The organism is Streptomyces sp. bgisy100, assembly GCF_057709105.1.
Genome location: NZ_JBYITE010000005.1, coordinates 172031 through 213805 on the forward strand (window position 1 = coordinate 172031; position 41775 = coordinate 213805).

Genomic DNA, 41775 nt, shown 5'->3' on the forward strand with positions numbered 1-41775 from the left:
CGGTGGTGGGTCAGGGGCGTGCGGGGTGGTTCCGCGCCCGGGCGCTGCCGCCGGGCCGCGGCGGCTGCGGGCAGGCGCTTCTGCCGGCGCCGGCCGTTGCGGGCACGCCGGTCCTCCCGGAGGGCGGCGCTCCACGGGGGCCCATGAGGGCACGGCCGGGAGCGCTGCCGTGACCGGGCGCGGGGGACGGACGGGCCGGTGGCCGGTGTCCCGGGCCCGGCGGGGTCGTTGCCGCCCCGTCCCACTCATCCGACCGGAGTGGCCTCGGAGCTGCTGTCGCCCGCGGCCGCCGGTTCCTCGCCGGGCACCGGCACCGGCAGGTCGCGCATCCGGCGCAGCGGGGAGAACAGCAGCGGCAGCGGCACCAGGAGGAAGCCGACCGCGCAGACCCACACGGCGGCGCGCGGCCCGGCGGCGTCCGCCACCGCACCGCCCACCAGGGCGCCGAGGGGCAGGGTGCCCCAGACCAGGAAGCGCATGGTGGCGTTCATCCGGCCCAGCAGCCGGGGCGGGCAGAGGGCCTGCCGGAAGCTCACCTGCGCGACGTTGTACACGACCGCGCCGAAGAAGACGACACCGGACCCGATGGCGAAGAGCGTGGCCGTGGCGCCGCTGCCGGCCAGCGGCCACAGCAGCGCGAACGGGCCCGTGACCAGCGAGGACAGCCAGATGATGCGGGCCTGTCCGAGGGCGCGGGCGAGCGGGCCCGCCGCGAGCGCGCCGGCCAGTCCGCCGACCGCCGCCGCCGACAGCATCAGCCCGACCGCGGCGGGGCTCAGACCGAGCACCCGCACCAGGAACACGGTCTGCACCGCCATCAGCAGCGCGGTGAAGAAGTTCCCGAGCCCGGTGGTCGCGGCGATGACCCGCAGCAGCGGACGCCCCAGCACGAACCGCAGGCCCTCGCCGATCTCCCGCCGCAGCGAGGCGTCGGGTGCGGGCTCCGGGGCGGGCTCGGGTCTGCGGATGCCCAGCAGGAACAGGGCCGAAAGCGCGTAGCCCACCGCGTCGGCGACGATCGCCAAGTGGGCGCCGACGAGCTGGACGAGCCCGCCGCCGAGTCCGGGACCGGCGATCTGCGCCGACGAACGGACCGTCTCCAGTGCCCCGTTCCCCGCCACCAGCTGCTCCTGGGGGAGCAGCCGGGGCAGGTAGCTCTGGTGGGCGACGTCGAAGAACACCGTGGCCACGCCGGTGATCAGCGCCACCACGTAGAGCTGCGCCATGGTCAGTACGTCCAGGGCCGCCGCGACCGGGATGCCGGCCATCGCCACGGCCCGCACCACATCGGCCCGGATGAGCAGCGGCAGCTTGCGCATCCGGTCGACCCAGGCTCCGGCGGGCAGCCCGACGAGCAGGAACGCGGCGGTCTCCGCGGCGGTGAGCAGTCCCACCTGGAAGGCGGAGGCGTGCAGTTCGAGCACCGCGACCAGGGGGAGGGCGACCAGGGTGACCTGAGCGCCGACCTGCCCGGCGGTGGCTCCTGCGAGCAGGAGCCGGAAGTCGCGCATGCGCAACGGGCCGCCGGGCGCGGCCTGTTGGGAGGAGTCCATGCGCATGACATTCGCCAACAGTTGGTCAAGAGTCAAAGTGGGAAGACCATTTTCGGTCACTACTTGCTGCTGAATCCTCATTCCGCAGCAAATTTTTGACGATCAGGGGTGGACAACCGCATGAATCACGGCGTGATCACAGCCTGTTCGCCTGTGTCGTCGCACGGTTGCGTGCGGCGGGAGGCCATAACGGACCCGGATTGTGTGCTCTCGGCGCACGCTTGTCCGAAAAATGCTGGTGTAGCGGCGTGAGAACGCCATTTCGGACGGATCCGAATCGCCGGATGCGCTGCCGGACACCGTCCGCCCGGTGGACCATGGATCCTGCGGCGAGCCGTGCTCTGTCGTCGTCCACCGTGCGTCGCGCCGCGGGGGAGTCCGGCCCGCCGTGCCGGGCCGAACGGTGGTGCACGGGGAGGGTTCCGGCGCTACCGTCGCGTGGGTCGGGAGCCGTGCGCCTCGGGGGCTGTCCGCTGCGGGGCTGTCCCGCTGCGGGGTTCGGGGTGCTTCGGAAGCGGCGCGGCGCGCGGCGCGGCGCGCGGCGTGCCGTGGGCGGCGTCGGCGTGCCGAATGCGTCGGGCGCGCCCGACGGCAGCTCCAGGAGGGCGCCGCCGCGAGAGCACCGGAGAGCACGAAGCGAGTACTGCGGGACCAGCGAGACTGCGGGACCAGCGAGACTGCGGGACCAACGAGAAATGCGGCACCAACGAGAGAGGGAGAGCCGGATGCCGGTCGGGAGCCGACGAACAGTCACCGCCGCCGCCGTGGCGGTCGGAGTGGCACTGCCCGCACTGTACGAGGCCGCGGTGGGCGCCCTGGTGCGCCACAACGCGCGGCGACTGGGCGAGGGAGACCTCGCGCCACAACTGCGCACGTACGCCGACGACGTCCGGTTCGTCTTCCCCGGAGGGAGCTCATGGGCCGGGGAGTTCCGCGGGAAGAAGGAGGTCGAGCGGTGGCTGCGGCGGTTCGTCGACGCCGGGCTGAAGATCGAGTTCGACGACGTCCTGGTGTCCGGACCGCCCTGGGCGACCCGGCTCTGCCTGCGCTTCCACGACTACTGCGAGGACGAGCACGGCGAGACCGTCTACGCCAACGAGGGCACGATCTACGGCCACGCCCGCTGGGGCAGGCTCACGCACTACGTGGTCTTCGAGGACACCCGCCGGGGCGAGGAGTTCGACACCTACCTGGCCACCGTGGGGAAGTGACTCCGGCGGGGACTCCGGCGGGGCCCGGCCTTCAGCGCGGACACCGCGGGCCGCCGGAAGCGGACTGCCGGGATCGGATTCTCGGAACCGGACTGCCGGAACCGGACTGCCGGAACCGGACTGCCGGAACCGGACTGCCGGAACCCGACTGCCGGAACCGCACCGCCGGAACCGGACTGCCAGGATCCGTCACCGCCGGGCCCCGGCGCCGGCCCCGGAGCCCTCCGGGCCCATGCCCTTCAGGACGGGCCCGGACCGTCCGGACCCGGCGCCGCCCCGCGGCTGACCGCAGGGCGGCCCCGGTGTCCGGTCACCGGAGGGCAAGGCCCCGGCCCGGCCGACGGGACCAGCGGGGAGGGGGCGGCGGGCCTGGCCGCCGCCGGTTCCCCTTAGCGGACCGATGCCAGGGGCGGGGCGAAGGGCTCAGCGCCCCCAGCGCAGCCCCGGCGTCGCCACCGGCGCGTCCCAGAGCCGCAGCAGCTCCTCGTCGACCTGGCACAGCGTCACCGAACAGCCGGCCATGTCGAGCGAGGTCACGTAGTTGCCGACGAGTGTCCGGGCGACGCTGACCTGACGCTCGGCCAGCACCCGGTGCACCTCCGCGTTGAAGCCGTACAGCTCCAGCAGCGGGGTCGCGCCCATGCCGTTGACCAGGAGCAGGACGGGCGCGTTCGGGCGCAGGTCCTCCAGGACGGCGTCGACGGCGAAGTCCGCGATCTCCCGGGACGTCATCATCGGGCGCCGCTCGCGGCCCGGCTCGCCGTGGATGCCGATGCCCAGCTCCAGCTCACCGGAGGGCAGGTCGAACGTGGGGCTGCCCTTGGCCGGGGTGGTGCAGGCGCTGAGCGCCACCCCGAAGCTCCGGGAGTTCTCGTTCACCTTCCGGGCGATGGCCTCCACCCGCTCCAGCGGAGCGCCCTCGTCCGCCGCGGCCCCGGCGATCTTCTCCACGAAGAGCGTCGCCCCGGTGCCGCGCCGGCCGGCCGTGAAGAGGCTGTCGGTGACGGCGACATCGTCGTTGACCAGCACGCTGGCGACCTGGATGCCCTCGTCCTCGGCCAGTTCGGCGGCCATGTTGAAGTTCATCACGTCGCCGGTGTAGTTCTTCACGATGAACAGCACGCCCTTGCCGCTGTCCACGGCGGCCGCGGCGCGGGCCATCTGATCAGGCACGGGGGAGGTGAAGACCTCCCCCGGGCAGGCGGCGTCGAGCATCCCCGGGCCCACGAATCCGCCGTGCAGCGGTTCATGGCCCGAGCCTCCGCCCGAGATCAGCCCCACCTTGTCGGCCACGGGTGCGTCCCGGCGTACGACCAGCCGCTTCTCCACATCGACCGTGAGCTCGGGGTGGGCGACGGCGATCCCGCGCAGCGCATCGGCGACCACGGTGTCCGGCACGTTGATCAGCATCTTCACGGGGTGCCTCCTGATAAGACTGATGGCAAGCTTCTGGGCTGTGTTTCCGCAGGTCACGGTGGCCATGCCCAGCTCTCGATCCTGGCGGTTCCTGACGGTCCGAAGCGGCCTCCGGCCGTCCGACACCGACTCGACGCCGACTTTCCTGACTGGATGTCAGGAGCGAACGGTACCCTGGGTGAGCTCCACCGGAACGTCCGACTCCAGTATCTACCGAGCGGCCGCCGAGGTCACGGATCACGCCGGAGGGTGTCCGCTGCGCGTGGGGCTGGTGGGCTGAGTGGGGGTGTGGTGGCAGATGAGGTGGAGGAGCCGCGCGGTCTCTCGGCGAGCAGTCCTGCGACGATCCAGTAGGCGATCTTCATGGTTCCCGTTCCGGGTCACCGGTTCACCGGGACCCGTCGACTGCTTCAGGCCGGGTCGGTGGCAGGCTCGGTCGCGTAGCGGCTCATCGCGTCGATATTGGCCTGTGGTGTCAACGGCCGGCCGTCGGCGAGCACCTCTTGGAGGTCTCGGAAGTACCGCACGTACAGGTCGGGGGTGAAGGTGCTGAGCATGACGGCGGGTTGGCCGGACGGGTTGGCGAAGGTGTGCGGGGTGCCGGGCGGAACCATCACGAGCGTGCCCGCGGTGGCGTCGTGGTCCTCGTCCCCGACGGTGAACCGCACGGTGCCGGAGAGGATGTAGAAGCCCTCGTCGTGTCGGGCGTGGCGGTGCTGCGGCGGCCCCTGGGTGTGCGGGGCGAGGACGGACTCGGCGATCGCGAGGCGGTGCCCGGTGTGGCTGCCGTCCTCCAGAACGCGCATACGCGTGGTGCCCAGAACGATCGTCTCGCCGTCGCCGGGACCCATCACCGATATGGCGGGAACGGCCTGAGACTCGCTGGTCTTCGCTTCTTCGGTCATGCCACAAGTGCACTGCCGGGGCCCCACAGCTGTCCAAGACCCATCCCGCAGCGCCGATACGCCGTAGGTATCGTTGCAGCGTGGAGCTACGGACCCTGCGCTACTTCGTGGCCGTCGCCGAGGAACTCCACTTCGGCCGGGCCGCCACCCGACTGCACATGAGTCAGCCGCCGCTGAGCCGGGCGGTCAAGCAGTTGGAGGCCGATGTCGGGGCCCTCCTGTTCGCCCGCTCGCCGGCCGGCGTCACGCTCACTCCCGTGGGCACGGTGCTGCTCGACGAGGCGCGGGCCCTGCTCGACCATGCCGACCGCGTCCGTGTACGCGTGAGCGCGGCGGCCGGCGCCGCGGCCATCACCGTCGGCATCCTGGGCGACGGCACCGACCCGGGGGTGTCCAGGCTGGCCGCCGCCTTCCGCCGAAACCACCCCGGCGTCGACATCCACATCCGTGACACCGATCTGACCGACCCGACGTGCGGGCTGCGCGCCGGACTGGTCGACGTCGCCCTGACCCGGGCGCCGTTCGACGAGACCGCCCTGACGGTGCGGGAGCTGCGGACCGATCCGGTCGGCGTGGTCCTGCGCGCCGACGATCCGCTGGCTCGCCGCGACCGGCTGCGGCTGGCCGAGCTGAGCGACCGCCGCTGGTTCCGGTTCCCGCCGGACACCGACCCGAGCTGGCAGTCGTACTGGAACGGCGGCACGCCGCGCGAGGGCCCAGTCGTGCGCGCCGTCCAGGAATGTCTGCAGGCCGTGCTGTGGAACGGCACGGTCGGTCTGGCCCCGCTCGGACACGACCTGCCCGCGGAGTTGGCCGTGGTACCGCTGACCGACATGGTGCCGAGCCGAGTGGTGGCGGTGTGGAACGAAGGTGACACCAACCCGTTGATCCGATCCTTCATCGAGATCGCGACGGCCGCGTACCGCCGCTGAGCACCGGCAATCGGTGCTGCCGCAGCGCGTGAACCAGGCCGACTCTGCCGGCACGCCTCCCAATCCGTCCGCCCGCCGCAGACCCCGGCGTACGCCGGCGCCACCGACGGCGAGGGCAGCCGCTCGCCGGCCGCCTGGGACAGGGGCGTGACCGAGTACCGCGCCCGCTGCACCATCGCCCGCCAGGTCGGCCCTCCGGCCTTCTGACGCAGCTTGCGCAGCTCGTGGGCGAAGCGCTGAACCGGACCAGCGCTCGGGTCCACCGACCCCTCACGACGGCTCGCCCGTTCTCCCTCCCCTGGTCCCCGTTCTGTCGCCCCGCTGCCTGTTGTGCCCCAACTACCTGCACTTTTGTGGTTGTTCGGTGCTTCGGAACGGGGCTGCTGAACAACCGCACAGCGGCTGGAATGGCGGAGCGGTCGCGCCGCGCCCCTGGTGCGAAGGGGGCACATGGGCCGTCCGCTGACGGAGGTGGTCCTCCGCACCCACACCGCCCTACAGGAGTTGACCGATGCACGACCGCACGCCCACTGCCCCGCCGCCCGACCGCTCGTCCCTCCGTGCCGATCGGCGGGTGCTCCGGTGACCCTCCTGCGCGGGCGACCGCACACAACACTGCCTGCCACGGCCGGTGGTGACCGGCTGCCGTCCCTGACGGGGATGCGGTGGGCCGCCGCCTTCCTCGTCTTCATCTTCCATGTGAAGGCCTTCGACTACTTCGGCGGCGGCTTCGGACTCGTACTCAGCGGGATACTCGGCGGCGGTGGCGTCGGAGTCTCGTTCTTCTTCATCCTCTCCGGCTTCGTACTGGCCTGGTCGTTCCGCGAGAACGAACGCGCGCTGACGTTCTGGCGCAGAAGGATCGCCCGCGTCTACCCCGTCCACCTGGCGACCGCGGCGACGGCCCTGGCGCTGGCCTTCACCCTGGTGCCCGGACTGCGGCCCAGTGGCACACCGGAGGCGCTGGCGAATCTGCTGCTGGTCAGCTCCTGGAAGGAGCAGTGGTGGCAGGCACTCAACCCGGTCAGCTGGTCGCTGACCTGCGAGGCGTTCTTCTACGCGGCCTTCCCCGCCATCTTCGCCGTCCTGCGGCGCCTCGGCCCCCGCTCCCTCGCCGCCCTCACGATGGCCGGCACGGCGGCGGTGATCCTCGTCCCCTGCGTCAACCTGGCCTTCGCCCTGGGCTGGAGCCCACACTTTCCCCTCGTACGCCTCCCCGAATTCGTCGTGGGAGCCGCCGCCTGCCGCCTGGTCCGACTCGGCGCCTGGCGCGGGCCCGGCCTGGGCACCTCCGCGGCCTTGAGCCTTATCGGCTACATCCTGATCTGGCCCCTCCCCAGCGCCTTCGGCTACGCCGCCTGCACGGTCATCGGCCTGGTCTGCCTCATCTCGGCCGCCGCCGTCGCCGACCTCGACGGCACGCCGACCGGATGGCGCGACCCCCGTCTGGTGCGCCTGGGAGAGTGGTCCTTCGCCTTCTACATGATCCACATTCTGGTCATGCGCACCGGCGAACAGCTCTTCAGCGTCAGCCCCCGCCTCGACATCGCCCCTGCCCTCGCAGCGACGACCGCCGCCTTCCTCGTCTCCCTCGGCCTGGCATGGGCGCTCTACGCGGTCGTGGAACAGCGGTGCAGGCACTGGATCCTCCGGGGCATCCCAACGCCCGAGGCGACTGCGGTTCCCCCGCCGGTCCGCCCCCGTACGACCGCCTGACCGCGGTGCCGGGCCGGGCTGGGGGAGCGATGCCGAGTGATGTGGCGGATGCCCTGAACGGCGGGCAGGCTCGTCGGCACCCCGCGACCACACGGCTCCCGCGGCCGGCCCTCTCACGGCTCCCGGGGCGCCGTCCCGGGCGGCGCGGCGACGTACTCGGCGGCGTCCGACCGGAACGCGGACCTCCCCCGCGCGGTCTGCCGGTCCCGGGCCGGCCCCGGGACGACGAGCGCGTCCACCGCCGACAGCAGATCCCGCGGCCCGGAGGCCGGGACCGACAGGCCGGCCGCGGCCATCTCCCGCACGCCGTGGGCGCCGTGGCCGGCGAGCGGGCGGTACCCGATCACCGGGAGCCCCGCCGCCAGGGCCTGGACGGCCGTCTGGCCCGCCGCGTTGTCCACCAGCAGCCGGGCCGCCGCCATCAGCCCCGGGAGATCCGCCACCCAGCCCAGCGCCAGCACCCCCGGCAGCCGGGCCGCCCGGCGTCGCAGCCGCTGGTCGTGGCCGCAGAGCAGCACCGGGAGACACCCGTGGCCGGCCAGTGCTCCCGCCGTCTCCAGCAGCCCCGGGCCCACCCCCCAGGCGCCCGCCGAGAGCAGCACCGCCGGCCGGCCGGCGGTGCCCACCGGCGAGTCCCGCCACAACGGGGAGGGCACGGGAGCGTGGAAGCCCGGCGGCACCACCGGTCCGCACGCGACCGCGGGCCTGCCGGTCCCGGACCGGGCGGCCCCGGCGGCGGCCTCGGTGAGGCAGAGGTGGAGGTCGTTCCCCGCGTGCAGCCAGCCGCGGTGCAGGGCGAAGTCGGTCACCACGACCGTGCTGCGCACCCCGAGCACGCCGTGCGCCCGCAGCCGTCCGGTGACCTGGGCCGCCAGATGGAAGGTGGACACCACCCCGTCCGGCCGCCACCGGTCCACCACCTCCCGCACCGGGCGCTCGGCGACGGCGGCCAGCGGGGAGACGTCCGGCCGCGGCCCCGGCCCGCCCGCGAGGAACGTCCGGTAGATCCCCGCGTAGAGCCCGGGGAGCCGGCGGACGGCCGTGCGGTAGAAGGTCCGCAGGGCCGGCCCGGTCCCGGCGGGCAGCAGCGCGAGGAGGTCCTGCCGCAGCACCGTGTGCCCCCGGTCGCGGAGCCGCCGCGCCAGTTCGTCCGCCACCGCGTCGTGGCCCGCGCCCATGCTCGCGCTGATGAGCAGGTATCGCCGCTCCATGGGACCACCATGCCCAAGGGACCGCGCCGGAGGGCCGAATGCCGCACCCGGACGGTGCGCGGTCGACCTGTTCGGGTGGATGAACCCGGCGACCGTGAACAGGCGGGCCGGACGGGTAGCCAGGATTCTGGAGGAGCCACTGCCCGGCCCTTCCGAGCACCCGGAGGATCGACGATGCCCTACAGGTCCCGGCGCCCGTCCGCGGGCGGTGCGGTACGGCCGGTGGCGCTCATCACCGGGGCGTCCTCGGGCATCGGGGCCGCCGTGGCCGCGCGGATCGCCGCCGAGGGCGGCTGGCATCTGCTGCTCAACGGCCGGGACGAGGAGCGGCTGACGGCCGTCGCGAAGGAGACCTCCGGCACCCCGCTGCCGACCGACCTCACCGACCCCCGGGGCCGGGAATGGCTCGTGGCGCGGGCGCTGCACCGGGAGGGCAGGGTGGACGCGCTGATCGCCGGGGCGGGGATCGGCTGGGCGGGCCCCTTCACCCGGATGCCCGCCGGTGCCCTCGACGCCGTCCTGTCGGTCAACCTGTCGGCCGCCCTCCACCTGGTACGGCTCGTACTGCCCGGGATGGTCGCCCGGGGGACCGGCCACATCGTCCTCATCGGCTCCATGGCGGGGTGCGTGGGCGTCCGGGACGAGGCCGTGTACGCGGCGGCCAAGGGCGGTCTGATGTCCTTCGCGGAGAGCCTCCGCTACGAGCTCGCGCGCACCGGGGTCCGGGTGTCGATGATCCTGCCCGGCGCCGTCGACACCCCGTTCTTCACCCGCAGAGGGGTGCCCTATCACCGCAACAGACCCCGGCCGGTCCCCGCTTCCCGGGTCGCCGACGCCGTGTGGTCGGCCCTGGCCGCCGGACGCGACGACGCGTTCGTCCCGCCGTGGCTGGCCCTGCCCGCCCGGGTCCACGGACTGGCCCCCGGGGTCTTCCGCGCGCTGGCCCGACGCTTCGGCTGAGGAACGGGGCCACGGCGTGCTGACGGTGCTCTCGACCTGCCTGGCGCTGCTCGCCGCCCTGGGCAACGCCGTGGCGTCGGTCCTCCAGCGCCGCGCCGCCGCCGACGAGAAGGCGGGCCGGCCCACCCCGAAGGTCTCCTGGCTGTTCCATCTGCTGCGCCGGCCCGTCTGGCTGTGGGGGGCCTGCGCGCTCGCGCTGTCCGGCGCGTGCCAGGCCGCCGCGCTCGCCACCGGGCCGCTGGCGGTGGTGCAGCCGGTGATGACCACGGAGCTGCTGTTCACGCTGGTGGTGGGCAGTGTGGTGTTCCGCAGCCGGCCGGACCGGCGCACCCGGTGGGCGTTCGTGGCCATGGCTGCCGGGCTGGCGGCCTTCCTCGCGCTGGCCTCGCCCACGGGCGGCCGGTCGACGGTGCCCGGGAACCGCTGGCTGGTGGTGGCGGTGTCGGTCACCGCCTTGGTGCTCGTCCTCGTGGTGACGTCACTGCGGCTGCCGTCCTCCCCGCGGGCCGCGGTGCTCGGCACGGCCACCGCCATCGGCTTCTCCTGCACCGCGGCCCTGATGAAGGACGCGATCGGCCGGCTCACCGACGGCGTCGGGGCGCTGCTGACGGCCTGGCAGACGTACACCGCCCTGGGGGTCGGGCTGTTCAGCTTCCTGCTGCTCCAGGCCACCCTGCGGGCCGGCACCCTGGTCGCCTCCCAGCCCGCCCTGACCCTGGGCGACGCCCTCCTCAGCGTCGTCCTCGGCGCGGTGCTCTTCGACGAGGAACTCTCCCTCGGCCTGCGGATCGTCCCCGAGGCCGCGGCACTGGCCGTACTCGCCCTGGGCAGCGTGCAGCTGGCCCGGTCGCCCGTCGTGGCGGGTCAGGGAAAGGAAGACATGTGGTGAACGCGCCCCTGCTCCGACGGACGGCCGCCGGTACCGTCCTCGCCGCCGCGGCCTGGCACATCGGCCCCGCGGCCACCTGGCTGCCCGCCGTCCGCAGGACCCTGGGTCCGGCGCTGGACGGACAGGGTGACCACGGCCATGTGGCCCTCACCTTCGACGACGGCCCGGACCCCCGGAGCACCCCGCTCTTCCTGCGGGAACTGGACCGGCTGTCGGTGCGGGCGACGTTCTTCGTCCTCGGCAGCGCCCTGGAGAGGCACCGCGCCCTCGGCCGGGAGATCGTCACCGAGGGCCACGAACTCGCCGTCCACGGCTGGCACCACGAGCGCCCCTGGGCCCCCCGCCCCCGGCGGGACGCCCAGGAACTGCGGCGCACCGTGGAGGCGGTCCGCCGGCTGGCGGGCCGACGGCCCCTCTGGTACCGCCCCCCGTACGGCATCCTCACCGCCGGGCGCTGGGCCGCAGCGCGGCGGGCCGGGCTGCAGCCGGTGCTGTGGTCGGCCTGGGGCCGCGACTGGACCGCGCGGGCCAGCCCGGACACCGTGCTGGCCGAACTGAACCGGACCCTGCGCGGCGGCGCGACGGTGCTCCTGCACGACTCGGACAGCACCGGCGCCCGCGGGGCCTGGCGCGCCCCCCTGGGCGCCCTGCCCGATCTGATCGCGGCCTGCCGCGAACACGGCCTCGCCGTCGGGCCGCTGGCCGAACACGGGGTGCGGGGACACCGCGGCCCGGTACGCCCGCCCGTGGCCCGCGCGGCTGGAATGCCGTTGCTGTGGCGATGACGAGGTGCGGCCCACCGGAGGGAGGCGTTCCGTGCGGCTGACGGCGAACGGCCGGGGCGCCGTGCGCTCCCGTCACAGCAGCCCGTTGCGGCACCCGCGCCGCGGCCTGCGCCGGGGCGGGTCCCAGCTGATCTGCGCGGTGGCCGGCTTCTTCGGCGGCCTGTTCGCCCACCGGATCCCGGTGTCGCCCGAGGTGGACGGCGAGCGGGTGGCCGGCCTGCTGTTCACCGTGGGCTTCGGGGTCGTCAGCCTGGTGAGCCTCCTGTTCTCGGTGCTCTACCTCGTCGTGCAGTGGGCGTACAGCAATCTCACCCCGCGCCTCGGGCTGTTCCGGAACGCCCCCATCGTCTGGCGCACCTTCGCCTTCGCCATCGGGGTGTTCGTCTTCTCCGTCACGGCCGGGCTGACCATCGGCCCCCGGGACCGGGTCACGGTCGCCGTACCGGCGATCGACATGCTCCTCGCCCTCGCCGCCCTGGCCCTGATGCGCACCCTCCAGGTGCGGGCGTTCGACTCCATCCAGCTGGCCCCGACCCTCGACGCGATCACCCGGCGGGCGTACACCGTTCTGGAGGCCCGCCACCCGCACCCGTTCACCGGCGAGGCACCGCCGCCCGGCCCGCCTCCGGACCGTGAGCGGGCGGGGAGCGACGGAACGGGGAGCGACGGAACGGGGGGTGAGCGGGACGGTGGTGAAGGAAGGGGTGGGGAACGAGGGGGTCGGGAACGAAGGGGTGGTGGACGAAGGGGTGGTGAGCGTGACGGCGGAGAGTGGACGCAGGGTGAGGGAACGGGCGACGACTGGCCGGCCGGTGAACGGACGGACATCTACTGGAACCGGCCGAGCGCCGTCCTCCAGCAGGTGGACGCGGAGCGGCTGCTGACGGCCGCCACCACGTACGGCAGTGTGGTCGTCCTCCGGCCCCGGACCGGCGCAACGGTCGGCCGCGGCACGGTGCTCGCCTCCGTCCACGGCGGCCCGCTGCCCGCCCATGAGGTGCTGCGGTCGGTCATCACCGGCCCGGAGCGGACGTTCGACCAGGACCCCGGTCTGGCCTTGCGGCTCCTGGCCGACATCGCGCTGCGATCGCTCTCCCCGGCGGTCAACGACCCGGCCACCGCCGTCCAGGCGCTGGACCACACCGAGGAACTGCTGGCCCTCGCCGCCGTCCGGGACCTGGGAACCGGGCGGCTGACGGACGCCCGCGGCCGGACCCGACTCGTCATGGACGTGCCGGACTGGCCGGACTGGCTCGGCACGGCCGTGGACGACGTCATGGTGGCGGCCGAGGGCTCGCCCATGGTGCTCCTGCGGCTGCGCGCCCTGTTCCACCGGCTCGCCCGGGAGTGCCCGGAGCCGCGCCGGGAACCCGTGGCGGTGCGGCTGCGGCAGGTGGAGGCGGAGTGCTCCCGCCGCTACCCGCTGATCTGGAACTCCGCCACTGCTCGCTGAGCCGGAACGTCCGGGCCCGTTCCGATGTGTGAGGACGTCCGCGCCCGTTCCGATGTGTGAGGACGTCCGCGCCCGTTCCGATGTGTGAGGACGCCCGCAGCCGTTCCCGCCGTGCGGGGGGCCGCAGGGCGGAGTGCCGGAGTCGGCCAACACCCGGGCCCGCACCGTGTCTTCCAGATTTATGGAACGCGTTCTACTCTGTGCGCCGCCGCAGGGACAGGACTCCACGACAGCGACAGGACTCCACGACAGCGACAGGGCTCCACGGAAGCGACAGGACCCAGGACAGGACTCCAGGACAACAGGTACAGGACTCCAGGAGGGGCCGTGCATCTCGAATACACCCCCGAGCAACAGCAGCTCCGCACCGAGCTGCGCGGCTACTTCGCCGAGCTGGTGCCCGACAACGCGTACGCCCGGTACGGCGATCCGGCCGACCAGAAGCGCTTCTACCGCCGGACGGTGCGCCGCCTCGGATCCGACGGCTGGCTCGGCGTCGGCTGGCCCACCGAGTACGGCGGCCGCGGCATGAGCCCCATGGAGCAGTTCATCTTCTTCGACGAGGCCGCACAGGCCGGGGTCCCGCTGCCGCTCATGGCCCTCAACACCGTCGGGCCGACGATCATGCAGTTCGGCACCGAGGAGCAGAAGCGGTACTTCCTGCCGAAGATCCTCGCCGGGGAGATCGACTTCGCCATCGGCTACAGCGAACCCGACGCCGGCACCGACCTCGCGTCGCTGAAGACCCGTGCCGTACGGGACGGGGACGACTACGTCGTCAACGGCCAGAAGATCTGGACCACCAACGGCGACACGGCGGACTGGGTGTGGCTCGCGGTCCGCACCACCCCCATCGAGGATGGAGTGCCGCCGCACAAGGGCATCAGCATCCTCCTCGTGCCGACCACCGACCCTGGCTACTCCTGCACCCTCATCCGGACCCTCGCCTCCCACGACACCACCGCCAGCCACTACGAGAACATCCGCGTGCCCGTCAGCCGCCGGGTCGGGGAGGAGAACCAGGGCTGGCGGCTCATCACCACCCAGCTCAACCACGAGCGCGTCACCCTCGCCGCCCACGGCACCATGGCGATCCGCGCCCTGCACAACGTCCAGCGCTGGGCCGCCGACACCAAGCTCACCGACGGCCGCCGGGTCATCGACCTGGGCTGGGTCCGCGGCCGGCTGGCCCGCACCCACACCCGCCTCGACGCCCTGAAACTCCTCAACTGGCAGATGGTGGACGCCCTCCAGCGCGGCGCGCTCACCCCGCAGGACGCCTCCGCCGTCAAGGTCTACGGCAGCGAGGCGCGCCGGGACGCCTACGCCTGGCTGATGGAGGTGGTGGCCGCCGCCGGCCCGCTCAAGGAGGGCTCCGCGGGCGCCGTACTCCACGGCGAACTGGAACGCGGCTATCGCAGCGCAGTGATCTTCACCTTCGGCGGCGGCAACAACGAGATCCAGCGGGAGATCATCTCCTGGATCGGCTTGGGGATGCCGCGGGTGCGGCGGTAGGCCCTGTGACTCTGCATTCCAAGTCTCCTGAGTCAGGAGACCAGCCGCCCGCTGCGTTCGGAGTTCAGGGCCAGCGCGATCGGACCTGGGCGCCGTAGTCCAGGAGTCTCGGGCGGGCTGTCCCTGTGCGTTGGACGACCACAGGGACGACCCGTCTGTCTTTCAGCGCAGAGCTGTGGCGATGCGCCGTCGCAGACTTCCGTCGCTCAGGCTGTCGGCATCCCGCCAGGCGGCGTCGGTGACCTCTTCGGTCTGCAATTGACCGACGTCGGTGGCAGTTCGGAAGAGGAACCGGAAGTCGATGTGTTGGTGGTCCGGCTCCCCCTTGGCATCGTGGGCGGGAATGGGATGGACGTCGACGTGGACGGGGTGGTGGTCCACGGCCTCGACGTCGGCGGAGGGGATCCCGGTCTCCTCAGTGAGCTCCCGCAGGGCCGCGCCGAGCAGCGTGTCGTCCGTGGGCTCCAGATGCCCGCCGGGCAGCAGCCACTTGTCCAAGGCCAGGTGGTGGATGTGCAGGATGCGTCCGTCCTGATCGGCAAGGATCGCACCGGCGGTCACGTGACCGCGGAACTCCTTGCGGCAGGTGAGGTCGGCTCCTGAGTCGAGGAGGCCGACGACCGGGGCCAGCTCGGGCTTCTCGTCGGGGTGTGTATCCAGATAGGCGGTCAAGGTGGTGCGGATGTGGGCTTCTGTGATGGACAAGTCGATCACCTGTTGAAGTAGGAGAGCCAGGTGGCCGCGATAGCGGCTCGGTCGTCCGCGTCGGCCTCGTACATGCCGGGGGCGAGGTCGGCGCGGGTCAGCATCCTGATCCCGGCGAGGATCTCGGCCTGGACCAGGAAGATGAACGGTCCAACGCTGGCACCGTGGATGAAGTTGACGGCGTTGCCGCCGTTCGCCAGATAGAAGTAATGCCCGGTCGTCTCGTAGCGGGTGACGTGGTCGCCGGCCTGGGTGCGGGTGTACACGTCTGGCAGTGTGCTGAGGTCCAGTTCGTCCTCGCTGGAGGTGACGGTGGCGACATAGGTGCCATTGCGCAGATGCCCGAAGTCCTCGCCGTGTAGGGACATCGCGCCGGTCGCGCAGAGCACAAGGCCGGCTCCTCTCAGCGAGTCCTCCCTGTCGCGGGCGACGGTGAAGCCCTGGGAAAGGGCCTGGGCGCGGCGGACGGGGTCGATGTCGTGGACGGTGACCTGGACTCCCTTGGCGTGCAGGAGGCGGGCGATGGAGCTGCCGAGTTTCCCGAAACCGATCACCAGTGCGGGGCGGCCGTGAAGGATGTCGCCGCGGCCGCGCATGACTGCCTCGGTGGAGAAGACCACGGACTGGCCGACCAGAAAGTCCTCGGGGTCTTTGAGCGGTGAGCGGGCAACCGAGATGATCGGGCAGGGCAGCTTGTCGAGATCCGCGTAGCGGCGGTGACCGTTCTCGGTGTCCTCGATCACCCCGAGGATCTGGCCTGAGAAGCGGCTGTGCAGGTCGGCGAGTGTGGGTGCGAAATAGCCGCCGACGTCCAGCAGCACGATGCGTTCACCCGCGGCGCGGGATTCAAAGTAGTCGAGCGTCGCGTCACGGTCGGCGAACAGCTCACGGGAGAGCGTGTCGACTGGGATGGTCTGTTCGACCTCGCGCTGGACGGCAGGGTTGATGGACTTCGGCTTGGGCAGCACTGCTCGTAGTCGGCTCATCACGGCGATCGCGCGGACGAAGCCGGGCCGCTCGGGAAGTAAGTGGGTTACCAGGAACGAGGTGACCTGGTCGGTGGGGGCGAAGCGGGCAGCGATTTTGGCGAAGTATGCGTCCAGCCGGGCGCGTTCGGTGGTTTCCATTGCCGTTCCCTCTCGGTCGGAGTCAGTGCAGTGCATTGGGGAGCGGGGGACCCGGTGGGTCTGGGCAAGGCAGAACAGGAGGCTTCCGAGGGGAGGCCGGCGTTGAAGCGGGTGAGGTCGGCGCTTCGCGGCAGCTCGGACAGCCAGCAAGCCAGGTCCAGGCGGTCAGCAGGATGCCCCTGGAGTGGGCGGGGCAGTCTTGAAGCGTGACCAAACGGCTTTGCCCGTCACCCCGCGATCTTCGATGCCCCAGTCATCGGAGAGCATGTCGACGATGTGCAGGCCGCGTCCGGAGGTGTCGTCGTGGGTGGGGCGTCGGCGCTTGGGCCGGTGGGGGCTGGAGTCCTGGACCTCGACGCGGACGATGTCGTCCTCAACGCTCATCGTGACGTGGAAGCCATGACCGCAGCATGTGCCGTGCGTGAGGGCGTTGGTAGCCAGCTCGGAGACGCAGATGCGGACGTCATCGGCCCGCCCCTCCAAGCCCCAGGCAGCGAGGGTGCAGAGGGCGAAGTCACGGACCTGACCCACGGAGTCGGGGACGGGCGCAAAGAATCTCTTGATGGCATCGGGCATGGCAGCCTCATGTCTCGGTGTCCACGGTAGGGGCAGAGCTGGGAGTGCTGCGGCGACAGCGATCCGATGTCCGGCGGATCGTCCTGCTGCCGCGGGCGAGTATCAGCCGCACTCCTGAGCCGGTGATCTGCAGTCGCCGCTCGACGGCTATCGGCTTGGGCCCCAGATGGGAGGGGGCAGGCAGAACCACGCCATAGACATCCGGCAGGTCGAGCACATCCAGCAGGCCGGTGAACGCCGTGCTGGAGGCCGTCGCGGTGCTGTCGCGTTCGATGAAGATGGCACCCAGCACCAGCTCGTGGCTGTGGCAGTACTCCACCAGGGCCCCGGTCAGGGCCGTCTGCCGGGCAGCAGCCCTCTGGGGGAGCCGGAGGAAGCCGTAGACGATCGGGCCGTTCACCGTGCGATGCTCCGTGAGGGGATCCATTTGCGTGTCCTTTCAAAGGATGAATAGGGGCGGGAGGCGTGGTCGGACCGATCGGACCGGGCCAGCACTCCGAGCATGGCCCTCTGCCAACCCCAGGAAAATGACCCGTTGTTGTACTTCCGTTGCACTTGCGTGCCCCATCTGCCTGCATCGTGCTTCGATGCTGTGCGGAAGGGAGTGACGTGTGGCGACCGTGCACCACTGGAGTGGCCTGGAGGCCCATGCCCTGCAGCTCGCGCTACGGATGAGCGTCAGGGTCTTTGCCCAGCACCTCGGGGTTGCTCAGCGCACTGTTGCCAAGTGGAACAAGCTCCTTGAGTCCACCGAGCCGAGGCCTGACACGCAGGCGATCCTGGACACCGCGCTGGCCCGTGCAGATGCCACGGTGCATCTGCGGTTTGAGACACTGCTGTCCGAAGCAGGTCGCTCCGCGGCCGGGCCGGGACGCCGGGTGACTGTGTCCGGCCCACGAGCCTGGGAATACGAGTCTTGGGCCGATGACCTGGACCGCGTTGTCGTCGCGCTGTCCCGCCAGAGTTTCGCGTTCGCCGACAACCTGCTGAGCCGCTGGCTGGGCCCCTTCAAACCGGTCGAGCTGGACGACAGAGGCCTGTATCTGTTCGCCCGCTCAACGGCCCTGCTCGGTGATCTGCATCGTGATCAGGGCGCCGTGCTGGGGCCGCTGTCAGCCCAGCACTCGTATGTGGGCGCCCGCTCGGCGTTCACCCAGCTCGACATCCCCCGCCGCATCGCACAGCTCGACCTGTCGCTCGCCGTGGTAGCCGAGATGTCCGGCAAACTGGAGACCGCTGCCCGTCACTACGAAACTCTGGCGGTGGATGACCGGCTCTCCCGCCGCGACCGGGCCAGGGCCCGGCTGTGGGTGGGGACCGCGCTGAGCAAGGATGGTAACCACGACTATGCCGCCCGCGTCATGCTCGCCGCGACCCGTGACTTCGAGGACCTGGCCGAGCCCGACGACTGGTCCGTCGCCCACCAGAAACTCGCCCTCGCCCATCGCGGCGCCGGCGACCTCACCAAGGCCCTGCAGTTCATCGACATCGCACGCAGCACCGCCACGACCGACTCACCGATGCAACGCGTGCGTCTGGACACCGCCCACGCTCACATCCTGCTCTCCGACCCAGCCACCCGGGATGATGGACTGCAGGTTCTCGACGGGGCCGCGAAGATGGCCGCGCAATACGGCATGAGCCACCAACTTCGCAGCATCGAGGGCATCCGGACCACGATCCAGGGGACACGACGTCCCAGGCAACGGTGAGCAGGGAGAAGCAGTGACGGAACAGCAGCGGGCGATCTCCGAGGACCAGTGGCGCAACGCGAAGCTGATCTGGGACTACCACCAGATGCATCACCAGCTGAAGCCCTGCGACGTGGCGATCGGGCTGGGCAGCCACGACCTGCGGGTCGCGGCCTTCACCGCCGACCTCTATCACCGGGGGCTCGTACCGACTCTCGTGTTCACCGGCGGCAACAGCCCCAACACCGCTGCCCGCTTCCCACGCGGTGAGGCTGTTCACTTCCGCGACCACGCCATCGGCATCGGCGTCCCCGCCGACGCTGTCCTCATCGAGCCGAACGCCGCCAACACCGGGCAGAACATCTCCTTCACCCGTGAGGTGCTGGCTGCGGCCGGCATCATGCCGACGTCGGTGCTGTTGACGGCGATGCCCTATATGGAACGACGCGCCTATGCCACGTGTCGCAAGGTCTGGCCCGAGGTGGAGGTGATCTGCGCGTCCGAACCTCTGGAGTTCGACGACTACCTCAAGGCGATCGGCGACGAAGCCTTTGTCACCCACATGCTCGTCGGCGACATGCAGCGGGTCATCGAGTATCCCCGGCTCGGCTTCGCCATCGAGCAGGACGTCCCGGAGGGCGTGCATGCCGCTTACGAATCCCTCATCCACGATGGCTTCACCCGTCGCCTCCTCACCTGACCTGCCATTACCCGGTGGGCTGTGCGCGATCCACCAGCCCAATCTCTTCCCGCGGCTGACCACCCTGGCCAAGCTGTTCGCGGCGGACTGCTGGATCGTTCTGGACGACGTCCAGTTCACCCGCCGCGACTACCAGCATCGAACCCGCCTCGCCTCCCTGCCCGACGCGCAGGACCGCCGGTGGCTCACCATCCCCACCCACCTGCCCCACGGCCGTCGGACAGCCATCCGGGAGGCACTCATCGTCGAACCTCTCCGGTCCCAGCGCAGAACCGCGCAGATACTGCGGCAGTACTACGGGGCCAGCCCCCACTGGCCCGCTTTCCAGCAGCCCCTGACCTCGCTTCTCGACCTGTTCGACACCACCGACAGGACCGCTGATCTAGCCGAGGCGTCCACACGGATTCTTCTGAACCTGTTGGGCTGGACTGGCTGCGTCCTCCACAGCAGCAGACTTCACGCCAGGACGGGCCGCTCAGAACGTCTCGCCGACCTTGCAGCCCTCACTGGTGCCAGGTCGTATCTGTGCGGAACCGGCGGCATGAGTTATCTGAACACTGCCCCCTTCCGCGCCCACGGCCTCACCGTCACCCCCTTCACCACCCCCGAGGCCGCCCTGTGGCAGACCGGTCGCGAGGCCAGTGCGGTCCAGGCGCTGATGCAGCTCGGGTGCAAGCCTCTCGCAGCCACTCTGCGAGCCGTCACCGCCGGTCAGTCAGGGCCCCAGCACGCACCATGAGCCCCCTGACCCCGATCCGTACGCCGACAGACCTCACGAGCGGGCCTGCGTGCGCAGGGACGACACGTACTCGGCCTGGTCACACCCTGCTCAGCTCTGCGTGACATTCCGAGCGCGACCCGCCGGGCGCCCCCGGCGGACGTTCAGCCCGGCCCACGGGCGTTGAGCCGGGCGGCCTGGCGGGTCAGGTGGTCGCGCTCGGCGAGGTTGGGCGCCTGGTGGGCCGCCTCGGCGTACAGCCGTGCCGCCGTCTCCAGGTCGCCGTCGCGCTCGTGGAGATAGGCCGCCACAGCGGTGTAGCGGGGCACGGGATGTCCCCTGCTCGAAGAACTCGGTCCGGGGCCCCGCCTGCTCGGAGAGCTGGGGGAAGAGGCGTCCAGCTCCGCGAGTACCGCCAGGCCGGCGCGTGGGCCGTCGGCCTCGCCGACGGCCACCGCGCGGTTGAGCCGGACGACGGGGCTGTCGGTCAGGCGCAGGAGTTCGTCGTACCACTCGACGATCTGCACCCAGTCGGTCTCCTCGGCGGTGGGCGCGTCGGCGTGGAGCGCCGCGATGGCAGCCTGGGCCTGGAACTCGCCCAGCCGGTCGCGGGCGAGGGCCGCCTGCAGAATCCCGACGCCCTCGGCGATCGCCTCGGTGTCCCACCTGCCGCGGTCCTGTTCGGCAAGCGGCACCAGGCTGCCGTCGGGCGCGGTCCGGGCGGCGCGCCGGGCGTGGTGGAGCAGCATGAGGGCGAGCAGCCCCGCCACTTCGGGGTGGTCGTACACGGCGGCGAGCTGCCGGGTGAGCCGGATGGCCTCGGCCGCCAGGTCGACATCGCCGGAGTAGCCCTCGTTGAAGACCAGGTAGAGGACGCGCAGCACGGTGGCGACGTCGCCGGGCCGGTCGAACCGCGCCCCAGTGCCCGGCTTGTCCCCCGGCCTTCGGTCGGGAGGTGCCCCCGGAGCAGGGGACACCCCGGTGCTGGAGACGGTGCGCTTGGCCCGGCTGATGCGCTGCGCCATGGTCGCCTCGGGCACCAGGTAGGCCTGGGCGATCTGGCGGGTGGTCAGACCGCCGACGGCGCGCAGCGTGAGGGCGACCGCGGACGCCGGCGTCAGCGACGGGTGGGCGCACAGGAAGTAGAGCTGAAGCGTGTCGTCCACCGCGGGCGCGGGCCCGGGCAGCGGTTCCTGGTCGACGAGGTCCTCACGCCGGCGGCGGGCGGCGTCCGCCCGGGTCGCGTCGAGGAACTTGCGCCAGGCCACCGTGACCAGCCAGCCCTTCGGATCCCGTACAGAGGCTCCCACGGAGGCCCCGACGCTCGACGTACCCGGGACAGGGGCCCCCTTGCTCGACGTGCTCGGGACGGGCTGCCCGCTGCTCGTAGAGCTCAGGTCGGGGGAGCCCCCACTCGAAGGGCCCAGGCTCGGGTGTCCCCCGCTCGCAGAGCTCGGGCTGGGGTGTCCCCTGCTCGTAGAGCTCGGGCTGGGGTGTCCCCTGCTCGTAGAGCTCGGGGAAGGGCCCGCCGGCCAGACCCGCAGCGCCTCGACCAGCGCGTCCTGCACGGCGTCCTCGGCCGCCGCGAAGTCGGCTCCGCGGCGGACGAGGATCGCGATCACGCTGGGTGTGAGGCTCCGGAGCCGGGCCTCGTCCATCGGTGACGTCACTCCGTGATGGTGGGCGGCGCGGTCAGGAACGGGCGCACCTCCAGCCACTCGTGGATCGGCTTCCCGCCCGCCCCGGGGGCGGCCGACAGTTCGCCGGCCAGCTCGACGGCCCGGTCGTAGCTGTCGACGTCGATCACCATCCAGCCGGCGATGAGGTCCTTGGTCTCGGCGAACGGGCCGTCGGTGACCGGGGGGCGTCCCTCCCCGTCGTACCGGACCCACGCCCCCTCGGGGGCGAGCGCCTGGCCGTCGACGAACTCGCCGGTCCCCTCCAGCCGGGTCGCGAAGTCCTGCATGTACTGCACGTGGGCCGTGATCTCCTCCGGCGCCCACTGGGCCATCGGCACGTCGTTGACCGCGGCCGGGGCGCCCCGGTAGTGCTTGAGCAGCAAGTACTTGGCCATGATGCTTCTCCTCGGTGCTGGTGCGACCCATTGTGGTCGCGTTCACCTCGGGGACGGAGCCGGCCACGGGTTCTCGACATCACCGACCGAAGTTTTTTTCGGCGCCCTCGTGGATGTCCCCGGGAGAGCCGTCTTCGCAGGTCCGTCTCGCAGGTCCGGGTCCGTCCGGGGCCGGGGCCGGGCCGGGGCTGCGGCGGCCGGCATGAGGGACGAGGGCGCAGAAGGGCACCGCCGAACCGGATCGCCTCACCGGCCGGACGACTACCGGAGACATGGCCGAAACATGACCACGGCCTCCGCGACGGGGGTTGTCGGTCCCGGAGGCCGTGGCGTCATGCGGGGCGCGTGCCGGATGCCGTGCCCCCGTTGTGTGCCGGTTTCCCGGACCCCTGAAGCATCGTGGACGCCGGTCCCGGCCGTCATGAGCACACAGTCGACAACTCTCTTGCCGCACAGCGCACGTCAGCCCATCGGACACTTCCGGTACTCGCCGGGTGGCATCCCGTAGACCGTCCGGAACGAACGGTTGAAGTCCGACGCCCGGGAGAACCCCCACCGCGCCGCCACCACATGCACCGGAACCTCCGTCAGTGCCGGATCCGCCAGATCGCGCCGTGCGGCTTCCAGCCTGCACCGCCTGATCCACGCGGCCACGGTCGTCTCCTCACCCTTGAACAGACGGTGCAGATAGGACACCGAGATGTGATGCGCGGCCGCGACGTCCCCCGGAGACAACTCCGGATCATGGAGATGCGCCCGGATGAACCGCTTCACCTGTAACAGCAGCGCCCGCTGCCGCGTCCCCTCCGGCAGGCACCGCTCCGCCTCCGCCGTGTGCGCGAAGAGCGCGGCCACCAGGTCCACCAGCACCGCCCCCAGCCGGGGCCCGTCCTCGGGCCGGTAGCGCGGCGCATCCGTGACGACCTGGGTCAGGAACTGCGTGGTCAGGGCCACCATCCCCGTGTCGGCCGCCACCCGCCGCGGTACCCCGCGCCGGAGCAGCTTCGTCGGCAGTGGCAGCAGAGCCTTCGGGATCTCCACCCCCACCACCGACACCGGCGCGCGCCCCGTACGGATCTCCCACGGCACCGACGAGTCGTTGATGTGCAGGTCGGACGGCCGGTAGACCGCCTCCTGGTCGTCCCAGCTCCCCACCCCGGTACCGCCGACGAGCACCGACAGGTGGAACAGCCCGGGATCCGACTTCCGCACCAGCTGCGGCGTGCGCCGGATCACCAACTGCTGGAACGTCGCCGGCCACACGGTCACCGCGCCCAGATCCAGCACCCGCTGCACGGCCCGGAAGTCCTCCGCGTGCTCGCTCTCCATGCGCACCGGCGCGTGCGTCCGCCCGACCAGATCAGCCCAGTACGCCAACCGGTCCGAAGCCGCCACATCCTCGCTCCGCAGCAGTGTCTCGCTCAACATTCGTACCGACCCCCGTCTCCTTCACGAATGAACAGCACGAAGGTAGCCCCGCCGACGGGGGTGGAGCGGATGTTTACGGTCACGCCGGCGTCTCGTCGAGTGCTGCCGCGACGACGGTCACGGGGCGGCAGGCCCCGGCAGCCGCGCCGCGCGTCCCGTCCAACCGGCCTCCGGCGGGTGAGCCGTTCCGGCGGCGCACGGGAGCACGCGCGCACCGCGCCCTGCCGACGTGCGCCCGTCGGCGCCCCGTCCCTCCGGCCCCCGGTCGCGGCACCGGGACCCGTCAACCGCGGGCCCGGAAGCGGATCACGGCCGCCGGGAACCGGGTGTGCCGGCAAGCCGCCGTCGGCGCTGTCGCCGGCGCCGTCGCGCGGCCGGGGCCCGGCCACCGGCACGTCGCCCTACAAGCACCGCGAACCGGCCGCCATACTGGACGGACCGGGGAGAGTGCAGCGAACTGACGGGGGCGGCGGCAGGCAATGGGGGACAGCAGGCTGATCCACGGCCGGTACCGGCTGCTCGACCGGATCGGGCGCGGCGGTATGGGCGAGGTCTGGGCCGCCCGTGACGAGTCGCTGGGGCGCCGGGTCGCCGTCAAGTGTCTGAAACCGCTGGGTTCGCCCCAGGACCAGTCCTTCACCCGGGTGCTGCGCGAGCGTTTCCGCCGCGAGGCGCGCGTCGCGGCCGCGCTCCAGCACCGCGGGGTGACCGTCGTCCACGACTTCGGGGACGACGACGGCGTTCTCTATCTCGTCATGGAGCTCCTCGACGGGCGCAATCTCAGCCAGCTGCTCCAGGACAACGGGCAGCGGCCGCTCGCCGTTCCCGAGGTCGTGGAGATCGCCGGCCAGGTGGCGGCCGCGCTCGCCTACACCCACCGGCAGGGCATCGTGCACCGGGACCTCAAGCCCGCGAACATCATGCGGCTGGCCGACGGAACCGTGAAGATATGCGACTTCGGCATCGCCCGCCTCGGCGACGACATCGGCTTCAGCGGGCGGCTCACCGGTATCGGCATCGCCATGGGCACGCCGCACTACATGTCGCCCGAGCAGATCACCGGTGGTGGCGGTGTGGACCACCGCAGCGACCTCTACTCGCTGGGCTGCGTGCTGTACGAGATCGCCACCGGGGCACCGCCGTTCGACCTCGAGGACGCCTGGTCGGTGCTGGTGGGGCACCGCGACACCGTGCCCGAACCACTCCGGGCCCACCGCCCGGAGATCCCCGAGTTCCTCGACCGCGTCGTGCTGGACCTGCTCGCCAAGGACCCCGGGCACCGGCCCCGGGACGCCGCCGTGCTGGAGGAGCGGATCCTGTCCGCCGTCCACCCCCGGCCCGGTCCGGGGACGACCGCGCTGCTGGGCGCTCCCGGTCTCCTCCGGACCGGGGTGCTGCCCCCGGAGGTGCGCCCCGCCCCCGCCGTCCGGGCCCCCGCCCCCGACTACGCCGGCGTGGGCGCCGTGGCGACGGGAGCGCCGGGCGGGTGGGCCGCCGCCCCGGGCCTCCCCGGCTGGGCGCACGGCATGACCCTCGGCTCCCGGGCCCACGGCGGCCGCGGCACCGTCCTGCCCGCGGCGTGGACCGCGCTGACCGGCGAGTGGACCGCGTCCACCGACGCCCGCACCACGTCCCCGCCGCTGCCGGACCGGTCGGCGCCGTCGCCGCAACTGCTGGCGGGGCTCCACGGCCGGCACAACGCGGGCCTCAGCCTGAGCCGGCTGGGCCGCTGGGAGGAGGCCGGGGAGGTGCACCGGGCGGTCGCCGCCGAGCGCGAGCACGTCCTCGGCCCGGAGCATCCCGACACCCTGGCCAGCCGCTACGAGGTCGGCTACACCCTCAGCAGACTCGGCCGCCCCGGTGACGCGCTGCGCGAGTTCGGCCGGGTCGCCACCGGCCGGGAGCGGACCCTCGGCGCCGAACACCCGGACACACTCGCCGCGCGGCAGGAGAGCGCGTACGCCCTCAGCCGGCTCGGCCGGCACTTCGAGGCCCACCAGCTGTACGGCGACGTGCTCGCCGCCCGGAAGCGCATCATGGGGGCCGACCACCCCGACACCCTGCGCTGCCGCCACAACCTCGCCTACAACCTGAGCCGGCTGGGCCGGCTGGAGGACTCGTACACCATGGCCCGTGAGGTGGCCGCCGCACGGGAGCGTGTGCTGGGGCCGCAGCACCCGGACACCCTGGTCACCCGGTACGAGGTGGCCTACGTCCTGGGCCGACTCGGCCGCTGGGACGAGGCGCTGCTCACCTACCGCGAGGTGGCCGGGGCCCGCCTCGAGGCGCTCGGCCCGGAGCACCCCGACACGCTCGCCGCCCGGTACGAGGTCGGCATCAGCCTGGGGCGGCTCGGCCGCAGCTCCGAGGCGCTGAAGCTCTATGACGCCCTGGTGGACGACCGCACCCGGGCGCACGGCCCCGAGGATCCCGAGACGCTGCGGGCCCGGCACGGCCGCGGCGTCAACCTCGGCCGCCTGGGCCGCTGGGAGGACGCGCTCGCCGAGGCCCGGGAGGTGTGCGCGGTGCGCGAGCGGGTGCTGGGCCCGGACCACCCGGACACGCTGGTCAGCCGTCGCGAAGTCGCCGTTGGCCTGGGCTGGCTGGGCCGCTGGGACGACGCCCTGACGGTCTACCGCGAGGTGGCCGCCGCTCGGGAGCGCGTGCTGGGCCCCGACCACCACGACGCCCTGACCAGCAGGAACGACGAGGCCCACTGCCTGGAGCAACTCGGCCGTTCCGAGGAGGCGGTCGCCCTCTACCGCCGGGTCGCGGTGCTGCGGCAGCAGCGGGGCACCCCGGGGCTCTGAGCCGCCCCGGCCCGGCCTCGTCCCGGAACACCCGGTCCCGACCCGGCCCCCGGCACCCCGCCCCGTCCCGGAACGCCCTGGCCCGGCCCGGCCCCCAGCACCTCGCCCCGTCCCCGCCCGGAGCCCCGCCGGGCAGCCCGGCGCGCACCGCCGTCCCCGCCCGGAGTGCCCCGGCCGGCCCGCCTGCCCCGCCCCCGCGTGCTCTGGCCGGGTGCGGCGACGGCGTGGTACGCAGAGGCATGGCCGCCAAGGACACGTACGACGCAGTGATCATCGGCGGAGGCCACAACGGTCTCGTCGCCGCCGCCTATCTGGCCCGGGCCGGCCGCAGCGTGCTCGTGCTGGAGCGCCTGGACCGCACCGGCGGCGCCGCCGTCTCCACCCGCCCCTTCCCGGGGGTCGACGCCCGGCTCTCCCGATACTCGTACCTGGTCAGCCTGTTGCCGCAGAAGATCGTCCGGGACCTGGGGCTGCGCTTCCGGGTCCGCAGGCGCAGCGTCTCCTCCTACACCCCGGCCGAGCGGGGCGGGCGCGCCACCGGGCTGCTGGTGCACAGCGGCGACCGGGAGCGCACCCGTGCCGCCTTCGCCCGGCTCACCGGCTCCGACCGGGAGTTCGCGGCCTGGGAGGACTTCTACGGCCGGACGGCCCGGCTGGCCGAGCGGGTCTTCCCCACGCTGACGGAGCCGCTGCCGACCCGTGAGGCGCTGCGGGAGCGGATCGCGGACGAGCAGGCCTGGCAGGCCCTGTTCGAGCAGCCGCTCGGCCGGGTGGTGGAGGAGACGTTCCGGGACGACCTGGTGCGCGGGGTCGTCCTCACCGACGCGCTGATCGGCACCTTCGCCGACGCGCACGACGCGTCCCTGCGGCAGAACCGCTGCTTCCTCTACCACGTCATCGGCGGCGGCACCGGCGACTGGGACGTCCCGGTCGGCGGCATGGGAGCCCTCACCGACGCACTGGCCGACGCCGCCCGCGCCGCCGGAGCCGAGATCGTCACCGGACACGAGGCGACCGGCATCGCCACCGACGGCACCCGCGCGGAGGTGACGTACCGCGGACCCGACCGGGAGGGCACCGTGGCCGCGGCGCAGGTCCTCGTCAACGCGTCCCCCCGCACCCTGGCCGAACTCCTCGGCGACGAACCCCCGGCCCCCCGCGCCGAGGGCGCGCAGCTGAAGGTGAACATGCTGCTGCGCCGGCTGCCCCGGCTGCGCGACCGGGACGTCGACCCCCGTGAGGCGTTCGCCGGGACCTTCCACATCGCCGAGGGATACGAGCAGTTGGCGACGGCCTACCGGCAGGCCGCGGCCGGGGAAGCGCCGGCCGCCCCGCCGTCGGAGATCTACTGCCATTCCCTGACCGACCCCTCGATCCTGGGGCCGGAGCTGGTCGAGCAGGGGTACCAGACGCTGACCCTGTTCGGACTGCACACCCCGGCGGGGCTGTTCGAGCGGGACCACGACGCGGTGCGCGAGGACCTCCTGAAGTCCACCCTCGCCCAGCTCGACGCCTGCCTCGACGAGCCGGTCGCCGACTGCCTGGCCACCGACGCCGACGGCCGGCCCTGCATCGAGGCGAAGACCCCGCTGGACCTGGAACGGGACCTGGGCCTGCCCCGCGGGAACATCTTCCACCGGGACCTCGCCTTCCCGTACGCCACCGGGGAGACCGGCCGGTGGGGCGTGGAGACCGGGCACGCCAATGTGCTGCTCTGCGGCGCGGGAGCGGTGCGCGGCGGCGGGGTCAGCGGGATCCCGGGGCACAACGCGGCCATGGCGGCGCTGGGGGAGTGACCCCGCCGGGGCGCCGCCGGAGGGGCGCCCTCCGGCGGATCCGCCGCACCCGCCAAGAAAACTGACACTGCATCAGAAAATCTCTTCCCTCGGCCGTCGCCCTGCGGCATCCTGCGCCCCATGGAGACGGAGCTGAGCAAGAGACTGGGCGTGGAGCACGCCATCTTCGGCTTCACGCCGTTCCCCGCGGTGGCCGCCGCGATCACCCGCGCGGGAGGCCTCGGGGTGCTCGGCGTGGTCCGGTACGGCGCCCCGGACGAGCTCGCCCGCGACCTGGACTGGATGCAGAAGCACACCGACGGCAAGCCCTACGGCATCGACGTGGTCATGCCCGCCCGCGCGGTGGACGGCGTCACCGAGGCCGACATCGAGGACATGATCCCGGACGCCCACCGCCGGTTCGTCCGGGACACCCTCGCCCAGCACGGCGTCCCCGAGCTCCCCGAGGGCGAGGCGTCCGGCTGGCGGATCACCGGCTGGATGGAACACGTGGCCCGCTCCCAGCTGGACGTCGCCCTGGACTACCCGGTACGGCTCCTCGCCAACGCCCTCGGCTCCCCGCCGCCCGACGTCGTCCGCCGCGCGCACAACCACGGAATCCTCGTCGCGGCGCTGGCGGGCAGCGCCCGGCACGCCGAACGCCACGCGGAGGCCGGCATCGACGTCGTCGTCGCCCAGGGGTACGAAGCGGGCGGCCACACCGGGGAGATCGCCTCGATGGTGCTCACCCCCGAGGTCGTCAAGGCGGTCGACCCGCTGCCCGTGCTCGCCGCCGGGGGCATCGGCACCGGCGAACAGATCGCCGCCGGACTGGCCCTCGGCGCCCAGGGGGTGTGGCTGGGCTCGATCTGGCTGACCACCCGGGAGGCCCGGCTCCGCTCCCGCGCCCTGACGCGCAAGCTGCTGGCCGCCGGATCCGGCGACACCGTCCGCTCCCGGGCCCTCACCGGGAAACCGGCCCGCCAGCTGCGCACCGAGTGGACCGACGCCTGGGACGACCCCGCCGGCCCCGGTGCGCTCCCGATGCCGCTCCAGGGGCTGCTGGTCGCCGAGGCGGTCTCCCGCATCCAGCGCTACGAGGTCGAGTCGCTGCTCGGCACGCCCGTCGGCCAGATCGTCGGTCAGATGACCTCCGAGCGCCGCGTCCAGGCCGTCTTCGACGACCTCACCCGTGGATTCGAGCGCGCCGTCGACCGCGTCCAGCGCATCGCCGGACGCGTCTGACGCGCCGTCCGGCCCTGATCCCGGCAGGCATCCGTCCCCGCCCTTCCCGGTGCGCCGCTCCGCCCGACGCGCACCCTTCCCACCGGCACGAGGCACTCGGCACGAGACCTCGCCCCGACGCAAGGCCCCGACGCAAGGCCCCGACGCAAAGCCCCGACGCAAGGCCCCGACCTGACGCAAGGCCCCGACCCGACGCGAGGAGGAGCACCATGACCCCGGCACCCCAGGGCTTCTGGGCCCAGGCCACCGCGGACCCGGACCGCACGGTCCTGGTCGCCCCGGACGGCGCGGAATGGACTGCGGCGGAGCTGCATGCGGCGGCGAACCGGCTGGTGCACGGGCTCCGCGCGGCGGGGCTGCGCCGGGGCGACGCCTTCGCCGCCGTACTCCCCAACGGACCCGAGCTCCTCACGGCGTTCCTCGCCGCCAGCCAGGCCGGGCTGTACCTCGTTCCGGTCAACCACCACCTGGTCGGCCCGGAGATCGCCTGGATCGTCGCCGATTCCGGGGCCCGGGTCCTGATCGCCCACGAGCGGTTCGGGGAGCAGGCCTCGCGCGCCGCCGACGAGGCGGGACTGCCGGCCGGGGAGCGTTACGCGGTCGGCACCGTCGACGGCTTCCGGCCGTACCGGGATCTCCTCGACGGCCAGTCGCCCGAGCCGCCCGCGGACCGCACCCTCGGCTGGGTCATGAACTACACCTCCGGCACCACCGGCCGCCCCCGCGGCATCCGCCGGCCCCTCCCGGGCCGGCCGCCCGAGGAGGCGTACCTCGGCGGCTTCCTCGGCATCTTCGGCATCGAGCCCTTCGGCGACAACGTCCACCTGGTGTGCTCGCCGCTCTACCACACCGCCGTCCTGCAGTTCGCGGGCGCGTCGCTGCACCTCGGCCACCGGCTGGTGGTCATGGACGGCTGGCGTCCGGAGGAGATGCTGCGGCTGATCGACCGTCACCGGTGCACCCACACTCACATGGTGCCGACCCAGTTCCACCGGCTCCTCGCCCTGCCCGAGGAGGTCCGGAACACCTACGACGTCTCCTCGATGCGGCACGCCATCCACGGGGCCGCCCCCTGCCCCGAGCACGTCAAGCGGGCAATGATCGACTGGTGGGGGACCTGCGTCGAGGAGTACTACGCGGCGAGCGAGGGCGGCGGGGCCTTCGCCACCGCCGAGGACTGGCTCAAGAAGCCGGGCACCGTCGGCCGCGCCTGGCCCATCAGCGAACTGGCGGTCTTCGACGACGACGGGAACCGGCTGACGGCAGGGCAACTGGGCACCGTCTACATGCGGATGACCACCGGCGGCTTCAGCTACCACCGCGACGAACAGAAGACGCTGAAGAACCGCATCGGCGACTTCTTCACCGTCGGCGACCTCGGCTACCTCGACGAGGACGGTTACCTCTACCTCCGCGACCGCAAGATCGACATGATCATCTCGGGCGGGGTCAACATCTACCCCGCGGAGATCGAGGCCGCCCTCCTCTCCCACCCGGCCGTCGCGGACGCCGCCGTCTTCGGCATCCCGCACGACGACTGGGGTGAGGAGGTCAAGGCGGTCGTCGAACCCGCGGACGGCCACCGGCCGGGGGAGGAGCTGGCCGCGTCCCTCCTCGTCCACTGCGAGGAGCGCCTCGCCCGCTACAAGCGCCCCCGCTCCGTGGACTTCGTCACCACTATGCCCCGCGACCCCAACGGCAAGCTCTACAAGCGGCGGCTGCGCGAGCCGTACTGGGAGGGGCGGGAACGGGCGGTCTGACGGGCCGGTCCCCGCGCCTCGGCGTACCTCCGGAGCCGCGGTCGAGGGTCCGGCCCGGCTACGGAGCCGGGTACGCCAGGGGCGTATGTCCCGGCCTAAGGTGTGTACATGATCAATGCAGCGGGTTCCCTCGCCCGTATCGTCGAACGGGTACCGCCGCCCGCCGAAGCGGTCAACGGGCGCGGCGACTGGGGCGATACGGAGCGGGGGCTCGGAACCCGCCTGCCGGACGACTACAAGCAGCTGGTGGAGACGTACGGCCGCGGTGACCTCTGGGGCGCGCTGTGCCTGTGCACACCCTTCGGTGACGACAACCCGGTGCGGCTCGAAGCGGACCTCCAGGAGGTCTTCGGCCCGATGCGTGAGCGCTGGCCCGAGCAGCACCCGTACCCCTTCTTCCCGGAACCGGGCGGGCTGCTCACCTGGGCCGTGACCGAAGACGCGGGGCAGGTGTGCTGGCTGACCGACGGCCCGCCCGAGTCCTGGCCGGTGGTGATCTGGTCACGCGACAGCGACTACGAACGCTTCGACTGCGGGGCCGCCGCGTTCCTCGACGGATGGCTCAGTGGCCGTCTCACCTCCGAACTCCTCTCCCGTGAGGCGGACATCGCGCCCTGGTTCGACGCGGCGGTCGAACACGATCACATCTACATCCAGCTGGACGAGGGAAACCTCCCCTACCCCGAGCGTCTGCGGATCCTGCGCGACGCACTCGCCCCCACCGCGGACCGGGGCGCCTATGAATACAACGGCGGCCGGCAGGACCACTTCATCGTCACCGGAACCGGCTGGCAGCTGACGTACGAGACGGCCTACGCGCACCAACTCCGCGTCGCCTTCCCGCCCGCCGACAGCGAAGCGGCCCGGGACGCCGTCCTCACCGCCGTCGACCGCATGGGGTGCGCCGTCCAGTCGTTCGGCACCGTTCACGGCACCTCGTCCTGGGACCCCGTCCCGGACCCCTGTCCCGGACCCCACGCGGATCCCCTGACCCACTGAGTGCCCGACCGGTCGAAGAGCGGCCGGTGGACCCGCGGGACAGGACAGCGGTGCGCCGGAGCGCCGACGCCGTCCCGCTGTCAGCTGTTGCCTGTGAAGGCCTTCACGGGCCAACTCGTGGATCCGGCCCGGTGCCTTGACCGCACCCGGCTCGCGCCACAGGATCACGCCCATGACCGGTGTACACAGCAGCACAGTCGACGGCGTCCTGCGGCGCAGCGCCCGGCGCGTGCCGTACCGCACCGCCCTGCGGTACGGCCCCCGTTCCTGGACCTACCGCGAGCTGGACGAGGCGGTCTCGGCGGCGGCCGGTGTCCTGCGCGAGCACGGGCTCGGGACCGGTGACCGGGTCGCGTCCTACGGGCACAACTCCGACGCCTACCTGATCGGTTTCCTGGCCTGCGCCCGTGCCGGGCTGGTGCACGTACCGGTCAACCACCACCTCACCGGTGAGGATCTGCGGTACATCCTGGAGCAGTCGGGCAGCGCCCTGGTGCTGGCCGACCCCGGCACGGCGCCCGCCGTCCCCGACGGCTTCGCCGTAATGCCGCTGCGCGATACCGACGACTCCCTGCTCGCCCGGCTCCGCACGGCGCGGCCGTATCTCGCGGATCCGCCGCCCGGCACCGAGGACCTCGCCCAACTGCTCTACACCTCGGGCACCACGGCGCTGCCCAAGGGCGCGATGATGACGCACCGCGCCCTGGTCCACGCGTACGTCAGCGCGATCACCGCGCTCGATCTGCGCGAGACGGACCGGCCGGCGCACGCCCTGCCGCTCTACCACTCCGCGCAGATGCACGTGTTCCTGATGCCGTATCTGGCGGTCGGCGCGGAGAACACCGTCGTCGACGGACCGGATCCCGCCACGCTCCTCGACCTGGTGGCGGCGGGCCGGGCGGACAGCCTGTTCGCGCCGCCCACCGTCTGGATCGCGCTCTCCGGGCACCCGGACTTCGCGGACCGTGATCTGTCGGCGCTGCGCAAGGCGTACTACGGGGCGTCGGTCATGCCCGTGCCGGTGCTGGAGCGGCTGCGCGACCGCCTCCCCGGGCTCGCCTTCTACAACTGCTTCGGGCAGAGCGAGATCGGACCCCTCGCCACCGTGCTGCGGCCGGAGGAGCACGACGGCCGGATGGATTCCTGTGGCCGTCCGGTCCTGTTCGTGGAGGCCCGGGTGGTGGACGCGGCGGGGGAGGACGTGCCCGACGGCACACCCGGTGAGGTCGTCTACCGTTCCCCGCAGCTCTGCGAGGGCTACTGGGAGAAGCCGGAGGAGACGGCCGAGGCCTTCCGGGACGGCTGGTTCCGCTCGGGTGACCTGGCCGTCCGGGACGCGGAGGGCTATCTGACCGTCGTCGACCGGGTGAAGGACGTGATCAACTCCGGGGGAGTGCTGGTCGCTTCGCGCCAGGTCGAGGACGTGCTGTACCAGCATCCGCAGGTCGCCGAGGTGGCCGTGATCGGACTCCCCGACGACCGGTGGATCGAGTGCGTCACGGCGGTGGTCGTCCCGCGCGGTGACATCGAGCCGCAGCGGCTCGTCGACCACGCCCGGGAGCGGCTCGCCCACTTCAAGGCGCCGAAACGGGTCTTCCTCGTGGACGAACTGCCCCGGAACGCCAGCGGCAAGATCCTCAAGCGCGAGCTGCGGGACCGGTTCGCCGCCGGCTGAACGACGCGGGCCGACGGGCGACACCGCCGTCGGCCTGCGGATTCCCGGCCTCGGGTGATCACCGGCCGGATTGCGGCGTCACCCGGCGGTGGGCCTTCCGGTTCGTGGGCAGAAGCGGCTTAATGGTTGAAGGACCAATCAACCACTGAGTACCGCCAGGAGGACCAGGACATGCCTCAGCCCGAGGGAGCCGCGCTGGAGCGGGTGCGCGCGCACCGTGAGGAATTGCGGGCCCGGTACCTCCACGGCCGCCGGAACCGGCCGGTCGCCACAGCACGCGGCATCCACCACATCGCCTTCATCTGCCGGGACGTCGAGGAGACGATCCGCTTCCACCAGGAGTTCCTCGGCTTCCCCCTGGTCGAGATCGTGGAGAACCGCGACTACCGCGGCTCCACGCACTTCTTCTTCGACATCGGCCACGGCAACCTGCTCGGGTTCTTCGACTTCCCCGGGCACGAACACCCGCCGTTCACCGAGACCGTCGGCGGCGTCCAGCACCTGGCGCTCTCGGTCAGCGACACCCAGTACACGGCGGCGCGGGAAGCGCTCGACGCCGCCGGCGTCGAGTATCTGGGCCCGGACCGGGGCGTGGAGGACAGCCTCTATCTGCACGACCCGAACGGGGTGCCGATCGAGCTCTACCGGGAGCGGCTCGGCGTGTTCGAGGGATCCACGCTGGTCGACGAGGCGGCCGGGGCGGACGACGCGACCGGGGCTGACGGGGGAGCGGGTCCCGACCGGGGGTGATCCGGCGGGGACAGCGGGTGAGGCGTCGGGCGTCCGGGTGCGGGCCTTGCCCGGCCGCGGTCGTGTCGCCTCGCACCGTGAGGTTTTGTTTCATCCACGTATGTCCGGGAAGTCGAGGGGGCGTGCGGCACCCGTGCCGAGCAATTCGGCCCGGCACGTCGAGCAGCACGACGAGCCGAGAGGACGTGACGAACGTGAAGGTCGCCTTCCTTGTGGCCCCCGAAGGCGTCGAGCAGGTCGAGCTGACCGAACCGTGGCAGGCCGTGACCGACGCGGGGGCACCCCCGAACTCGTCTCCACCAGGACCGGCCGGATCCAGGCCTTCGACCACCTCGACAAGGCGGACACCTTCCCGGTCGACCGGACGGTCTCCGAGGTCACGGTCGCCGAGTACGACGGCCTGGTGCTCCCCGGCGGGGTCGCCAACCCCGACTTCCTGCGGCTCGATCCGCAGGCCGTGGCGTTCGTGAAGGGCTTCTTCGACGACCGCAAGCCCGTCGCGGCGATCTGTCACGCGCCGTGGGTGCTGGTCGAAGCCGATGTGGTGCGCGGGCGCACCCTCACCTCCTGGCCGAGCGTGCGAACCGACATCCGCAACGCCGGTGGCACCTGGGTCGACGAGGAGGCGCGGGTCTGCGCCGACGGCCCGAACACGTTGGTCACCAGTCGGCGGCCGGGGGACCTGAAGGCCTTCGTGCGGGCCTTCACGGCAGAGTTCTCCAAGGTCGCGAGCTGAGCCGCCCGGGGCCTCTTCCCCGGCAGTCCCCGACCCGGGAGCCGAGCCGACCGGCCCGTCTCCGGGGACCCCGTCGGCCGTGCCCGGTCTCGCCGTGCCCGGTCGCGCCGCGCTCGTCCCGGCGCGGCCGGCCCGGCCCGGCGCCGAGCCGCGGACAGGCCTCGCGGGCACCCCGCCCGCTCAGCCGCCACCGCCCGCCACGGCGCGCGCCCACCGGTAGTCCGCCTTTCCGCTGGGTGACCGCTGTATCCGTGCCGTGACGACCAGGCCGCGCGGGATCTTGTACCCGGCCAGCCGGGTGCGGCAGTGCTGCTGGATCTCCTCCAGCGTCGGCTCCGCGGCCCCTTCCCGGAGTTCCACCACAGCGGCCACCCGGTGCCCCCACCGGGGGTCCGGTACGCCCGTGACCAGAGCGTCGTACACATCGGGGTGCGCCTTCAGGGCCTGCTCGACCTCTTCCGGATAGACCTTCTCGCCCCCGGTGTTGATGCACTGCGAGCCGCGGCCGAGGACCGTCAGCACCCCGTCCTCGTCCAGGGTCGCCATGTCCCCGAGCAGGACCCAGCGCGCCCCGTCCGCCTCGAAGAACGTCTCGGCCGTCTTCCGCGGATCGTTGTGGTATCCGAGCGGGACATGGCCGCGCTGGGCGATCCGTCCCGGCTCGCCCGGCAGTACCCGCTCATGGGTGGCCGGGTCCACCACGGTCGTCGTCGGGCCGACCCGTAACCGGAAGCCCCGCTCCGGCCCCGCGTCCTCGGTGGCGGTGCCGTTGAAACCCGACTCGGACGAACCGAAGTTGTTGAGCAGCAGCGTGTGCGGCACCAGCTCCCGGAACCGGGCCCGCACCGTCTCGGAGAGGATCGCGCCGGAGCTGCTGACGCTCAGCAGCGATGTGCAGTCGGTCCCCTTCAGCGGCCCGGACAGCGCGTCGACCAGCGGCCGCAGCATCGCGTCACCGACCAGGGAGACACTGGTGACGCGCTCCCGCTCCACCGTGCGCAGCACCTCCTCGGGTACGAACTTCCGGTGCAGCACCACCTTCTGGCCGAAGTGGAACGCGATGAAGGCCGTGAGGGTGGACGTGCCGTGCATCAGCGGCGCGGTCGGGAAGAAGACCAGCCCCGCGCCGCCCGCCGCGACCCGCTCGGCCAGCTCCTCCGGCCGGGACACCGGCCTGCCGGTCGGCGCGCCGCCGCCCATGCCGGCGAAGAAGAGATCCTCCTGCCGCCACAGCACGCCCTTGGGCATGCCCGTGGTGCCGCCGGTGTAGATGATGAACCGGTCGTCCCCGGACCGCGGACCGAACCCCCGCCCCGGGTCCCCGGACGCCACCGCCTCGTCGAACGGCACCGGCGGGCCGCCCGGCCAGTCGGCCTCCTCGGCGCTCCCGCCGACCCGGATCCGGTGGCGCAGCGACGGCGTCCGCGGCAGTGCGGCCGCCACCCGCGCACCGAACTCCCCGTCGAAGACGAGGGCCGCCAGACCGGCGTCCCGGTAGAGGTAGACCAACTCCTCCTCGACGTACCGGTAGTTGACGTTCACCGGCACCGCGCGGATCTTCAGGCAGGCCAGCAGCGTCTGGACGTAGGCCACGCCGTTGTACAGGTGCAGGCCGACATGGTCGCCGGGGCCGATCCCCCGGTCCAGGAGATGGTGGCCGAGCCGGTTGGCTGCGGCATCCAGCTCGGCATAGGTCAGGCGCCGCTCCGCGCCGGTGCCGGGTTGGTCCGCGTACACCAGGGCCTCGCGGTCCGGGACGGCGTCCACGACCGACTCGAACAGGTCGGCAAGGTTGTACTCCACATCTCCTCCTCGCCCCGGCGGCGACGTTCGAGCCCGCGGCCCGGCGGTCATTAGAGCGCCCGGCGCCGGAGGGGGGAAGAGCGCCGCCCAAGAAATCTGACTGATAGTCAGAAATCTCTTGAACTGGCTCTCCGCTTCCTGCACCCTGTTCCGGTGCCGCGCCGGCGCGGCGGGGCGGGCGGTTCCCGCCGGTGCCGGACACCACCCCGCGGACCCGATTCCGCGGCGCCGCGCCGGCCCGCCGCACCGCGTCCGGCGAGCGACCGGCCGGCGCGCCCCGACCCCGGCCCGGCCACGGGCCGACGACAGGAGGAAGCCGTGGGCGTGGAGACGGAACACCTCACCGAGCGGCGCGAAGGCGCCACCCTGGTGCTCACCCTGAACCGGCCGGAGGCCCGGAACGCCCTGTCGCTCCCCATGCTGGTCGGCCTGTACGACGGCTGGCTGGCGGCGGACGCGGACGATGACATCCGGTCGGTGGTGCTGACCGGCTCCGGCGGAGCCTTCTGCGCCGGCATGGACCTCAAGTCCCTGGCCGGCGACGGCTCCGGCGGCGATCGGTACCGGGACCGGATGAAGGCCGACCCCGATCTGCACTGGAAGGCCCTGCTCCGGCACCACCGCCCCCGCAAGCCGGTCATCGCCGCGGTGGAGGGCCCCTGCGTCGCCGGCGGCACCGAGATCCTCCAGGGCACCGACATCCGGATCGCGGGCGAGAGCGCCACCTTCGGCCTCTTCGAGGTCCGGCGCGGACTCTTCCCGATCGGCGGCTCCACCGTCCGCCTGCCGCGGCAGATCCCCCGCACCCACGCCCTGGAGATGCTGCTCACCGGCCGTCCGTACAGCGCCGCCGAGGCCGAACGGATCGGCCTGATCGGCCATGTCGTCCCGGACGGCACCGCGCTGGAACGGGCCCTGGAGACCGCCGAACTGATCAACGCCAACGGCCCGCTCGCCGTGGAGGCCGTCAAGGCGTCCGTCCACGAGGCCGCGGAGCTCGGCGAGACCGAGGCCCTGCGACGCGAATTCGAGCTCGGCTGGCCCGTCTTCGGCACCGCCGACGCGAAGGAGGGCTCCCGGGCCTTCGCCGAGAAGCGGCCCCCCGTCTTCCGGCGGGCCTGACGACCGGCCCTCCGGCACCGGCCCCTGGAAGGAGCCACGCCATGCCGTCCACCCCCGGCCCCGAGGTGCTGAGCGCCCCGCTGGTCCTCGAGTTCCCCTTCACCCGCTCCCTCGGCCCCGTCCGCGGCGCGTTCCTCACCGGCCTCCGCGAGCGCACCGTCCTCGGGGCGCGCACGGAGGGCGGCCGGATCCTCGTCCCGCCCGCCGAGTACGACCCCGTCACCGCCGCCGAGCTGCGCGAACTCGTCGAGGTCGGCACCACCGGAACCGTCACCACCTGGGCCTGGAACCCGCAGCCCCGCCGGGCCGGCCCCCTCGACCGGCCCTTCGCCTGGGTGCTCGTCCGGCTCGACGGCGCCGACACCGCGCTGCTGCACGCCCTCGACGTCCCGGGGCCGGAGCACGTCCGCACCGGACTGCGGGTCCGCATCCGCTGGGCCGCGGAGCGCACCGGCGCCATCACCGACATCGCCTGCTTCGAACCCGCCCCGGACACCGGACCCGGCGTCACCCCGGAAGCGGCCGGACCCGTCCCGCACGACGGCGTGTTCGACGATCCGGTCACCGGCATCGTCGCCCCCGCCCGGCTCGACTACACCTACGCCCCCGGCCGCGCGCAGAGCCGCCATCTGGCCGCGCTCGCCGGCCGGCGGATCGTCGGGGAGCGGTGCCCGGCCTGCCGGAAGGTCTACGTCCCGCCCCGCGGAGCCTGCCCCACCTGCGGTGTCGCCACCGGCGAGCAGGTCGAGGTGGGCCCCCGCGGCACCGTCACCACCTTCTGCATCGTCAACATCAAGGCGAAGAACCTCGACATCGAGGTGCCCTACGTCTACGCCCACATCGCCCTGGACGGCGCCGACCTCGCCCTTCACGGCCGCATCGGCGGCATCCCGTACGACCGGGTACGGATGGGGCTGCGCGTCGAACCCGTCTGGACCGAGGGCAGCCGGCACCCCGACCACTATCGCCCCACCGGCGAACCCGACGCCGCCTACGACACCTACCGGGAGCTGCTGTGACGCGGGACGTGGCCATCGTCGCCTTCGCCCAGACCGACCACCGGCGCAGCACCGCCGACGTCTCCGAGGTGGAGATGCTGATCCCGGTCCTGGAGGACGTCCTGCGCCAGGTGGACCTGCGGACCGGGGAGATCGACTTCACCTGCTCCGGCTCCAGCGACTACCTCGCCGGGCGGGCCTTCTCGTTCACCATGGCCCTCGACGGGGTCGGCGCCTGGCCGCCGATCTCCGAGTCGCACGTCGAGACGGACGGCGCCTGGGCCCTGTACGAGGCCTGGGTCCGGCTGCTCACCGGCGAGGCGGACACCGCACTCGTCTACGCCTGGGGGAAGTCCTCCCCGGGCGAACTCCGGGACGTGCTCACCCGTCAGCTCGACCCGTACTACGTGGCACCGCTCTGGCCGGACGCCGTCTCCCTGGCCGCCCTCCAGGCCCAGGCGCTGATCGACGCCGGCGACACCGACGAGCGGGCCCTGGCCGGAATCGCCGCCCGCAGCCGCACCGCGGCCCGCGACAACCCGCACGCCCAGCTCACCGGTTCGCCGCCGCCGGAGGGGCTGCTCGCCGAGGAGTACCTGGTGCGGCCGCTGCGCCGGCACGACGTACCCCCGGTGAGCGACGGCGCGGCCGCCGTCGTCCTCGCCGCCGGAGCCACCGCGCGGCGGCTGTGTCCCCGCCCCGCCTGGATCCGCGGCATGGACCACCGCATCGAGGCCCACAGCCTCGGGGTGCGCGACCTGACCGACTCGCCCTCCGCCCGGCTCGCCGCCGAGCGGGCCGGAGCCTTCGAACGGCCCGTCGACACCGCCGAGATCCACGCCCCCTTCACCTCCCAGGAGGTCGTGCTCCGCAAGGCCCTGCGGCTGGACGGCACGGTGACCGTGAACCCCTCCGGCGGCGCGCTCGCCGCCCACCCGGTGATGGCCGCCGGTCTGGTCCGCCTCGGCGAGGCCGCCGCCCGCATCCACCGCGGGACGTCCGACCGCGCCCTGGCCCACGCCACCTCCGGACCCTGCCTCCAGCAGAACCTGGTCGCCGTCCTCGAAGGAGCCGAGGGATGACCCGAGAACCCGTGGCCGTCGTCGGCATCGGCCAGACGAAACACGTCGCGGCCCGGCACGACGTGTCGCTGGCCGGACTGGTCCGGGAGGCCGCCGTCCGCGCCCTGGCCGACGCCGGGCTGGACTGGGCCGACATCGACGCCGTCGTCATCGGCAAGGCCCCCGACTTCTTCGAGGGCGTCATGATGCCGGAGCTGTTCCTCGCCGACGCCCTCGGCGCCGTCGGCAAGCCGATGCTCCGGGTGCACACCGCGGGTTCCGTGGGCGGCTCCACGGCCCTGGTCGCCGGCGGGCTCGTCGCCGCCCGGGTCCACCGCACCGTCCTCACCCTCGCCTTCGAGAAGCAGTCCGAATCCAACGCCATGTGGGGGCTTTCGCTCCCGATCCCCTTCCAGCAGCCGCTGCTGGCGGGGGCGGGCGGCTTCTTCGCCCCGCACGTACGGGCGTACATGCGCCGATCCGGCGCGCCGTCCGCCGTCGGCGCGCTGGTGGCCTACAAGGACCGGCGCAACGCGCTCAAGAACCCCTACGCGCACCTCCACGAGACCGGGCTCACCCTGGAGAAGGTGCAGTCCTCCCCGATGCTCTGGGACCCCGTCCGCTACTCCGAGACCTGCCCCTCCTCGGACGGCGCCTGCGCCATGGTCCTCACCGACCGGGCCGGCGCCCGGCGCGCCCCGCACCCGCCGGCCTGGGTGCACGGCGGGGCGATGCGCAGCGAGCCCACGATGTTCGCCGGGAAGGACTTCGTCTCCCCGCAGGCCGGCAAGGACTGCGCGGCGGACGTCTACCGGCAGGCGGGCATCACCGACCCGCGCCGGGAGATCGACGCGGTCGAGATGTACGTGCCGTTCTCCTGGTACGAACCCATGTGGCTGGAGAACCTCGGCTTCGCCGCCGAGGGGGAGGGCTGGAAGCTCACCGAGTCGGGCGCCACCGAACTCGACGGCGACCTGCCGGTCAACCCCTCGGGCGGAGTGCTCTCCACCAACCCCATCGGGGCCTCCGGCATGATCCGCTTCGCCGAGGCGGCGCTCCAGGTGCGAGGCCGGGCGGGGGAGCACCAAGTGGCGGGCGCCCGCACGGCGCTCGGACACGCGTACGGCGGCGGCTCCCAGTTCTTCGCCATGTGGCTGGTCGGCTCCGAGCCGCCCCGGTCCTGATGTGCGCACGGCCTGTGCGCCACCGGTGACGATCGCTAGGCTGACCGGGCAGACGAACCGGGAGGAGCACGGACGTGGCCGACAGCACCACACAGCAGGCGCCGGCAGGATTCAAGAAGCCTCAGCTCGACCTGAGCAACGCCGAGTGGCAGTCCAGCAGCCAGGGGACGGGTGATGTCCAGATCGCCTTCATCGAGGGCTACATCGCGATGCGGGACGGCCGCAACCCGGAGGGCCCGGCGCTGATCTTCACACCGGCGGAGTGGCGCGCCTTCGTCCTCGGCGCCCGGGA

The 41775-nt window shown here is 72.6% G+C and carries 35 protein-coding genes and 1 pseudogene; 24 read left to right on the forward strand and 12 right to left on the reverse strand.

Going from position 1 to position 41775, the window contains the following annotated elements; genetic code table 11:
* Window positions 1–245: 245 nt before the first annotated feature.
* Window positions 246–1553: an MFS transporter gene (locus AC3EQ1_RS05790; RefSeq protein ID WP_432093168.1), complete on the reverse strand. Its 1308-nt coding sequence runs from the start codon at window positions 1551–1553 to the stop codon at window positions 246–248.
* Window positions 1554–2278: 725 nt separating this feature from the next.
* Here AC3EQ1_RS05790 and AC3EQ1_RS05795 point away from each other — a divergent pair.
* The gene (locus AC3EQ1_RS05795; RefSeq protein WP_432093169.1) at window positions 2279–2764 is read left to right on the forward strand and encodes a nuclear transport factor 2 family protein; all 486 of its coding nucleotides are present in this window, start codon (window positions 2279–2281) and stop codon (window positions 2762–2764) included.
* Between the two features lie 423 nt (window positions 2765–3187).
* On the opposite strand, the gene dhaK is transcribed toward AC3EQ1_RS05795, so the two are convergent.
* A complete protein-coding gene (gene dhaK, locus AC3EQ1_RS05800; protein WP_432093170.1) occupies window positions 3188–4180 on the reverse strand; it encodes a dihydroxyacetone kinase subunit DhaK in 993 nt (330 codons plus the stop codon).
* Window positions 4181–4590: 410 nt separating this feature from the next.
* Window positions 4591–5085, reverse strand: coding sequence for a cupin domain-containing protein (locus AC3EQ1_RS05805; protein WP_432093171.1), 495 nt, complete (start codon window positions 5083–5085; stop codon window positions 4591–4593).
* A gap of 80 nt (window positions 5086–5165) precedes the next feature.
* Between AC3EQ1_RS05805 and AC3EQ1_RS05810 the strand changes: the two genes are divergently transcribed.
* Together AC3EQ1_RS05810 and AC3EQ1_RS05815 are read left to right on the forward strand one after the other, a co-directional pair.
* The gene (locus AC3EQ1_RS05810; RefSeq protein ID WP_432093172.1) at window positions 5166–6017 is read left to right on the forward strand and encodes a LysR family transcriptional regulator; all 852 of its coding nucleotides are present in this window, start codon (window positions 5166–5168) and stop codon (window positions 6015–6017) included.
* 660 nt (window positions 6018–6677) lie between these two features.
* On the forward strand, window positions 6678–7733 hold the full coding sequence (locus AC3EQ1_RS05815; protein WP_432093173.1) for an acyltransferase family protein: 1056 nt from the start codon (window positions 6678–6680) through the stop codon (window positions 7731–7733).
* Window positions 7734–7846: 113 nt separating this feature from the next.
* Here AC3EQ1_RS05815 and AC3EQ1_RS05820 read toward each other — a convergent pair whose 3' ends face one another.
* Entirely contained in the window at window positions 7847–8944 is a 1098-nt protein-coding gene (locus AC3EQ1_RS05820) for an MGDG synthase family glycosyltransferase (protein WP_432093174.1), read from the reverse strand.
* Window positions 8945–9118: 174 nt separating this feature from the next.
* Between AC3EQ1_RS05820 and AC3EQ1_RS05825 the strand changes: the two genes are divergently transcribed.
* The 5 genes from AC3EQ1_RS05825 (at window position 9119) to AC3EQ1_RS05845 (ending at window position 14546) form a co-directional block, all read left to right on the forward strand.
* Window positions 9119–9904 (forward strand): SDR family NAD(P)-dependent oxidoreductase, encoded by a 786-nt coding sequence (locus AC3EQ1_RS05825; RefSeq protein WP_432093175.1) that lies wholly within the window; start codon window positions 9119–9121, stop codon window positions 9902–9904.
* Between the two features lie 19 nt (window positions 9905–9923).
* Window positions 9924–10793, forward strand: a complete 870-nt coding sequence (locus AC3EQ1_RS05830; RefSeq protein ID WP_432093208.1) for a DMT family transporter — start codon at window positions 9924–9926, stop codon at window positions 10791–10793.
* Window positions 10787–11578: a polysaccharide deacetylase family protein gene (locus AC3EQ1_RS05835; protein WP_432093176.1), complete on the forward strand. Its 792-nt coding sequence runs from the start codon at window positions 10787–10789 to the stop codon at window positions 11576–11578. The genes AC3EQ1_RS05830 and AC3EQ1_RS05835 overlap by 7 nt, the downstream gene beginning before the upstream one ends.
* Before the next feature lie 31 nt (window positions 11579–11609).
* Entirely contained in the window at window positions 11610–13031 is a 1422-nt protein-coding gene (locus AC3EQ1_RS05840) for a DUF2254 family protein (protein WP_432093177.1), read from the forward strand.
* Between the two features lie 327 nt (window positions 13032–13358).
* Entirely contained in the window at window positions 13359–14546 is a 1188-nt protein-coding gene (locus AC3EQ1_RS05845; RefSeq protein ID WP_432093178.1) for an acyl-CoA dehydrogenase family protein, read from the forward strand.
* 162 nt (window positions 14547–14708) lie between these two features.
* Here the strand turns inward: AC3EQ1_RS05845 and AC3EQ1_RS05850 are convergent, their stop codons facing one another.
* The 4 genes from AC3EQ1_RS05850 to AC3EQ1_RS05865 form a co-directional block, all read right to left on the reverse strand.
* Entirely contained in the window at window positions 14709–15260 is a 552-nt protein-coding gene (locus AC3EQ1_RS05850) for an NUDIX hydrolase (protein ID WP_432093179.1), read from the reverse strand.
* Entirely contained in the window at window positions 15257–16378 is a 1122-nt protein-coding gene (locus AC3EQ1_RS05855) for an NAD(P)-binding domain-containing protein (protein WP_432093180.1), read from the reverse strand. Before AC3EQ1_RS05855 ends, AC3EQ1_RS05850 begins: the two co-directional genes overlap by 4 nt.
* A 165-nt stretch (window positions 16379–16543) precedes the next feature.
* On the reverse strand, window positions 16544–16954 hold the full coding sequence (locus AC3EQ1_RS05860; RefSeq protein ID WP_432093181.1) for an ATP-binding protein: 411 nt from the start codon (window positions 16952–16954) through the stop codon (window positions 16544–16546).
* 7 nt (window positions 16955–16961) lie between these two features.
* Window positions 16962–17381 (reverse strand): hypothetical protein, encoded by a 420-nt coding sequence (locus AC3EQ1_RS05865; RefSeq protein ID WP_432093182.1) that lies wholly within the window; start codon window positions 17379–17381, stop codon window positions 16962–16964.
* Window positions 17382–17565: 184 nt separating this feature from the next.
* On the opposite strand from AC3EQ1_RS05865, the gene AC3EQ1_RS05870 reads away from it, so the two are divergent.
* The 3 genes from AC3EQ1_RS05870 to AC3EQ1_RS05880 are packed head-to-tail and all read left to right on the forward strand — an operon-like array spanning window position 17566 to window position 20084.
* Window positions 17566–18666, forward strand: coding sequence for a hypothetical protein (locus AC3EQ1_RS05870; RefSeq protein ID WP_432093183.1), 1101 nt, complete (start codon window positions 17566–17568; stop codon window positions 18664–18666).
* Window positions 18667–18679: 13 nt separating this feature from the next.
* Entirely contained in the window at window positions 18680–19345 is a 666-nt protein-coding gene (locus AC3EQ1_RS05875) for a YdcF family protein (RefSeq protein WP_432093184.1), read from the forward strand.
* The gene (locus AC3EQ1_RS05880) at window positions 19317–20084 is read left to right on the forward strand and encodes a WbqC family protein (RefSeq protein ID WP_432093185.1); all 768 of its coding nucleotides are present in this window, start codon (window positions 19317–19319) and stop codon (window positions 20082–20084) included. The genes AC3EQ1_RS05875 and AC3EQ1_RS05880 overlap by 29 nt, the downstream gene beginning before the upstream one ends.
* A 143-nt stretch (window positions 20085–20227) precedes the next feature.
* Here the strand turns inward: AC3EQ1_RS05880 and AC3EQ1_RS05885 are convergent, their stop codons facing one another.
* The 3 genes from AC3EQ1_RS05885 to AC3EQ1_RS05895 form a co-directional block, all read right to left on the reverse strand.
* A complete protein-coding gene (locus AC3EQ1_RS05885; protein ID WP_432093186.1) occupies window positions 20228–21373 on the reverse strand; it encodes an RNA polymerase sigma factor in 1146 nt (381 codons plus the stop codon).
* A 356-nt stretch (window positions 21374–21729) separates the two neighbouring features.
* Entirely contained in the window at window positions 21730–22137 is a 408-nt protein-coding gene (locus AC3EQ1_RS05890; RefSeq protein ID WP_432093187.1) for a YciI family protein, read from the reverse strand.
* Between the two features lie 462 nt (window positions 22138–22599).
* Window positions 22600–23565 carry a helix-turn-helix domain-containing protein gene (locus AC3EQ1_RS05895; RefSeq protein WP_432093188.1) on the reverse strand — a complete coding sequence of 322 codons (966 nt, stop codon included), beginning with the start codon at window positions 23563–23565 and terminating at the stop codon, window positions 22600–22602.
* Between the two features lie 479 nt (window positions 23566–24044).
* Between AC3EQ1_RS05895 and AC3EQ1_RS05900 the strand changes: the two genes are divergently transcribed.
* The 8 genes and pseudogenes from AC3EQ1_RS05900 to AC3EQ1_RS05935 all read left to right on the forward strand — a co-directional run bounded on the left by AC3EQ1_RS05900 (window position 24045) and on the right by AC3EQ1_RS05935 (window position 35315).
* Window positions 24045–26375, forward strand: coding sequence for a serine/threonine-protein kinase (locus AC3EQ1_RS05900; protein WP_432093189.1), 2331 nt, complete (start codon window positions 24045–24047; stop codon window positions 26373–26375).
* A gap of 239 nt (window positions 26376–26614) precedes the next feature.
* Window positions 26615–28171 carry a phytoene desaturase family protein gene (locus AC3EQ1_RS05905; protein WP_432093190.1) on the forward strand — a complete coding sequence of 519 codons (1557 nt, stop codon included), beginning with the start codon at window positions 26615–26617 and terminating at the stop codon, window positions 28169–28171.
* Window positions 28172–28291: 120 nt separating this feature from the next.
* Complete coding sequence (locus AC3EQ1_RS05910) at window positions 28292–29395, forward strand: NAD(P)H-dependent flavin oxidoreductase (protein WP_432093191.1); 1104 nt, start codon at window positions 28292–28294, stop codon at window positions 29393–29395.
* Window positions 29396–29604: 209 nt separating this feature from the next.
* A complete protein-coding gene (locus AC3EQ1_RS05915) occupies window positions 29605–31155 on the forward strand; it encodes an acyl-CoA synthetase (protein WP_432093192.1) in 1551 nt (516 codons plus the stop codon).
* 108 nt (window positions 31156–31263) lie between these two features.
* Complete coding sequence (locus tag AC3EQ1_RS05920) at window positions 31264–32154, forward strand: SMI1/KNR4 family protein (RefSeq protein ID WP_432093193.1); 891 nt, start codon at window positions 31264–31266, stop codon at window positions 32152–32154.
* Between the two features lie 172 nt (window positions 32155–32326).
* Complete coding sequence (locus AC3EQ1_RS05925; RefSeq protein ID WP_432093194.1) at window positions 32327–33829, forward strand: acyl-CoA synthetase; 1503 nt, start codon at window positions 32327–32329, stop codon at window positions 33827–33829.
* Between the two features lie 171 nt (window positions 33830–34000).
* Window positions 34001–34579 carry a VOC family protein gene (locus tag AC3EQ1_RS05930; RefSeq protein ID WP_432093195.1) on the forward strand — a complete coding sequence of 193 codons (579 nt, stop codon included), beginning with the start codon at window positions 34001–34003 and terminating at the stop codon, window positions 34577–34579.
* 194 nt (window positions 34580–34773) lie between these two features.
* A pseudogene (locus AC3EQ1_RS05935) lies at window positions 34774–35315 on the forward strand (type 1 glutamine amidotransferase domain-containing protein).
* A gap of 180 nt (window positions 35316–35495) precedes the next feature.
* Here AC3EQ1_RS05935 and AC3EQ1_RS05940 read toward each other — a convergent pair.
* Complete coding sequence (locus AC3EQ1_RS05940; protein ID WP_432093196.1) at window positions 35496–37118, reverse strand: acyl-CoA synthetase; 1623 nt, start codon at window positions 37116–37118, stop codon at window positions 35496–35498.
* A gap of 324 nt (window positions 37119–37442) precedes the next feature.
* Here AC3EQ1_RS05940 and AC3EQ1_RS05945 point away from each other — a divergent pair, with 324 nt between their 5' ends.
* The 5 genes from AC3EQ1_RS05945 to AC3EQ1_RS05965 all read left to right on the forward strand — a co-directional run.
* Complete coding sequence (locus tag AC3EQ1_RS05945) at window positions 37443–38240, forward strand: crotonase/enoyl-CoA hydratase family protein (RefSeq protein WP_432093209.1); 798 nt, start codon at window positions 37443–37445, stop codon at window positions 38238–38240.
* Between the two features lie 41 nt (window positions 38241–38281).
* Window positions 38282–39259, forward strand: a complete 978-nt coding sequence (locus AC3EQ1_RS05950; protein ID WP_432093197.1) for an OB-fold nucleic acid binding domain-containing protein — start codon at window positions 38282–38284, stop codon at window positions 39257–39259.
* A complete protein-coding gene (locus AC3EQ1_RS05955; protein WP_432093198.1) occupies window positions 39256–40320 on the forward strand; it encodes a thiolase domain-containing protein in 1065 nt (354 codons plus the stop codon). The genes AC3EQ1_RS05950 and AC3EQ1_RS05955 overlap by 4 nt, the downstream gene beginning before the upstream one ends.
* Window positions 40317–41483 carry a thiolase domain-containing protein gene (locus AC3EQ1_RS05960; RefSeq protein ID WP_432093199.1) on the forward strand — a complete coding sequence of 389 codons (1167 nt, stop codon included), beginning with the start codon at window positions 40317–40319 and terminating at the stop codon, window positions 41481–41483. The genes AC3EQ1_RS05955 and AC3EQ1_RS05960 overlap by 4 nt, the downstream gene beginning before the upstream one ends.
* A 74-nt stretch (window positions 41484–41557) precedes the next feature.
* The coding region (locus AC3EQ1_RS05965) for a DUF397 domain-containing protein (RefSeq protein ID WP_432093200.1) at window positions 41558–41775 on the forward strand (218 nt) is incomplete at its 3' end.

Coding starts and splice junctions, on each gene's coding strand:
- AC3EQ1_RS05795 (WP_432093169.1), top strand. CDS start 2,279: ATGCCGGTCGGGAGCCGACGAACAGTCACCGCCGCCGCCGTGGCGGTC.
- AC3EQ1_RS05890 (WP_432093187.1), bottom strand. CDS start 22,137: ATGGCCAAGTACTTGCTGCTCAAGCACTACCGGGGCGCCCCGGCCGCG.
- AC3EQ1_RS05930 (WP_432093195.1), top strand. CDS start 34,001: ATGCCTCAGCCCGAGGGAGCCGCGCTGGAGCGGGTGCGCGCGCACCGT.
- AC3EQ1_RS05920 (WP_432093193.1), top strand. CDS start 31,264: ATGATCAATGCAGCGGGTTCCCTCGCCCGTATCGTCGAACGGGTACCG.
- AC3EQ1_RS05805 (WP_432093171.1), bottom strand. CDS start 5,085: ATGACCGAAGAAGCGAAGACCAGCGAGTCTCAGGCCGTTCCCGCCATA.
- AC3EQ1_RS05950 (WP_432093197.1), top strand. CDS start 38,282: ATGCCGTCCACCCCCGGCCCCGAGGTGCTGAGCGCCCCGCTGGTCCTC.
- AC3EQ1_RS05900 (WP_432093189.1), top strand. CDS start 24,045: ATGGGGGACAGCAGGCTGATCCACGGCCGGTACCGGCTGCTCGACCGG.
- AC3EQ1_RS05915 (WP_432093192.1), top strand. CDS start 29,605: ATGACCCCGGCACCCCAGGGCTTCTGGGCCCAGGCCACCGCGGACCCG.
- AC3EQ1_RS05925 (WP_432093194.1), top strand. CDS start 32,327: ATGACCGGTGTACACAGCAGCACAGTCGACGGCGTCCTGCGGCGCAGC.
- AC3EQ1_RS05815 (WP_432093173.1), top strand. CDS start 6,678: ATGCGGTGGGCCGCCGCCTTCCTCGTCTTCATCTTCCATGTGAAGGCC.
- AC3EQ1_RS05790 (WP_432093168.1), bottom strand. CDS start 1,553: ATGGACTCCTCCCAACAGGCCGCGCCCGGCGGCCCGTTGCGCATGCGC.
- AC3EQ1_RS05960 (WP_432093199.1), top strand. CDS start 40,317: ATGACCCGAGAACCCGTGGCCGTCGTCGGCATCGGCCAGACGAAACAC.
- AC3EQ1_RS05910 (WP_432093191.1), top strand. CDS start 28,292: ATGGAGACGGAGCTGAGCAAGAGACTGGGCGTGGAGCACGCCATCTTC.
- AC3EQ1_RS05865 (WP_432093182.1), bottom strand. CDS start 17,381: ATGGATCCCCTCACGGAGCATCGCACGGTGAACGGCCCGATCGTCTAC.
- AC3EQ1_RS05860 (WP_432093181.1), bottom strand. CDS start 16,954: ATGCCCGATGCCATCAAGAGATTCTTTGCGCCCGTCCCCGACTCCGTG.
- AC3EQ1_RS05895 (WP_432093188.1), bottom strand. CDS start 23,565: ATGTTGAGCGAGACACTGCTGCGGAGCGAGGATGTGGCGGCTTCGGAC.
- AC3EQ1_RS05855 (WP_432093180.1), bottom strand. CDS start 16,378: ATGGAAACCACCGAACGCGCCCGGCTGGACGCATACTTCGCCAAAATC.
- AC3EQ1_RS05825 (WP_432093175.1), top strand. CDS start 9,119: ATGCCCTACAGGTCCCGGCGCCCGTCCGCGGGCGGTGCGGTACGGCCG.
- AC3EQ1_RS05880 (WP_432093185.1), top strand. CDS start 19,317: ATGGCTTCACCCGTCGCCTCCTCACCTGACCTGCCATTACCCGGTGGG.
- AC3EQ1_RS05820 (WP_432093174.1), bottom strand. CDS start 8,944: ATGGAGCGGCGATACCTGCTCATCAGCGCGAGCATGGGCGCGGGCCAC.
- AC3EQ1_RS05905 (WP_432093190.1), top strand. CDS start 26,615: ATGGCCGCCAAGGACACGTACGACGCAGTGATCATCGGCGGAGGCCAC.